Here is a 56,665-nt window from a genome sequence, read left to right as displayed (position 1 = left end):
AGTTTCGCGGGGCGTAACGCCCGAACATCACCGGGCTATCGCGGATCAGGGTTTCCGGATGGGCCAGCCCCTGATCGAATGCCAGCCCGTAAACCAGAGGTTTCAGCGTCGATCCGGGCGACCGCACGGCTTGGGTCATATCCACGAACCCTTGTCGTGCATCCTGATACCCGGCTGACCCGACCGAGGCCAAAATCTTACCGTCGCGATGATCTGCCACGATCAGCGCACCGGACACGCGCGGCCCGATGCGCGCGGCGGCCCGAGCGACCACAGTTTCCAACCGGGCTTGCACCCCTGCATCCAGGGTCAGATCAAATACTCCGGTTGCACGGGTTTGGCCTTTCACGCGGTCGGTCAGATGGGGTGCAAGGCGCGGAAACGGGATCATTCGATCAGGAATGGTTTCCGTCAGGGCAGCGTGCATTTCAGCCTTGGTCAATACGCCGTAGCGCTCCAACCTGCGCAAAATCCGATCTCGGGCAATTTGGGCTGCCTTGGGTCTGCGATCCGGGCGCCGCGCCTCCGGGGATTGCGGCAAAGCGACCAGCAGGGCCGCCTGTGCGGCGGTCAAACGGGTTGCTTCTTTGCCGAACCAGGCGCGGGCACCGGCACGGATACCTTCCAGATTGCCGCCATAGGGGGCATGGGTCAGGTAGAGGTTCAGGATCTGTGTCTTGCTCAGCTGCCGTTCCAGCGCCAATGCGACCCTAATCTGGCGAAATTTGCCATTCCAACGCCCGGTCGACCCATCTTCGATCAGCCGCGCGACCTGCATGGTCAGGGTTGACCCACCCGAAACCGCGCGCCCATTCCAAAGGCTTTGCCCGGCTGCGCGCAGCAACGCGACACGGTCCACGCCCGCGTGGGTCCAGAAACGTTTGTCTTCGTACCGGACCAGCATAGCGGTGAAGTTGGGATCGACCGAACCGGGCTGTAGCCTCCAGATGCCATCTGCAACCGGAAACACGCGCAGGAGGTCACCGTTACGATCCCGCATCTCGACCGAAGTTTCAGTCAGAACGGGCGGCAGCACCGTGGCGTCGACCCAGCGGTCGACACCATCCCGCGCCAACGCCGCCAGATAGAGAGCACCGGCCAACGCAAATAACAGGCGCGGCACCCTAGGCATGAGAGCCGCCCAAACAGGGGTATGAACGATGTCCGGTCACTGCACCTCGACCCGTCCCGTCGCCGTTCGCGCACGGTTCTGGGGGCGGTACATATCTTCGACCGAGGCCGCCGGATGGTGGAACACGCCCGGTGTGACGGCACGGGCGACATAAGCCAGTGTCACGGTCTGGCGCCCTGACAGGTCAACCGCAGCCAGGAACCTGTCCGAGCGGAACTCGGTATGCGTGGCATCAGACAGATCCAACCAGTCCAGCGACCGTACATCCCCCGATCGCAGCAGGTTCGGGTTGTCAATCTCGATCCCGGCGGCAAGAGGATCGTCCACCATCAGGCGCGCCCCACCGCTTTCAAACGGCGTGACCGTCAGAACCGTAACAAACCGGTCCCCCACGGCAAATCGGCCTGCGTCAATCAGATCGCCGTCCATCGAATAATACTGCCGTTCGATTGCATAGCCGGTGCCACCAGCCCCTGGCGGATCCTCGGGGATTCCGGTCACCGTCAGGGTGATATCGGTTGCCTGACCGTCGGTCGCAGTGATATTGACCTCTTCCGCCTGCCCGGATTGCAGAACCTGAACAAAGGGGCCGGATACTGACACGCCATTGACCGTCAAACCGGAGCCGGACGGATCAGACACCAGCGCGTGCGCCGCCAGCAGGGACCATGTGGCCTCTTGCGTGGACAGGGGAGTGCGGCCCGTGCTTACCCGTTGGATCAATGCGTTGCGGTCAATCGCCTCGCTGCCCGCATCTACCGCCAGGGTCAGCAGGCCCGCCGCATCCCGCAGGCGGGTGCCGTAATCCGCGCGCCAGTGGTTTTCCTGATCGTTCGGCACCTGTTGCAGCATCCGCGCCGCACGGGCGAACATCGCGTCTGCGCGGGTCTGGTCCCCGTACGAGGCCAGCGCAGCGCCCAGTTGCGCTGCAGCCAACGGCGTGTCGAAAGCATCCCCTTTGACATCCGCATAATAACGCAGATCGCCCATCGCCGCCGCGCCTTCCCGCGCCAGAACCATCAGGGCATAAGCGATATCCTGACCACCTTCGTCAAAATCCGGCGCATAATTGACCCGATTGCGCAGGTTATCCATGGCCTGCGCAAAAGCCTGATCCGGTACCGGGTGCCCCTGCGCACGGGCGCGCGACAGGAAATCGGTCACATAGGCGTCCAGCCAGAAATCACCGCTGCCTGCGCGCCACAGGCCAAAGGCACCGTTTGCAGCCTGACGAGTCAGGATGCTTCGGATTGATTCCGTGATGCGTTGATTCACCTCCGGGCCATTGCCCAGCCCCGAGGCCTGCGCAACAGATGACAGGTAAAGCAGCGGCAGCGCCTTGCTTGTGATCTGCTCGGTGCAGCCATAAGGGTAACGGTTCAACTGATCCAGCAGGCCGGGCATATCGAACTTTGCCAGTGCTCCGGCGGACAGAATGGCCTTGGCCGAGCCGGGTTGAAACCCATCAAAAACATCCTGCGAAAACAGAAAGCTGTCCCCCGCACCCAGCGCCAAGCGCCGCGTCCGGGCAATTACGGGATCGTTGGCCCGCACCGGCATCCGCAGGGTTTGCGACAGATCGCGCCCGTCTGATGTGGTGATGGAAACGCTGATCTCTGGATCGCCAATAACATGGGCCGTTACAGGGATGTCGAACACCGCTTTGCCACCGTCCTCCAGCTGAAAGCGTGCCGGTACCGGGCCCAGTTCCAGCCCACCGGTGGTGGTCAGGCCAAGCGCCATGTCTCCGGATGCGCCATCCGCATGGACAATCTCAAGCCGCATCCGACTGTGATCGCCGGGGGCCAGAAACCGCGGCAGGCTGGCCGTAACCACCACCGGGTCGCGGACGATCATGTCAGCCTCGGCCTGACCGACGGCTTTTTGTGACCACGCGATGGCCATCAGGCGGACTGTACCATTGAAGGCGGGCAGGGGGATGTCGACCTCAACCTTTCCATCCGCACCGACCTGAACCGGGCCGCTGAACACCGCCATCAGATCTTGCGTCGGTGGCGGGGATTGGCGGCGCATCCCGTTGTCATTGTCGCCGCCAGAGCGAACCGTACCCATCGTTCCGTTCATGCCGTTGATCAGCCGCCCGTAAACATCACGCAGGTCCACACCCAGCCGACGTTGCCCGAAATAGTACTCTTGCGGGTTTGGGCTTTCGAACCCCGTCAGGTTGAGGATGCCCACATCCACAGCGGCAAGGGTCAGCCACACTGGATCATCGCTTATGAAGTTTTCGACCCTAACAAGGGCCTTCTGTGTTTGACGGGGCGAGGTTACCTCGGGCACATCAATGGCAACCGACAGCGTGCGATCCGCAGGATCAATGGCAGCATAGGCGACGCCCATGGCGCGTGCCGGGTTCTGACCGGCCGCAACATCCACCGGTCGGATCACCGTGGCTGTGACATAGGCACCTGCACCCCAATCTTCTGTCACCTCTATCGGGATAACTGTCTCGCCCTCCTCTACGGCAACCATCTGGCGATGGATCAGGCGGTTCGACAGCACTTCGACTTGGGCGATACCTGCCATGCGCGGAACAATGCGCAGCTGTGCGGTTTCCCCGGCGCGATAGCTGTCGCGATCCAGCGACATCTCAAGCCGGTCAGGCGTGGTCGAAGCATCTGCGGCCTGATACCAGCCTGCGTGGAAATCGACAGCGGTTTCCGTAAAGGTGCCATCAATACGTTGGACCACCAGTTCATAACGGCCCCAGTCCACGGGCTGGGACAACGTCAAAGGAATAGTGGCGACGTCAATCTCTCCGGTGGCAACGCGAGTGCGTCTGGTTGTCGGTTCCCAATTCCAGTTTCCGTAAAGCTGATACCATTGATACCGCGTTTCGATCTTGTTCAGCGTCCAGCGCAGGCGCATCGGGCTGGGGCTCAGGTCGGGTGCAAGGCCGATGATCTGAAACGCGGCCTCGGTACCTTCAGGGAGTACGTCCTCGAACAGGGGTTTGACACCGATCACAGGTTGCGGCGGCAGGACAGGAACGCTCAGGTGACGTTCAACAGGGCGGCCTGAGCCGTCAGCCAGTCGCGCAATAACCTCGGCTTCAATTGGCTTCCCTTCCGTCTCTAACACAGGGATTTCAACGGCAATAGATGCTTTGCCGTTTGCATCTGTACGCGTGTCACCAAAATAGGTGCTTTTGATCGATGTCTCGGCGTCATAGCGGCCAAAGCGATACCCGTCGTAGCCCGGCACTGTGTCCGCCGGGCGTCCGATAACCTGACCGTCGATGCTCAGGTCGGACCCCGGCGCACCAAACAGATAGCGCGCGTCGATCGAAAGCGGTGGGCTGTCGCCGGGACGCAGGGGCGCGTCCGGCAGGTTCAGCTCAAAATCTATACGTTCCGGCAGGAAGTCTTCTACCAGCACTGTTTGTCGCGCCAGCGCATCGCCTTTGGGATCTGATCTGATCTCGATCCGCCAAGCGCCGCGTGGTGCATCTGCCGCAACAGGCAGACGAAAGATATGCCCCCCGGCGACGCCGCCATCCGAGACGGTTCGGCGGTATTCCACGCCGTCAGGGCGATACAGAATTGCGGTTAGGGGCAGACCCTCGATAGCCTGCGCCTCACCATCGCGCGACAGGGCGGTGAGGTGGATCACCTCTCCGGCCCGGTAAGCGCCGCGATCCGTGGCTAGAAAAACATCGACCGGCCCCGCGGGCGCACGCCCTTCAACACCGCGATCTGACAGGTCAAAAGCAGGATCGGTCAGGGATAGAAAGCTGAAATCGCTGTCCCCGGTCGAAGCCATCACCAGTGCGGGCGCGCTGGCCCCCTTGCCGCGCGTCAGACCGGGGTCGAACCGGACATAACCTGATTCATCCGTCCGCGCTTGGGCGATGACCGCATTTGCGCTTGTGACCAGTGAAACCTCGACACCTTCACGGGGAGCCGCGTCGCTCAGCCCGCGCACCGTGACGTGCAGCCCGTCAGTGCCAAGCACGCTGCTGATCCCAAGATCGGACAGAACAAACCATTGCGTCGCGCCCGGGTCGTCATAGGGATCGGCCCCCGGAACACGGGCGGTCAGCGCATAGATGCCAGCGGGCTGATCCGCGATCGCTTCTGCCATGGGCAGGCGCGCAGTCATGGTCTGATTCAGTTCGTTGGCCACTTCGGCGGTGCCGGTCCAGATATCCTGGGCAATTTCATCGGAAAATTCTGCTTCCTGCCATTCACTGAGCGGGCGGCCGAAGAAATCCTGCTGAACCGCGCGCAACAGGTTGCGGTCGCTGACCCTCCGCAGGATCAAATCCAGCTCGGTGACGTTGACTGTTTCAACAGGCAAAGCGGCGTCAGCGGATTTCGGCAAAACGTAGCTGCGCCCGGGAAACCGGACCGAAGGCGCCCGGTCGCGCACGTAATGGGCAAGCTCAACATTGCGGTTCAGCGCCTCGCCCGAGGCGGAGGGCAAGCGTTCGCGTAGCGTCAGGCGATAACGCTGACCATGGGCGACACCGTCAACGCAAAGCTGCCTGCCCTCAGCCTGTACCACCAACCCGTCATCATTGCGCTGGACAAACGGGTCATAGTCGACTCCTGCCTTGACCAGCGGTTCCGAAAACTCAACACAAATCCGCGGCGCGGCGGCGTCGCTTTCAACAGAACTGTCGACCACGCGAAACCCGTATTTCCCGATGGCATCATTCAGCGCGGCCAGTACATCCTCGCGCGGTTGGATTTCCTGGGCCAGCCGCAGCACGGGGATCATATCGCGCCCGCGCTCGACCTCTTCCAAGGCGCGGGCCAATGTCATCAGGGCGGCAATCTGTGTGCCGGGAGCGTCCGCGCGCAAATAGCCATTGGTTGCGGCATTCAGCGCACGGTTGCGCAGATCGCGCCCTTCACTCCGGTCCGTAGGGTTTATCGCCAATAACAAGCGCGCGTATTCCACCCATAGATCGGGCGCGTCACTGAGCGATACGGCCACACCAGTCCAATTCATCGCCAGTCGCGGGCTGCCTGCGTTGCGTGCCGCGTCCAGAACAGCCTGCAGGTCGTTACCTTGCGCCATATGAACAAAGCCCAGATCGCGCGCCTGATCAACGGCTTGCTTCAGGTCGGCGGCACCAAGTGCGCTTAACGCGTTTGCACGCGCATCAGCCAATGCTTGGGTCTGATCTGGGGTAGTTACTTTCTGCGCAGATACTGCCCCCTGATAGGCCTCTTGCCGGTTTACACCGCTTTTTGGAAAACAGGCATTGGATCGGGTGTTGTAGGTGAACGCAGTGCAAAGCGTATTGGCGGAACAGGCCTGAATGCAGGACTTCAGATCGGTATCGAAAAGGGCATCCAGATCCGAGCCGTAAAAATCTGCGTCCCGCGTCGTGACATAGCGGAAATCAGGCACTGCATCCTGCGCCTGGGTGGCGCTGGGCAAGACTAAAAGTGAAATGATGTAAGTTATTGAAATAAAAACAAAGCGGCGCATGGTGCCCTCCTCTTTGGGCACAGCGTTGCATGGCGTGCGCCTGTTGTGCAACGGCTTAAACAGTTTTTCATCCTCTGCCGGGATGCTGTGCGCAGAGCGTTCTGGAATCAATCAAATGACTCTTGCACATAAATTGGCACAGGAACGGCGCGCGCGTTTGGCAGCTGAACGGATGCTGGCCCTGAAACAGGCAGAGCTGTCGGCAGCCAATCGCAAACTGGGTCAACATGCCATGGCATTGACCAAACGAATTGGCGAAACGCAGGCTGAGGTTGAAACCGTTCGGGATGAAAACGAAAAGGTCAAATCCGACCTCTGCGTGGCCAACGCCAAGATCGAGGTTGCCGAACGCCGCTTGTGGCACTCGATTCAGACAATACAGGACGGATTTGCCTTTTTTGACGGTGACAACCGGCTGATCGGCGCAAACACCGCGTATCTGAGCGTTTTTGAAGGCCTGGACGAAGTCGCGCCGGGGATATCATACCCCCGTATTCTGCATTTGCTGACGTCAGAAGGTATTGTCGATATCGGGGATGAATCCGCGGAAGACTGGCAGGCCAGAATGCTGGCCCGCTGGAGCCGCGCCAACCCGCCACCAATCGTTATGCAGCTTTGGAACGGTCACTATATCCGTCTGATCGACCAGCGTGGCGGCGGTGGTGATATGGTGAGCCTTGCTCTCAACATCACAACGTCGGTCCGGCATGAAATCGAGCTTAAGGCGGCGCGCGAGAGGGCCGAAGCAGCAAACCGGGCCAAGTCGGCCTTTCTGGCCAACATGAGCCATGAAATCCGTACACCGATGAACGGCATCGTTGGCATGTCCGAGTTACTGGACGAGACACCGTTGGACGAAGAGCAGCGGCTATACGTCAATACGATTCGCAATTCGGGCGAGGCGTTGCTGGTCATCATCAACGACGTGCTGGATTATTCCAAGATTGAGGCGGACAAGCTGGCTCTGCACCCTGAGCAGTTCGATCTTGAACGCTGCATTCTTGAGGTTGCGATGCTGCTACAGCCCAGTGCGCGCGATAAAGGCCTGACATTGCTGGTTGATTACGACTTGTTCTTGCCAACCCTTTTTGTGGGCGATCCTGGTCGGATACGGCAGGTTCTGACCAATCTGGTCGGCAACGCCGTCAAGTTCACCTCCGAAGGCTATGTGCTGGTCCGGGTGACAGGGGTGCCCAATCCGGATGCGCAAATCTGTGATATCCATGTTGCGATCGAAGATACCGGTATTGGCATCGACGCAGAAAAAACCGGCCATATTTTTGGCGAGTTCAATCAAGTCGAAGACGAGCGTAACCGCCAATTTGAAGGCACCGGGCTTGGCCTTGCCATCACCAAGCGGCTGATCACCTTGATGGGTGGCACGGTCTGGGTCGAAAGCGAGCCGGACCAGGGATCCTGTTTCGGTTTTCGCGTGACACTGCCCACGGTAGAAGGCCCGCGACCCGAACCTCCGAACCTGGCGGATTGTTTGAAACATGTCCTGCTGGTCGAAGATCTTGCCGTGAACCGGGCCATTCTTGCCAAACAGCTTGGGCGACTGGGGGCTGAGGTGACGGTTTGCACGTCGGGGACTGAGGCACTGTCACAGATGAATGATCAGATTGATCTGGTTCTTTGTGACCACGATCTGCCGGATATGGATGGGCTGGATCTTGCGGTCGCGCTCAGGGATCGCGGGTGGGGTGACATTCCGGTGGTCGTGATGTCTGCAAGCCCCGGTTTGATTCACGCGCATCCTGCCCGTGACCTGATCGACGGTGTCTTGCAGAAACCCATCCCTCGATCCGAGTTGTATGCCAGGCTGATGGCACTCGACGGCACATCGTTGGAAAGGGGCGCTCTGGATGTGGACAAAACAGTCTCTAAAAAGCAAGATTCTGAATCTGTGCACCCCCGACACATGAGGGTTCTTGCCGCCGAGGACAACCGCACTAACCAATTGATCCTGAAGAAGATGGTCAAGGATCTGAATATCGATCTTCGCTTTGCCTCGAATGGGATTGAAGCGGTTGAGATCTATCAGGAGTTCGAGCCAGATCTGATCTTCATGGATATTTCCATGCCGAAGATGGACGGCAAACAGGCAACAGCGGAAATTCGCAGGCTCGAGGTTTCAACTGGTCGCCACGTTCCAATCGTTGCCCTGACGGCCCATGCCATGGCGGGGGATGATCAGGGAATTCTGTCAGCCGGCTTGGACCACTACCTGACCAAACCGCTACACAAGAACCGCATTCACCAGATGATCCTGCAACACCAACCCGATTGCGTCTGCTCGGTCGCAGACACCATGCCCGGCGCCAAAGCCCGGCGTGAGCGTGGCGCAAACCCAAATCCGACCTCGTCGGGCTGACACTTCAGGCGTTTGCCATCGGGATGCAAGTTCAAGTGATCTGGGTTTCAGGCCGCATAAGGTCTGACGAAAACGGGCTTATCCGCTTCCGACAGATCAGGGCGGTATTCATAGCCGCCACTGTCGAAATCCAGCAGTCCCTTAGGGTCGGTCAAGCGGTGTTGGATGACATACCGCGCCATGGCACCGCGCGCCTTTTTGGCAAAAAAGCTCACAATCTTTGGGGTGCCGCCCTTATCTTCCATGAAGACCGGTGTGATGACGCGCAGGTTCAGGGCATTCAAATCCACCGCACCAAAATACTCCTGACTGGCACAATTCACCAGAATGTTGCTGTTAATCTCGGCACCTTGTGCATTCAGTGCCTTACTCAGCTGATCGCGCCAGTATTCGTAAAGGTTCTTCCCTCTTCGGGTTTTCAGTTTGCTGCCCATCTCAAGCCGGTAGGGCTGTATCGCATCGAGTGGTCGCAACACACCATAAAGGCCGGAAAGGATGCGCAAGTGGTCTTGCGCCCATGACAGCTCGTCTTCGTCCAGCGATGCAGCTTCAAGTCCTTGATATGTGTCGCCAGCAAAAGCAAGCGCAGCCGGGCGTGTGGCCTTGGCGTCGGGTGCATCCGAAAAAGCGCGATACCGGTCGCGGTTCAGGCGTGCCAGATCGTCGCTCAGGTCCATCAGCTTTTTCAGATCACCCAGCGTCAGGTTGCGGGCGGTTTTGGACAGCCGGATTGCATCATCCTGAAAATCGGGCTGCGTAACCCCTACACTCCGCTCGGCCCAGTCCAGCCGTTTGGCCGGGGAAATCACGATCAGCATATCCGCCCTCTTTCTTGCCTGTTTTGGGGTATCTAGCCCGCCTCTCGCAGTACGTCCAGAAAAGCGGCGCCAAACCTTTCGTGACGTCGATCACCCAGCACCTGTGCAATTCCACGGGGATCATCGGGGCGCAGTTGTGCAACCTTTGCCAATTGTGAGGCCGAGCAGGTCAGGGGCTTGTCGATCCCGTCCGGTCCGCGCGACAGCAAGGACTGAACTTCCATCAAGCGGTCGTAAATCTCACCCTGATTGCGGCCAGCCAGTTTTCGGCGCGCCGGATGAACGCTTTTTACCGCCCCTGCGATCACTTCAAGGAACGTGTCGCCATAGCGTTCCAGCTTTTTGGCCCCAACACCGCCGATCCGGGCCATTTCGTCCAGCGTTACAGGGCGCTTTTCCGCCATCTCGATAAGCGTGCGGTCGGGAAAGATGACATAGGCCGGAACACGTGCAGCTTCGGACAGGGCACGGCGTTTGGCCTTGAGCGCAGACAGCAGCGGAGCGTCTTCTTCGGATACCATAGCCTTGACCGCAGGCCGACGTACCGCATTGCGCAGCGTATCCTTGCGCAGGTTTATCTTTGCCTCGCCTTTCAAAATTGGTTTGGCCGCCTCGGTCATGCGCAATGCGCCGTGACGTTCAGGGTCTGGGCGCACCAGATCGTGGCCCATCATCTGGCGGAAAACGGCCTGCCATTGCGGGCGCGTCCAATCTTTGCCGATGCCAAATGTGGACAAATCCTCATGGCGGCGGGCGCGGATTTTGTCGGTCTCGTTTCCCAGAAGGATGTCGATCAAATGGCCTGTCCCGAACCATTCCTCGGTCCGAAGGATCGCAGACAGGGCCATACGCACCGGAGTTGTGCCGTCGAAAACTTCGGGCGGGCTGTCGCACAGATCGCATTTGCCGCAGCGTGCTGTGGCCTCGCCAAAGTAACCCAACAATGTCTGGCGGCGGCATTCCAAGGCCTCGGCCAGACCCAGCAAGGCATTCAGGCGCGCATGATCGGCCATGCGCCGCTCGGGCGGCGCCAATCCCTCGTCAATCTGTGATCGCCGCAGGCGAATGTCATCGGGGCCAAACAGGGTCAGCGTTTCGGCCGGGCCGCCATCGCGTCCGGCGCGTCCGATTTCCTGATAATAGGCTTCGATCGATTTGGGCAGGTCCGCATGGGCGACCCAACGGATATCGGGTTTGTCGATGCCCATGCCAAAAGCCACGGTTGCGACCACGATCAACCCGTCCTCGCGCGCGAAACGGGTTTCGACAATGCGGCGATCTTCGGGGTCCATCCCGCCGTGATAGTGGCAAGCCGAGTGCCCCTCGGCGCGCAGGGCCTGAGCAATCACCTCAGTTTTATTTCTGGTGCCGCAGTAAACGATACCGGACTGGCCTTTGCGCGCATCTGCGAAATCAAGGATCTGCTTGCGCGGTCCGTCCTTTGCGGCGAAAGCCAGATGAATGTTAGGCCGGTCAAATCCGCGCAGAAATTTGCGTGGCTCAATGCCATCGAACAGTTTTTCGACAATCTCATCCTGCGTTTCGGTGTCCGCCGTGGCGGTAAACGCGGCCAGCGGAACCTTCAGGGCGCGCCGCAACTCTCCGATCCGTAGGTAATCAGGGCGAAAGTCATGCCCCCATTGACTGACACAATGGGCTTCGTCCACGGCGATCAGGCTGACGTTGATCCGACGGAGCATCCCAAGCGCCGACCCGGCAGCCAGACGTTCGGGTGCCATGTAAAGCAGCTTTAGCCGCCCGTCCTCCAGCGCGTCCCAGACGGCCTCGGTTTCCTCGGGCGTGTTGCCGGATGTCAGCGCACCGGCCTCGACCCCGGCCTCTTGCAGCCCCCGCACCTGATCACGCATCAGGGCAATGAGCGGAGATATAACGACCGTCACGCCATCGCGGAGCAGTGCAGGGAGTTGAAAGCAAAGAGACTTCCCGCCACCTGTGGGCATGATCGCCAGCACGTTTTCACCTGCCGTCACGGCGTCGACAATCTCTTCCTGCCCGGGGCGGAAGGCGTCGAATCCAAAGACATCTCGCAGCAAGGGTGCGGCGTCGAACATATGCGGGGGTGCCCTGTTTTAAGGTTTATCTGCTCTTAAAACAGGACAATCACATACTAAGATTCAGTGAACAAGAGGTCAGTAGAAATAGGGCGCGTTGTTGATAAGGATGATCCGCAAGGCATAGACGCCGATCAGCACCACCAGCGGGGTCAAATCCAACCCACCCATATTGGGTAGAACGCGGCGGATCGGCCCGTAAATAGGCTCTAATATCCGATTTAATCCGTACCAGATTTGTGCAACCAGTTGTTGGTGCAGGTTGAGCACCTGAAAGTTGATCAGCCAGCTCATGATCACATGGGCCAGAATGATGAACCAGACAATGTCCAGGATCAGCAGCAGGATTTGGATCAGCGACAGCATGGGATCTCCGTTTTCTTGTTGGACGAGACCTAAGCACCCTTTCAGCAAAGAGCAAGTAGGCTGAACTCTGCGCTTGCGAATTGCCCCAAAGCCCCGTCTTATGACCGCAACAAGAAAACAGGGGCAGAAATGGCAGAAATATCCAAGCGCAGGCGTATCTGGGGCTGGTGGTTCTTCGATTGGGCCAGTCAGCCCTATCACACTCTTTTGGTCACGTTCGTGTTCGGCCCTTACTTCGCGGGCGTCGCTGCGGAATATTATCTGGCATCCGGCCTGGACGCGGGGTCTGCAGATGCACAGGCGCAGGTGGTTTGGGCCAACTGCATGACCATAGTTGGTTTGATTATTGCCTTCGGTGCACCGCTGATGGGGGCGATGGCCGATGTGTCGGGTCGGCGAATCCCCTGGATATTCGCCTTTTCCGTGATGTACGCAGTAGGTTCCGGCGCGCTTTGGTACACGATGCCCGATGGCTCGAACATGTGGTTGATGCTGTCTGCCTTTGGTCTGGGTTTCATCGGCGCGGAATACGCCCTGATCTTCATCAATTCCCAACTGCCCGATCTGGGTGATGACAGCGAAGTGGGCGAAATCTCCGGCTCGGGCTTTGCCTTCGGCTATTTCGGCGGCCTGATCTCGCTGGCGATCATGCTTGCACTGTTTGTGGAGCAGGCCAACGGCAAAACGCTGATCGGGATGGACCCCTTGTTTGGGCTGGATGCGTCGCAACAGCAGGGTACGCGGTTTGTTGGGCCGTTTACTGCGGGGTGGTTCATTCTGTTCATGGTGCCCTACTTCCTTTGGGTCCATGACGACGAAACGACAAACAAAAAGGGCAGCGTTGCCGAGGCGCTGCGGCTGTTGGCAAAATCAGTGTCTAACCTGCGCCATCGCACCAGTTTGGCCAGTTACCTGGGCTCATCCATGTTCTATCGGGATGCGCTGAACGGGCTTTACAGTTTTGGCGGCGTCTATGCCCGGCTAGTGTTGGAATGGGACCTGATCAAGATCGGTGTTTTCGGCATCGTCAGCGTTCTGGCTGCAGCGGCATTTTCCTGGGTGGGCGGCAAGCTGGACAAGAAATATGGTCCCAAGCCCGTGATCATCGTTGCGATCTGGGTGTTGATCCTTGTCTGCATCACCATCGTTTCAATGGACCGGTCCCAGATATTCGGTATCGCCATGTCCGAAGGGTCGGGCTTGCCGGATATGGTTTTCTTTGGTTGCGGTATCCTGATCGGAGGCATGGGCGGCATTCTGCAATCCTGTAGCCGGTCGATGATGGTCCGGCATACGGACCCGGCAACCCCCGTCGAAAGCTTTGGCCTTTATGGTCTGTCGGGTCGTGCCACCGCCTTTGCTGCGCCACTTCTGATCGGGATCGCCACCACGGTGACAGGAAGTGCTCGTCTGGGGGTGTCACCCATCGTTCTGTTGTTTATTCTGGGTCTATTCCTGATGCGCTGGGTGAGACCGGAAGGGGATCAGAGCAGATGATTTTAAAACGTTTTTTGGTAATTTTGGCGGCGCTTGCTATTGCTGGCACTGCGACGGCAGAACCGCTGGCAAAGCAGTTGTTCGGGGCGCAGAAACAAGGTTCACAGCAAAAACCGGCCGCTTTCGGCAGTTATTCGCGCGGATGTGCTGCGGGGGCAGTTCAACTGCCTGAAACGGGGCCTACATGGCAAGCTATGCGCCTGTCGCGCAATCGCAACTGGGGGCATCCGCAGACGATCGATTACGTGCAGGACCTCAGCAGATTTGCAGCCAGTCAACCGGGATGGAACGGTCTCTATATAGGGGATATCAGCCAGCCACGCGGCGGGCCGATGACCTCGGGCCATCGCAGCCATCAGCTGGGGCTGGACATCGATATCTGGATGCTGCCGGGCGAAAACATGCGCCTGAGCCGCAAGTCACGCGAAAACATCTCGTCCATCTCTCTTCGTCGTTCCAATGGCGCCTACGTCAACAGCAACTGGACCAAGCAGCATCATGCGCTGTTGCGCGAAGCGGCAAAAGACAAGCGTGTCGCCCGGATTTTCGTGTTTCCCGGGGCCAAGGTTCAGATGTGCGACGATGAAAAGGGGAACCGCGACTATCTGCGCAAGATAAGGCCCTGGTGGGGGCATCACTATCATTTCCACGTGCGCCTGAATTGTCCCAGAGGGGCAAAGGGTTGCGTGAATCAGGACCCACCCCCCAAGGGCGATGGCTGCGCCGAGGCCCGTCAATGGGTGCACAACATCCTGAACCCGCCGCCACCCGATCCGAATGCGCCGCCGCCGAAGAAACGCCGGGAATACGTTCTGGCCGACTTGCCGCAACAATGCTCCGCCGTTTTGCAATCCAACTGAGTGTAGCGCTGTTTCTTGCCCCGGTGGCCGCCGCGCTGGATGTGAAATCTGCGGTCCACCTGGACAGTTTCGTTTGGCGGCATCCAGCAAGTTGGTTTGGCGGATTTTCAGCGCTTCATATCTCGGACGACGGAGGCCAAATGATTGCGCTTAGCGACCGGGCGCGGATCGTGACCGCGCGAATTGAGCGGCGCGAAGGCCAGATCGCGGATATTCACGTTCTTGGTCAATGGCCGGTGCTGTCCAGCAATGGGCATATCATGAAAGGCGGCGTCGGCGATTCCGAAGGCATCGCGGTGACGCCGGATGGCGGGATATTCATCTCGTTCGAAGGGGTGCATCGTGTCGCCTATTACCCTACACCGGGCTCAAGCGCGCGTGTGTTACCTCGCCCGAATGCGTTTCGGGACCTTGCCGACAATGGTTCTTTCGAAGCTCTGGCCATTGATGGGCGCGGCTGGCTTTACACTTTGCCGGAAAAGAACCGCACCGCTAAAGGGGACATTCCGGTTTACCGTTGGAATGGCGGCACATGGTCGACCCCGTTTGTTCTGCCACAGCGCAGCGGCTTTAAACCCGTTGCCGCGGATTTCGGTCCCGATGGACGGTTCTACGTTTTGGAACGCAAGGTATCCTTGGTCGGTTTTCGATCGCGACTGCGGCGATGGGACGTGGTAGACGAGAAACCAGGCACCGAGGAAACCCTGTTCGAAACCGGAACGGGCGCGCATGACAACCTCGAAGGATTGTCGGTCTGGCGCGACGGGCAGGGCCGGTTGCGCGCCACGATGATTTCAGATGACAACTTTCTGGCGTTGCAGCGGACCGAACTTGTGGAGTACCTGCTGCCCGATTGACAGGGCGCAGGCAAAGGTCTAAAGGCACGGCTTGCCTTGGGACGGTCCCTTGGCCAAGTCGCCGCTACCTTGTCAAAACGGGCATCAAAACATGCAACGTAACTTCATTCCCGGCATTATTGCCATGGCCACCATTGTTGTGGCGTCGAACATTCTGGTCCAGTTCCTGATCCTTGACGGGCTGCTGACTTGGGGTGCTTTCACCTATCCGCTGGCCTTTCTGGTCACAGACATCATGAACCGCGTCTATGGCGTGGGTCCGGCCCGCAAGGTCGTGTTTGCCGGCTTTGTCACCGGTGTTATCTGCTCGCTCATCGGCAGCCAGATCATGTTGCAGGGTGACGGGTTCACCTATGCTGCTGTACCGCTGCGCATCGCCGTTGCATCGGGAACCGCCTTCCTGATCGCGCAACTGACGGATGTCACCGTGTTCAATTCCCTGCGCGGTGGTCGCTGGTGGCGTGCGCCGCTGGTGTCGACGCTGGTGGGATCTGCACTGGATACCGCGATCTTCTTCACCCTCGCCTTTTCGGCCTCGGTCGCCTTCTTCGGTGCCAATGCTGACGCCGCAATTAATTGGGCGTGGGAGCCGGTACCCTTCATGTTGTCCGGCCCGGTGGCACCGCTTTGGGTGACGCTGGCTTTTGCGGACTGGTTGGTGAAGCTTTCACTGGCCCTGATCGCCCTGATCCCGTTCAAGGTGATCGTTGCGCGGCTGACTGCGCAGCCTGTGTAAAAAAACGCTTTGAGAATGGCACAACTTGTGGCACGCTTCTTTTCAACCGCAACAGATAGAAAAGGAGGTGATCCAGTGTCAAGAAAGAGATTGGAGAGAGGTGTCGGAACAACCGGGGGGATCGCCCGTTAGGGCAGCCCTTGGCGGAGCGCTCGCTCCGGCTGGTCGATTGATCTAACCGACCCGACCTCCTGAACTTTCGAAGGGCCGTCCCGCTGGGGCGGCCCTTTTTGTTGCCGTCACCCACTGGGGGTGTTCAATACTTACCATGCGCGGAGGCTGGCTGCGTTTGACGCAGCATAAAGCTTGGTCGCGGCAACGGCGTGAATACGTGTCGTCAAAGCTTCGGTGTCTGGCCGCGTGCACTTGATGTCTGGCAAAGCTGCCGCGCGGCCTGACCCGGATATCCTTCTTCCTCACTTTCATCGAACACGACATAGGCGGCATAAGCGAATCTGGGTGCCATTTCGATCAACTTGAGCCAGCCTTTGCGAAGTTCCGGTTCGACAACGCGCCGTGGGAAGTATCCGGCCGAGGGAACCGACCGAAGATATTGCAGGCCGAGGGTGCCAATGCCCAGCTGAAGGCGCGGTGCATCAAGTTCCGGAAAGTTCAACATATGATCGGCGCGAAACTCCGGGCCCCAGTCTATCAGGACATAAGCGTTGCCCAGATCAGCGGGCAGGGCTTCCGGGCCGCTGCTGACAAGAACAAACTCGTCCTCGAAAAGCTGGAGCGCGGACAAGCCCGGTGCGTTTCGCGGCCGGTACATGATGGCAAGACCCAGGCTGCCTTCCTCGATTTCGCGCGTGAGTGTTTCCGACGAGGCCGCTGTCGCCCGGATGGCGACGTCAGGGAGTGCCGCCATCAACTCGGGCAGGGCGTTGATTAGATAGCCGTCCCAAAGGCTTGGTGTTGCGCCGATTTCCAAGGCGGCTGCCATCGAAGCAGGCAGACCGGCATCCAGCTTAGCCTGGGTCCACGTTCGCACCAGAACCTGCGCATGTTTGAGGAAATGCCGCCCGGCAATGGTCAGGGTCGCACCAGACTTGCTGCGTTCAAAAACGGGCTGTCCAAGCTGTTGTTCGAGCGTTCGAATCCGCATGCTGACAGTCGATTGCGTAACATGGACCTTGTCCGCTGCGTCAAGAAAAGTACCGGTTTCAACGACCGCAAGGAAAGTTCGGGCGAGCTCAATGTCCATCGTTCAACTATTTGAATATTCGATATTATGGGTGATATAAATTCGTTATTCAACGCTATGCGGATGTGCGATATATGCTGCGTAGCGCGAAAGTGCCCCCACCGGATCGGACCGCCAATCAACAGTTTTCATCGTATAGTGGACAACCCGATCTGCGGAACAGGTGTAATCTGTCTGCCGTAGATAAGCCTCCGACACCCAAGCGCTGCACCAACCCCTCAATGGGTAAACTGCCCTTTCCCTGATGGAGAACAAAATGAGTCGAGTTTCTGTTGTTGCTCTGCTCGCGTCATTCCTTGCCCTTCCGGCCGCTGCCTTGCCGGTAGGACTGGACACGGACGGTGATGGTCTGGCTTCGCTGACCGAGCTACAGACAAAGTATCCCGATATTACCAGTGAGAGCTTTGCCGAAATTGACACGGATGCCGACGGTTTCGTCAATGACGAAGAAATGGTCGCTGCGGTCGAGGCAAAGTTGCTTCCTGATCCCAAAGGTGACGAATAAGCCAGGGTTGCCAAGAACATGAGAAACCCCTCTCCACCCTACAGGTGGATGCTTGCCGGAATGGGTATCTGGTTAGTGCTGTCCCCATTTGTACTGTTCAGCCAGAAAACCCTAGCTCACGGTTCGTCTGACCGTGAGTCGCTCGCCTTCATGACGATCGGTATTGGTGTGTTGGTCATGTCAGGCGCTAGCGGCCGGGGCCACCTTCTCGCACGGGTGGCTCCGGTATTGGCGGTCGGGGCATTGCTGATCGCCGCGCCCGAGGTGCTGCATTTTACCGGTCATGGTGTGGCAGTGGCAAATGCTTGGCTCACGGGATCTGCGCTGATCGCGCTCGCCGCTTGGGAGGCGCTGGCGAGCAACAGATTGCGTGCGATCCTGTAGGCTGGCGCGGGGCAGGCAACTGCCCCGCGTTTCTTTTGGCTCCGGCGTCTAAATGATCTCGTCCTCATCGAACATCGGATCGCCGTCAAGCTGGCTGGCAATTGTATCGACCCGCATTTCGACATCCGAGCCGGTCGTTTCCGCAATATGAAACAACGCGTCACCTTCATGAACGACAGGCAGATTAGTGCGCCCCACGATGATACCCGTGGTTTCGCAGATGATATCGGTCCTGAGTTCTCCGAACGGGTCGGAAATGCGTCCAAGCAGGTCACCGGCGGCCACGTATTCTCCGGTCGCTTTGAAAGTCCGCAACAGGCCACCGGCGGGCGCGCGCATCCATGAGCTTGACCGGACATGGACAGGCTTTTCGCGCACAGCGGCGATGCCACGCTTGGCAACCATGCCCTTTGCGTTCATCACCCGAAGGATGCCTGCAACCCCCGCCCGCGCAGACAGTTCGTCGAAACGCAGACCCTCACCGCCCTCGAACAGCAGGATATCCACACCACGCTCTTGCGCGGCCTTGCGCAGTGACCCGTCGCGCAGCTTTGAAATCATCACCACGGGCGCACCGAAGGCATCCGCGTATCTAAGGGTGACATCCGAAGCCGGAGAGACGCGGATCTGCGGCAGATTGGTGCGATGAATCGCGGCAGAATGAAGATCGATCCCCAGGTCCGACCGCTCGACGATCTCGGTCATGAAAAGATGCGCCAGCCGACCGGCCAGCGACCCCCCCTCGCTGCCGGGGAAGGAACGGTTCAGGTCGCGCCGGTCGGGAAGGTATCGGGAATGTGTCATGAAACCAAAGGCATTCACGATCGGGATAACCAGCAAGGTACCCGCAAGCTTGTCAAGTTGTGGCGCCCGAAGCAGTCGCCGCGCGATTTCCACGCCGATCACTTCATCGCCGTGAACGGCGGCACTGACGAACAGGACCGGTCCGGGGCGGCGACCGTGAACCACGTGTACTGACATGCTTACCGGCGTGTGATCCGACAGTACGCTAACCGGCAAATCCAGAGTGGTTCGTGTGCCGGGCGGTACGCGAAAACCTCCGATTTCAAAGGGACCGCGCATCACCTTTACCCACGGCCTCGTGTCTTTGTGTTGCCTTTGGCTGCATTCTTTTCGAGAAACTCGATGATTTTGCCCGCGACATCAATGCCGGTGGCCTTTTCAACACCTTCAAGCCCGGGCGAAGAGTTTACTTCCATCACCACGGCGCCGTGATTGGCGCGCAGCATATCGACACCGCACACATTAAGACCCATGGCCTTGGCCGCACGCACGGCTGTCGAGCGTTCCTCGGGTGAGATTTTGATAGGCTTGGCGCTGCCACCCCGATGCAGGTTTGATCTGAACTCGCCCTCTGCCCCTTTTCGTTGCATCGCCGCGATCACCTTTCCACCGACCACAAGCGCACGAATATCCGTGCCGCCTGCTTCCTTGATGAACTCCTGTACCATGATGTTGACCTTGGCGCCGCGAAACGCCTCGACCACGGATTTTGCCGACCGGTTTGAATCCGCAAGCACCACTCCGATGCCCTGCGTGCCCTCCAGCAGCTTGACCACCAGCGGAGCGTCCCCCGCCAGTTTGAGAACTTCGTCGGTCTGTTTCGGGTCATGCGCGAAGGTGGTGACCGGCAATCCGATCCCGTCACGTGCCATCAGCTGCATGGACCGCAACTTGTCACGGGATCTGCCAATTGCAACCGACTCGTTGAGCGGAAATACACCCATGATTTCGAACTGCCGCAACACGGCCAGCCCATAGAATGTGACCGAAGCGCCGATCCGTGGGATCACCGCGTCATAGCGCCCAAGCTTTTTGCCGTCGTAATAAACCTCGGGTCGGCGCGACGCGATATTCATGTAACAGCGTAGCGTGTTCACGATATCCAACTGGTGCCCGCGTTGTTCAGCAGCCTCTTTCAGACGCTGGTGGGAATACAGGTTTGGATTTCGGGCAAGCATGACAAGCTTCATTGATGTCGTCCTTCTGCGTCCTTGGATCTTGTCTTGCTCTTCATCTTTTTCGGGTCTTTTCGTGCATCCAGAAGATATGAGTGGCCGGGATCGACAAGGATCCCGCGCCGTCGAATGGCGGTACGGCCAAGGATCAGGTCAAACTCCATCCTCGCGCGATTGGCCAGCGAAACGTCGATCAGCCAGCGATGCCGTCCAAGCAGAAGTTGCGTTCTGACAATCAACCGGCGTTCCGGAATGCCACCAGTGTTCTTGATTTCCCGCTCGTCTACAACCCGCGTGCGCACCCGACCCGATGAACGGCGGTTATGGACCGGGATCATGAACTCGACCCATCGTTCGCCATCAACCTCGAACACGGTCTGGTCCACGGCATGCAGGGCCGCGGTTCTGGCGCCTGTGTCTATCTTTGCTGGAATATGCTCGATCCCGAACTCGGGCAGGCTGATCCGCTCGCGCCATCCTATGACTTCGGGGTATCCTGTTTGTTTAGCCATGGCGACTAAGCCACGCAGTCATCATTGGCGCGCCGGTAATTCACAAACGAATTCGCGCTCATCACAACGTAAAAACTATCCATATCGATTAACACATACCCAAGTTCAAAAAGTGCGATCGACAGGGCGCGGATATCTGCTTCATACAAACGCCTGCGCCCGGCGATCCGACGCACCAACTTGTCCGGAATGCGATACCGTCCGCTGGCCTTGCCGCCAAACTCCTGATCGTACAAGACGGCCAGACGTTCGGCTGCGGCGGATATCCAGTCATTTTCCTGCATGCACTTTCTTACAAATCAAAAATTTATTTGTCTATAGGCAAATAATTTCTGCTATATCGGCATAAGTTAAGAATCTATACCCCCACAGGTCGGCGGATGAGCGATACGGACTCCTTACCAAAGGAAACAGGGACGCAGCTTCAGCTGGCGTTGGAAAATCGCGACGGGGCGGCGCTGGCAGACCTGCTTGATCCGCTTTCGCTCAGCGATGCCTTGCGGGAATTGCTCAACCTGCCCGTTGACCAGCGAAGCGCCGCGCTCTCGTTGCTGCCACCGGAACGTGCGGCCGAACTGGTCGAAGAAGCGCCAAACGCGCTGGCGGTCGATCTTGTTGAACGCTTGGTATCCGAACAGGCCGCCGAGATCATCCTTGAGCTGGATTCCGACATTCAGGCGGATTTGATCGGTGAACTAGAAGACGCCGATGCAGAAGCGATCCTTGCCCGGATGGACCCGGAAGATGCGGCGGATGTCCGGCGGCTGGTTGAATATGACGACGATGTCGCCGGTGGTCTGATGGTGGCCGAAGCCTTTACCTTTTCCGATGGCGATACAGTCGGAAAGGTTCTGCGGCGTTTCGCTCATGAAGAATACGATCTGGAACGTTACCGTGGCCAGCACCCCTACGTTTTGAATTCCGATGGCGTGCCTGTCGGAGTGCTGTCCTTACGCAGCCTGCTGTCCACACGGCGAAGCATCAAACTCACCGATATCATGGTGCCCCCTATCACGGTTCCGGCCGGCATGCCACTGGAAGAACTGGAGGACCTTTTCGATGAGCACCCTTTTCTTGGGTTGCCGGTTGTTGAAACGGACGGGAACCTTGTGGGTGTCGTTTCCCGTTCTGCCGTGGATGAGGCCCTGCTAGAGCGCGCGGAATCCGCAAGCCTGAAACGTCAGGGTGTCTTTGGGGACGAACTGCGATCGATGCCCTTGCCGCTCAGGGCGCGGCGTCGGCTTCAATGGCTGTCGGCCAACATCGTGCTCAACGTGATCGCGGCCAGCGTGATTGCCGCCTATGAACAGACCCTTGCCGCCGTGATCGCACTGGCTGTGTTCCTGCCGATGGTCTCGGATATGAGCGGTTGTTCCGGCAATCAGGCCGTTGCTGTCAGCATGCGCGAGCTTTCGCTTGGTCTGGTTCGGCCCATTGATGCTATGCGGGTCTGGTTAAAAGAGGTCTCGGTCGGCATCATCAACGGCTGTGTCCTTGGCCTGCTAATCGGACTCGTTGCCTGGATGTGGAAAGGAAACCCGTTTCTGGGTTTGGTGATTGGCGGCGCGCTGGGCCTGAACACGATCATCGCGGTATCGATCGGTGGCGTTCTGCCATTGTTGTTAAAGCGCATCGGTCAGGACCCGGCGGTCGCCAGTGGCCCTTTGCTGACAACGATCACTGACATGGCGGGTTTTTTTCTGGTCCTGAGCCTTGCAACGGCGATGATGCCGCTCCTGAATTAGTGTTTTTCATGCGCCCTGATCAACACAGGGGTCGGGCGCTCAACCACGAGGAAGACATGACGATCTCAAGCATTGTCAAAACGCAGAACCTGAAAAAGCCGCCATTTTGCGACACTGACACAACGGTGTTCGATGCGGCCGTCACCATTGCGTTGCTGGACGTGAATGCGTTGGCGGTTCTCAGCGATGGGAAGCTGGTCGGGATTATCACGGATCATGACGTGCTGCTGTGCCTGGCGGATTCCGGCTCGGCTTTTTACAAGCAGACTGTGGGTGACTGGATGACGGAAAAACCCGTCACCTGCGCGCTGGGCTCGAAGTTGTCGACCGGTCTTAATCTGATGGCCAAACACAAGATCCGAAACCTTGTCGTAACTCAGAATGGAAAAGCAATTGCCGTTGTGAGCAGTAAAGAAATCCTGGCACGGGTGCATGAGGAAGACGAGCTGGAGCTGAAGGTGTTGCGTGATATCGCCCGCGGGGCTCAGGGCCAGTCAATCGCCTGACACCGCGGTTCCATGTCTGCTCGCTCTCCACTCAGGACCGCTAAGGAAGGTCACTGTTGGAAATGGAAATGCTGACTTTCCAGGTGCCATCCGTCTGGCGTTTCAGGACGTTCACAAACTTCCCTTTTTCCGGCGGATCAGAGTCAGCAAATGCAAAGGATCCGACCTGATAGGCGGTATCACTATCGACACCGAAATCGATCAACTCATTTGTATGTGTTCCGCCGATGTTTTCCTTCATTCTTTCCTTATAGGCTTCGATGAACGCTTCGCGCCCGCGCAGCAGGGGCTCGCCGGGCGCCAACAACATGACGTCTTCGGTAAAGAACGCAGCTGACGCGAACAAACGTCCCGGCCACCGCCAGGATTCTGAATTGCGCGACCTGCCAAAGCAGGCTTGATCGCACATATGCACTGCGTTAGGCACCGAGGATGAGGAGACTTGCTGAAATGCTGTGCCGCAATGGCTTACGCCCGCCCGCATGTTGCGGGTATCCGACGGCACGGGTCGGGATCGCGACTCTTCTTTTTCATTCGCCCAAGTCACCAAGCTGACACTGACATGCTGCGCATCACCGAAGATATTGCTCTGCAAGACTGGGAAATGACCGAAAGTTTTGTACGATCGTCCGGTCCCGGAGGGCAGAATGTCAACAAGGTGTCGACCGCAGTCGAGCTGCGCTTCGAAGCGGTACGCTCACCGTCCTTGCCCGATCCGGTCAAGGCCCGGCTAAAGCGACTGGCCGGGCGACGCTGGACCAAAGATGGCGCAATCATCATTCAATGTGAGGAAACACGCTCGCAGGCCCGCAACCGTGAAATCGCGCGCGCGAGGCTGGCAGAACTGATCGCCCGCGCGCTGGTCAAACCCAAACGGCGGATCGCAACGAAACCGACCTATGGTTCGGTCAAGCGTCGACTTGCCGCGAAAAAGGCGCGTGGCGACGTCAAGGCGCTGCGGGGCAAGGTGTCTGAAGATTGATCTGGCATCTTGCCGGGGCGTTGATAGTCTGGCCCGCAAAGGCTGCAAAAGGGCAACGTCATGAGGCTGGAGGGAAAAACCGCAATCGTCACCGGTGGTGCATCGGGTTTTGGCGCGGGGATCGTGCAGAAATTCCTGGCCGAAGGCGCACGCGTCATGATCGCGGACATCAATGGTGACGCAGCCGCTGATATGGCGGGGCAACTTGGGGCCGAGGTATTGGCGCACCAGGTCGACGTCGGCAATAGGGCTTCAGTTCAAAAGATGGCGGACACGGCACTCGCCGCCTTTGGGGCGCTCGATATTCTGGTAAACAACGCAGGTGTCACCCACTTGCCAACCCCTCTGGAAAATGTCACCGAGGATGATTTCGACCGGGTCTTCAAGGTGAACATGAAGTCCGTCTATCTGACCGCCCGGGCATTTGTTCCCCATATGAAGGCGCGCGGCGCGGGTGCAATTCTGAACGTAGCCTCGACGGCGGGCCTGTCTCCGCGCCCGAATCTGAACTGGTACAACGCGTCCAAAGGGTGGATGATCACGGCAACCAAAACCATGGCGGTCGAATTGGCCCCAACCGGCATTCGCGTGAACGCGATCTGCCCAGTGGCGGGCGAAACACCGCTGTTGAAATCTTTCATGGGCGAAGACACGCCCGAGATTCGCGCCAAATTTCTGGCGACCATCCCGCTGGGACGGTTTTCAACACCCGAAGACATGGCCAACGCCGCCTGTTTCCTGTGTTCAGACGAGGCCAGCATGATCACCGGCACCGCGCTCGAGGTCGATGGCGGCCGATGCATCTGATCCGCTCTTCATCTGGCCAAAAATATCCCCGCCGGAGGCAGCGCGCGCCCGCGCGCTTCCCCGCTCCAATCCCGAGTTCAAGATGATCCCTGGACCAAGAAACCTGATTACCGATGTCCCCGGCCTGAAGGTTGGAAACGCCCAGGACGATGCGCTGAAGTCCGGGACCACGGTTCTTACCGCAGATAAACCGTTTGTTGCGTCGGTTCATGTCATGGGCGGGGCACCGGGTACGCGCGAAACCGATCTGCTTGCGCCTGATAAAACCGTCACAGGGGTGGACGCGCTGGTTTTGTCCGGCGGATCGGCCTTTGGACTCGACGCCTGCTCGGGTGTTTCAGATGCGATGCGGGTCGAGGGGCGCGGATTTCCCGTCGGGTCCGCTAAGGTTCCGATCATTCCCGGCGCGATCCTGTTTGATCTGCTCAATGGCGGTGCAAAGGATTGGGTGGAAAACCCCTATCGTGCGCTGGGGCGGGCTGCTTATCTGGGCGCTTCAAAAGAATTTGATTTGGGGTCCGTCGGGGCAGGCACCGGGGCGTTGGCCGCAATGCAGAAGGGCGGGCTTGGCTCTGCCTCGTCCATTCTGCCTGATGGGGTCACGGTCGGGGTCCTCGTTGCGGCGAACCCGCTGGGCAGTGTCACAACACCGGGTGACCGGCACTTTTGGGCGGCCCCCTTTGAACAAGGTGCAGAATTTGGCGGGCTGGGTCCCGATATGTCGCCGGATCAAAGCCGGATCCGCCCCAGCCGCAAAGCGATGGCCATGAGGCCAGCGCAACCCGAACAGACAAACACGACCATCGCCATCGTTGCCACGGATGCCGCATTGACCAAACCCCAATGCCAAAGATTGGCCGTTGCCGCCCACGACGGAATTGCCCGGGCGATCCTTCCCGCACACACACCCGGCGACGGTGATCTGGTTTTTGGCATCAGTACCGGCGCACGCCCCATCGCATCCGAAGCCGATCTCGCTCTGATCGGGCACGCGGCTTCGCTGTGCCTGTCCCGCGCCATCGCGCGGGCGGTTTATCTGGCGACCCCGGCGGAAGGAGACCTGTTGCCCTGCTGGATCGCTGTACATGACTTAAGTTAAGGACACACCATGTGTCGCAGTGGCACTGTAGATGCGCGCGGCAATCCGCGCGTTGACACTTTTATGCGCCGGGGGTCCATTCGGTGCAGCCAATTTGTATCGGAGCACAAGCTATGAATCGTATCCTCACTATCGCAATCGCTGGCCTGCTGGCGCTGCCCGCCCATGCCGAAGGCGATGCCGAAGCCGGTGAGAAAGCTTTCAACAAATGCAAGTCCTGCCACATGATCGCTGACCCGGCCGGAGAAGTCATTGTCAAAGGCGGAAAAACCGGTCCCAACCTCTTTGGTGTCGCCGGCCGCACTGCCGGAACCTACGAAGACTTCAAATATGGCGACAGCATCGTCGCAGCCGGTGAGAAGGGTTTGGTCTGGGATGAGGCCTCCTTTGCGGAATACACGCAGGACCCTAAGGGCTTCCTGAAATCGTATCTGGACGACACCGCTGCCAAGTCGAAAATGACCTTCAAACTGAAAAGCGGCGGTGAAGACGTCTACGCCTATATCGTCAGTGTATCAGGCGAATAATCGCTAGCATTGTGCACCCATGCACAAGGACCAAAGGCCGCAGCCCCTGCGGCCTTTGGTGCGATTGATACCAGTGTAGAACAGCGCCACTTTGGTATCTGACGGCAAACCGCAGAGTGTGCCGCAACGCCAAGCCGACCCGGCAACAGCTAAACCCAACATCAGCGCCCGTCAGGCGGATTGGCAACAGGAGAGGACAGATGGGCATTATGATCCCGGCTTGGGTCAATGGTGAATTGACTCCGGTAGACAAACTTGAAGCTCACGAAAAGGGCCTCAAGCACAAGGCCGTGTCGGTGTTTGTCGTTAGGGGCACCGAGATTTTGTTGCAGCGTCGGGCGCTGGGCAAGTACCACACGCCCGGCCTGTGGGCGAACACTTGCTGTACACACCCCGACTGGGACGAAAGCTCGTCAACCTGCGCCGTGCGCCGTTTGAACGAAGAACTGGGGATCACAGGTCTTTATCCTGAATACCGTCACCGTTTGGAATACCACGCCGATGTTGGGAACGGCATGGTGGAAAACGAAGTGGTCGACGTTTTTCTGGCCCATGTGCGCGGACCGCTGAAAATCGCGCCTGATCCGGACGAAGTCATGGATATCCGCTGGATCGACTACCATGACCTGTTGGCCGAAGTGGCCCGCCACCCGGATCGGTTTACACCGTGGCTCAAGATCTACCTGCACAACCATGCGGACACGATTTTCGGCCCGGACCTGATCATTTCAGCTAAATCCTGAGGCACTCCGAAAATCCCTGCCTTGCAAGGGCGGCTCAAGCCGCCTAAATCAACGCGTCATGGCCAAGCAGAAGACAGACCCGAATTACAAGGTAATCGCCGAAAACCGGCGCGCCCGCTTCGATTACGCAATCGAAGAGGACATTGAATGTGGCATCATCCTGCAGGGGTCCGAGGTCAAATCCCTGCGCGCGGGCGGCTCGAACATCGCCGAAAGCTATGCCACGGTCGATGACGGAGAACTGTGGCTGGTCAACAGCTATATCGCGCCGTATGAGCAGGCCAAGATGTTCAAGCATGAAGAACGTCGCCGCCGGAAACTGCTGGTGTCCCGCAAGCAGATGTCGAACCTGTGGAACGCGACGCAGCGCAAGGGCATGACGCTGGTGCCGCTGGTTCTGTATTTCAACCACAGAGGACTGGCCAAGATCAAAATCGGCATCGCCAAGGGTAAGAAAACCCACGACAAGCGCGAAACCCAGGCCAAGCGCGACTGGTCACGGCAAAAGCAGCGCTTGTTGAAAGATCACAGCTAGAACGCCATCGCCGCCTGAACCGCCCGTTGCCAGCGATCATAGGCCGCGTCGCGTTCGGCTTGCTCTTGCGTTGGTTCGAACCGGCGGTCCAGCGCCCATGTTTCGGCAAAACCGGCCTGATCCGGGTAAATCCCGGCTTTCATACCTGCCAGCCATGCGGCGCCTAGGGCGGTCGTTTCCTGCATAACCGGGCGATCCACCGGGGCACCCAGACAATCTGAAAGACCCTGCATGGTCCAGTCAGATGCACTCATCCCGCCGTCGACGCGCAGGATGACATCCGCCTCTGCCCCCCAGTCGCCCTGCATGGCGTGCCACAGGTCGCGGGTCTGAAAGGCGATGCTTTCCAGCGTGGCGCGGGCAATCTCGGCCCGGCCGGAATTGCGTGTCAGCCCGAACATTGCACCGCGGCAATCCGGCTTCCAGTAAGGCGCCCCAAGGCCCGTGAACGCCGGCACCAGAATCACATGCTGGTTCGGGTCGGCCTGCGCAGCCAGGTCGCCGCTTTGCGGGGCCGAATCGATGATCTGCAACGCGTCGCGCAGCCATTGCACGGCGGCCCCGGCGATAAAGATCGACCCTTCCAGCGCATACGTGCGCTGACCGTCCAATTGGTAAGCGATTGTTGTCAGCAGGCGGTTTTTCGATTCAACTGGCTGCGCACCCGTGTTCAGCAGCGCGAAACAGCCCGTGCCATAGGTGGATTTCATCATACCGGGCTGGAAACAGGCCTGACCGATGGTGGCTGCCTGCTGATCGCCTGCCACACCCAGAATGGGGATATTCCCACCAAGCAAGGTGGTTGCGCCGAAATCCGAGGCGCAATCCTGCACGGTCGGCAACATTTGAACGGGTACATCCAGCAATTCGCAAATCTCAGCGCTCCAGGCGCCTTTGTGAATGTCGAACAGCAGGGTGCGGGCGGCGTTGGTGGCGTCAGTGGCATGGACACGACCTTCGGTCAGACGCCAGATCAGGAAACTGTCGATGGTGCCGAACAGCAACTCTCCGGCCTCTGCCCGCGCGCGTGCGCCTGAAACGGTGTCCAGCAGCCATTTGACCTTGGTGCCCGAGAAATAAGGGTCCAGCAGCAGGCCGGTCTGGGCGGTGACGTCATCTTCACACCCGGCTTGCTTGTATCGGGCGCAGATTTCGGCGGTGCGGCGGTCCTGCCAGACAATCGCGTTATGGATGGCCTTGCCGGTCTGCTTGTCCCAGACCACGGTGGTTTCACGCTGGTTGGTGATACCAATACCCGTGATCTGGTCAGCCGAAACACCGGCGCTTTCCATCACCTCGCGACACACATGCATGACGCTGGACCAGATATCCTCGGGGTCGTGTTCAACCCAACCTTCTTGCGGGAAATGCTGGGGGAACTCCTGCTGAGCGGTGCCAACACGGTTCATCTGCCCGTCGAACAGGATCGCGCGCGAGGACGTGGTGCCCTGATCAATTGCCAGAATAAAGGTCATGTCCGCTCTCCCCGGTGTCATTTTGCGCGACTTTAGCGCAAACAACGGCGCCGGGGCCAGAGCAGAAATCAGACCGGATCGACGGGAATATTGTCGATCAGGCGGACGCCATCGGCCCAGGCCGTAACGAACAAGCGCGCGGGTTTGCTGGCATTGGGCAGGCTTTCCAGCGTCTCGGCGCAGCGCAGATCGATATATTCCACTTCGGTAAAACCAGCGTCCAGCAATGCGGCTTTTGCGTCTTGCGCCAGCGCCGCGAAATCCTTGCCAGCGGCAAGCTTATCTGCCACCCGCCGCATGATCTCGTTCATGCGGGACGCGACCTTTACACCCTCAGGCGACAAAAGCAGATTGCGCGACGACATTGCCAGCCCAGAAGGCTCGCGCACGGTTGGGCAGCCGACAACCTCGATGGGAATGTCCAGATCGCGGGCCATGCGGCGCACCACCAGCAGTTGCTGATAGTCTTTTTCCCCGAAGTAGGCTCGGTCCGCCTGCGTTTGCAGGAACAGTTTGGCCACTACAGTGGCCACGCCTTCGAAATGGCCGGGGCGAAACGGGCCTTCCATCATGTCGGTCAAACCGGTCACGGATACCGTGGTGGAAAAGCCGTCGGGATAGATTTCCTGAGGGTCCGGCACATAGATCGCATCCACGCCATAAGGGGCCAGCTTTTGGGCGTCTTCATGTTCCGTGCGGGGATAGTTCGCCAGGTCTTCGGGGTTGTTGAACTGCTTGGGGTTCACAAAGATCGTCACGATCACCCGGTCACAGTTCTCCTTGGCGGCCTGCGCCAGCGACAAATGCCCTTCGTGCAATGCGCCCATGGTCGGAACAACGCCGATAACGTCACCTGCGCGGTGCCATTCTGTCGTCTTGGTCCGCAGTTCCGCCAGCGAGCGCAGGATCGGCGCGGTCACGTCTTTGGTCCTTTCGCCGGAGCCTGATCAGCAAAGACATGTTCGTCCGCCGGAAATGTTCGCGCACGCACTTCGGCCGCGTAATCTGCGATGGCGGCTTCGGCCAACGGGCCAAGCTCGGCATAGCGTTTGACGAATTTGGGTTTGAAGGCGGTGAAAAAGCCAACCATGTCATCGACGACCAGAATCTGCCCGTCACAACCGGCGGACGCTCCGATTCCGATGGTGGGGATGGCAACCTGTTCGGTGATCCTGTCGGCCAGACCTTGCGGCACTTTCTCAAGCACCACGGAAAACGCGCCGGCCTCGGCCACGGCGCGGGCATCTGCCATGACGGTTTCGGCCTGTTCGTCGCGCCCCTGCACCTTGTAGCCGCCCAGCGTGTTGATCGATTGCGGGGTCAGACCGATATGCGCCATCACCGGGATGCCGCGCTTGACCAGAAAGCGGATGGTTTCGGCCATCTCGGCACCGCCTTCCAGCTTGACTGCCCCCGCACCGGTTTCCGCCATCAGCCGCGCCGCGTTGCGAAACGCTTGTGCCGGGCTTTCCTCATAGCTGCCAAAAGGCATGTCGATGACCATCATCGCCGTGCTCAACCCGCGTGCGACGGCCTGACCGTGCAGGATCATCATCTCCATCGTGACACCAAGGGTGGATTCCAGCCCGTGCAAAACCATCCCGACGCTGTCCCCCACAAGAACAAAGTCACAATGCGTGTCCATCAGGCGCGCCATAGGCGTTGTGTATGCGGTCAGCGAGACCAGAGGCACGCCGCCTTTTCGGGCGCGAATATCTTCGGCGTTCGGGGCCTTTTTGCGGGCGGTGGCGCTCATGGTTGGCTCCTGCAGGGCTTATGTTGCAGTGCGGCATAGCAGATCGGCCGGGGCCAAAGAAACCCCGGTTGCGCGAACATTCCCTTGATTGACCTCAGGTTTAAAGGAACACTGCCGATAAAACGGCCCGGAAAACATGGGCGCAGATTTTCAGTTGGGAGAGTTCACATGACAAAACACGTGCTTCGAACATTCGCGTCGACCGTGGCGATTGGCGCCAGCCTGTTGGCGACGCAGGTTTTGGCCAAATCCGACATCACCATCGCCATGCAGTTGGAACCCCCGCATCTGGATCCGACCAGCGCCGCAGCTCAGGCCATCGATTCGGTTGTCTACACCAACATCTTCGAAGGTCTGACCCGTTTCATGGGCGACGGCTCGGTCGTGCCCGGCCTTGCGGAAAGCTGGGAGATTTCCGAAGACGGCAAAACTTATACCTTCAAACTGCGCGACGGCGTGACCTTCCATGACGGCACGACTATGGATGCCGAGGATGTCAAATTCAGCCTTGACCGGGCCACGGCCGAGGACAGCGCCAACGCGCAGAAAGCTCTGTTTGCAGGGATCGAAAGCGTCGAGGCCGTGGATCCACTGACGGTCAGGATCACCCTGGCCGATCCGAACGGCAACTTCCTGTTCAACCTTGCCTGGGGTGACGCGGTGATCGTCGCGCCCGAAAGCATCGAGAACATCAAGACAAACCCGGTTGGTACAGGTGCATTTACCTTTGGCGACTGGGTTCAGGGCGACAGCATAACACTGAACCGCAACCCCAATTATTGGGGCGATCAACCCGCTTTAGAGACTGCGACGTTCAAATTCATCTCAGACCCGACCGCCGCTTTCGCGGCCATGATGGCCGAAGACGTGGACGTGTTCGACAACTTCCCGGCACCGGAAAACCTGCCCCAGTTCGAGGCTGACCCGCGGTTTCAGGTTCTGGTTGGATCGACCGAGGGGGAAACGATCCTGTCCACCAACAACAAACAGCCGCCATTCGATGATATTCGGGTCCGGCAGGCGTTGGCCCATGCGATTGACCGGCAGGCCATCATCGACGGCGCCATGTTCGGGTACGGCACCCCTATCGGCACGCATTTTGCGCCACACAACCCCGCTTATGTCGATCTGACGGGCCAGTCCGCGTATGATCCCGAAAAGGCCAGGGCTTTGCTGGCAGAGGCGGGATTTGAAAACGGGTTCGAGACAACTCTGCACTTGCCACCGCCATCTTATGCGCGCCGGGGCGGTGAAATCATCGCCGCACAGCTGGCCGAGGTCGGCATCACGGCCGAGATCATCAACGTCGAATGGGCCCAGTGGCTGGAATCGGTGTTCAAGGGCAAGGAATTTGGTCTGACCATCGTCAGCCATACCGAACCGATGGATATCGGCATCTATGCGCGGCCCGACTATTACTTCCAGTATGACAGCATCGACTTTCAGACGCTGATGGAGACGCTGAACACCACCACCGACCCCGAGGAACGGACCCGTCTTCTGGGTGAGGCACAGCGCCTCATCTCGAACGATTATGTCAATGGGTACCTGTTCCAGCTGGCCAAGCTAGGCGTCGCCAAGGCCGGTGTTCAGGGCCTGTGGGAGAACGCACCGACTGCGGCAATCGACCTGACCGCCATTTCCTGGTCTGAATGACATCAGTTTGCTGGGCCTGCTTATCGGGCCCAGTTTCACCATTGCGAAATGCGTTTCTAACGATCATGAAAAGCTTGTTTGCAGGTTTCGTTCTTTTGCTTTTCGCGTCTGTCCTTCCAGGCGCTGTTTTTGCGCAGGGCTTGTTCCAAGGGCAGCAGGATACGCTGGTGGGAACCCCGGACAACCCGCTGAAAGTCGGGGTTGGTATCAAGATCGACCAGATTACCGGTGTCGATCAGCAATCCGAAAACTATGGTGCCGTGGTTGTACTGCGGTTCGAATGGACAGACCCGGAGCTGGCGTTTGATGCGGAAAGCCTTGGTCGTGATTTTCGGGTTTTTGAACCGCCCGCTTTCGTGAAATACGCCGCTGAGCTGGATGTGGTAACCCCGGCTTTTGTTATCCATAACCAACAGTCCAATCGATGGATTCATGAATCCGCAGTTGCCGTGCGTCATGATGGTCATGTGACTTTTGTCGAAAAATCCTCGCTGACCTTGCAGGCTCCGCATTTCAACTTTCGCAAATACCCGTTCGATACGCAGGAATTTCACTTCGAGGTCGTATCGGTGTTTCCTTCGCAATTCGTTCACTATCACTCGCTTGATGAATACTCCGGCCTGGGTGATATGCTGGGCGAAGAGGAATGGATACTTGGCAATGCCAGGGCTCTGACGTCAACGACGACCGGTTTGTCAGGAAACGAAAGCGACCGGGTCGAACTTGTCTTCGAAGGCACCCGGCACCTGACATATTACACCATCCGCATATTCCTGCCGATGCTGGTGCTGATCACGGTAGGATGGGCGCTTTTCTTTCTGGATGAATACCGAAAACGGATCGAGATCGCAGGCGGCAACCTGTTAGTCTTTGTGGCCTTCAACTGGGCCATTTCCGCTGACTTGCCCAAGCTTGGCTATCTGACGTTTCTGGACTTCATTCTGCAATGCATGTTCCTGATGACAGGAACGATTATCGTCTTCAGCGTGATGTTGCGTAAATTGAAAGTTTCCGGTCGGGAAGAGACGGCCAGAAAGCTCGACAATTACGCGATCAAATGGATTTACCCGTTGGGATATGCCGCCATCATCGGCTATGCCGTCGTTGTCTTTCTGATGACGTCTTAGGCGCTGAACCCCACAACTATGTGGTTCTGAAATCGCGTGTATAGCTTTGGCTACCGGCTGTTCTGACCCTTGTCGGCGCAGCAGGACGGCGTGGCGGACACCGCGCGCTGAAAGCAACAGTAACAAAAAATCGCAAGATTAAGCATGCACCGCTGATTGTCGTGGTGTCTGATTCAACACAACAGATGTCGGATTCTAGAGTATCCAAATTCGGTTTTTTCGCGGATTCTGAAAAAAAAGGTCCGATTCATGCGATACTCTGGTTTCAAAGTCATCAAAGAGGCTCTTACCGGGCACAAAGGGTGGACACCGGCCTGGCGCGAGCCGGAGCCCAAGCCACATTACGACATTGTGATCATCGGCGGTGGCGGTCATGGCCTTTCAACGGCGCATTACCTGTCAAAGGTATTTGGCCTCCGCAATGTGGCGGTGATTGAAAAAGGCTGGATCGGTGGCGGCAATGTCGGGCGCAATACAACCATTATCCGCTCGAATTATTTGCTGGACGGCAACGAACCTTTCTACGAGTTCTCGCTGAAACTGTGGGAAGGTCTTGAGCAGGACGTAAACTATAACGCGATGGTCAGCCAGCGCGGGATCATCAACCTGATCCACACAGACGCCCAGCGCGACGCCTTTACGCGACGTGGCAACGCCATGATCCTGAACGGCGCGGATGCCGAGCTGCTGGATGCCGAACAGGTGCGCAAGGAATACCCATTCCTGAACTTCAACGATGCCCGGTTCCCGATCAAGGGCGGGCTGGCCCAGCGGCGCGGCGGCACGGTTCGGCACGACGCGGTGGCCTGGGGATATGCCCGGTCGGCGGACAGCCACGGTGTCGATATCATCCAAAACTGCGAAGTGACCGGTTTCCGGATCGAAAACGGAAGATGTCTGGGCGTTGAAACCTCGAAAGGGTTCATTGGCGCAGGCAAGGTTGGCTGTGCCGTGGCCGGAAATTCAGGGCGTGTCATGGGCATGGCGGGTATGCGGTTGCCAATCGAAAGCCATGTCCTGCAAGCCTTCGTTTCAGAAGGTCTGAAGCCGGTTCTGCCTGGGGTCATCACCTTTGGCGCGGGGCATTTCTATGTCAGTCAATCCGACAAGGGCGGGCTGGTCTTTGGTGGCGATATCGACGGGTACAATTCGTACGCACAACGCGGCAACCTGCCCGTGGTCGAAGATGTCTGCGAGGGCGGCATGGCCCTGATGCCGATGATCGGTCGCGCGCGCCTGCTGCGGATGTGGGGCGGGATCATGGATATGTCCATGGATGGATCGCCCATCATCGACCGGACCAGCATCGATGGCCTCTATTTCAATGGCGGCTGGTGTTACGGCGGGTTCAAGGCAACTCCGGCGTCGGGGTATTGCTTTGCGCATCTGCTGGCAAAGGATGAACCGCACCCGACCGCAACCGCCTACCGGTTCGACCGGTTCCGCACTGGTCGCATGATCGACGAAAAAGGTATGGGCAACCAGCCCAACCTGCACTGAGGGGAGCAGCACCATGATCATCCATCATCCCTTGCTGGGCCCGCGTGACAGTTCCGAATTCGTCTATCTGGGAGACGCTTCGCTGATCAACAGGCCCGACTGGCAGGCCGAAAACGCGGCCGAAGCGTTTTATGACTACGCCTATCTGCGCGACAATCCAGCTGGCGAACACCGCGAGTTGTGGTTCCACGAGGGGGGCGACCGTTCCTGGTTGGTCGTGACCCGCAATACCGCGACACATGAGATTTCCAAAGTGGAACTGGCCCGTGACGTGGCCCGGGCACAGGGGCGCTCCAAATGACTCAAGACAACAGGCTGAGCGGCGGTCAGATCGACCGCACCAAAACCCTGAACTTCAAATTCGACAACCGCAGTTACACTGCGCATCCGGGCGATACGCTGGCCTCGGCCCTTCTGGCCAATGGCGTGCGCCTGATGGGCCGGTCGTTCAAATACCATCGCCCGCGTGGCGTGCTGACTGCCGGTTCGGAAGAACCCAATGCCCTTGTCGAGCTGCGCACCGGCAACCGTCAGGAACCCAACACCCGTGCCACGACCGTTGAGATGTTCGAGGGGCTTGAGGCCCATTCCCAAAACCGCTGGCCCAGCCTGAAATTCGATGCTCTGGCGATCAACGACAGATTCTCGACCTTTCTGACGGCGGGGTTCTACTACAAAACCTTCATGTGGCCTGCTGCGTTCTGGGAAAAGCTGTACGAGCCGATGATCCGCCGCGCTGCGGGACTTGGGTCGTTGTCGATGCAGGAAGACCCCGATGAGTATGACAAAGGGTTCCGGCATTGCGATCTGCTGATAATCGGCGCGGGTCCAGCCGGATTGATGGCGGCACTGACTGCGGGCCGGGCCGGTTCCGAGGTCATTCTTGCGGATGAGGATTTCGCACTTGGTGGGCGGCTCAACAGTGAAACCTTTTCGCTGAACGACGGTGATGCGACCGAATGGGTTAAGCAGAGTGTCGCTGAACTGTCAGCAATGCCCAACGTCCGCCTGATGCCGCGCACGACCGTGATCGGTGCCTTTGATCACGGCATCTATGGTGCAGTTGAGCGGACGGGCGATCATCTTGCTTCTCTGCCTTCCGGTAAACCGCGCCAGATACTCTGGCGCATCTACGCCAAACGCGCCCTGTTATGCGCTGGCGCGACCGAGCGGCCCATCGCGTTTGAAAACAACGACAGGCCTGGCATCATGCTGGCAAGTGCTCTGCGCACCTATGCCAATCGGTTTGCAACCACGGCGGCGCAACGTGTCGCCATCTTTACGAACAACGATGACGGCCACCGCACAGCTGCGGATCTGCACGCAAAAGGTATCAGGATTGCTGCCGTCGTCGACGTTCGTGACGACGCTCCGACCAGCCATGACTATGAGGTTCTGCGGGGCGCGCAGGTCAGGGACACCAAAGGCCGACTGGGGCTGACCTTTGTCGAGGTTGAGCTGGCAGACGGGTCGTCGCGCACGCTGGACTGCGGGGCGCTTGGCGTTTCGGGTGGCTGGAACCCCAACGTGCATCTGACCTGCCATCAACGGGGGCGTCCCGCGTGGAACGAAGATCTGGCGGCCTTTGTCCCCGGAGCGGACTTGCCGCCTGGGCTGTCCGTCGCGGGGGCGGCAAATGGTGTGATGTCCACCCATGGCGCCCTGCAATCCGGGGCAGAAGGCGCGGCGCAGGCGCTGGGCCTGAAAGGCCCGCTGTCCGATCTGCCTAAGGCCGAGGATAACCCGATCTCGCAGAAACCGTTCTGGTATGTTCAGGGTTGCAGCCGCGCGTGGCTGGATCAGCAGAACGACGTGACCGTCAAGGATGTGAAGCTCAGCCATCAGGAAGGGTTCCGCTCGGTCGAGCATTTGAAACGCTATACCACGTTGGGCATGGCTACAGATCAGGGCAAGACATCGAACATGGGCGGGCTTGCGATCATGGCCGAGCTTGCGGGTAAGTCCATTCCGGAAACCGGCACCACGATCTTCCGCCCGCCCTATACGCCCGTTCCGATTGCAACCTTTGCTGGCCGGATGAAAGGCAAGGAGTTTCATCCCACTCGCCTTACCCCGTCACATTACTGGGCCAAGGAACGCGGCGCGGTGTTTGTCGAGGTCGGCAATTGGCTGCGCGCGCAGTGGTTCCCGCTGCCCGGTGAAACCCATTGGCGGGAATCCGTGGACCGTGAGGTGCGCCAGACCCGTGCCTCGGTCGGGGTGTGCGACTGCACCACGCTTGGAAAGATTGATGTTCAGGGTGCGGATGCGGCGGATTTCCTGAACAGGGTCTATTGCAACGGATTTGCTAAACTGGCCGTCGGCAAAACCCGCTATGGGCTGATGTTGCGCGAAGACGGAATTGCGATGGATGACGGCACCGCCGCGCGTCTGGCCGAGGATCATTTCGTGGTCACCACCACAACAGCCAATGCGGTCAAGGTCTACCAGCATATGGAATTTGTCCGGCAATGCCTGTTCCCGGACATGGATGTGCAGCTGATCTCGACCACCGAAGCCTGGGCACAATACGCGGTAGCCGGACCCAATTCGCGCAAACTGCTGCAAAAGATCGTGGATCCCGAGTTCGACATCTCGAACGAAGGCTTCCCGTTCATGGCTTGCGGCAACATCACCGTATGCGGCGGGTTGCGGGCGCGGTTGTTCCGGATTTCCTTCTCGGGCGAATTGGCCTTTGAAATCGCGGTTCCATCGCGATACGGCGACGCGCTGATGCGGCGTTTGATGCAGGAAGGCGAAGAGTTCGATGTCGTACCATACGGCACCGAAGCGCTGGGCGTCATGCGGATCGAAAAGGGTCACGCCGCAGGCAACGAGTTGAACGGAACCACCACCGCCCTGAACCTTGGAATGGGTCGGATGGTATCCAAGAATAAAGACAGCATCGGCTCAATCCTGTCCGAGCGTGAAGGGCTGAACGAACCAGACGCTTTGATGATGGTTGGCATCAAGCCTGTGAACGCTGGCGACAAGGTAACCGCCGGAGGGCATCTGATGGATGCCACGGGTCCCGTGGATGCTGCCCATGATCAGGGCTATGTCACATCGGCGGCATTTTCGCCGTCGCTGGACAGCCATATCGGCCTTGGCTTTTTGAAAAACGGCGGCACACGTCAGGGCGAAAAGATGCGCCTTGTGTCACCAGTGACCGATCTGACGGTCGAGGTTGAAATCGTCTCGGCCCATTTCGTCGACCCCGAGGGAGAACGGCTCCGTGCATGATCTTGTAGCAATAACCGCGCTGGGTGGAACCGAACCCAAGATCGACAGGGTCGGAAGCGTGACCTGTACCGAAACTCCGGGTGTGGCGCTGGCCTCGGTCGCCGCTCGGCTGGGTCGGGAAGACAAAACCCGGAATGCCGTATCCCAAGTGATCGGAGCGGAAACGCCTGCCGTCGGGCAATTTACCGGCGGGCCGATCGTTGCCTTCTGGACCGGGCCTGATCAATGGATGATCGAAACGCCCTTTGAGACACATGAAGATCTGGCGCATCTGGTGAAAGAACGCACTGGGGACAACGCATCGGTTTCCGAACAGACAGACGCATGGGTCAGGTTTGATCTGGACGGAGAAGGCGTGTTGGCAGTGCTGGAATTGCTAAGCAATCTGGATTGCCGAAAGATGGCGGTTGGAGCCGCATCCCGCACGTCTATCCATCACCTGGGGTGTTTCGTCCTGTGCCGTGCTTCTGGTTCGTTCAGTATTTACGGGCCAAGATCGTCTGCCGGGTCACTGCATCATGCGATTGTGGCCGCAATGAAATCGGCGCTTTGAGGGCAAGATCAGCTTGAGGGCAGCGGAGCGTTATCTTCGACCCGAAACCGGTTGATCCGTCGCCGGTCCTCGCTGGGGCTCAAACCAAAGGCAGATCGGTAGTGCGTCACCAACGGCGTGACCGAACTGTATCCGATGGCCGCGGCAATGTCGGCAATTGGGTCCTTGGTGTAGACAACCATCTGACGGGCCGCCTTCATCCGCATGGAGCGGAAATAATGGCTGGGGCTTTGCCCTGTGGCCTGTTTGAAGGCGCGCTCGATCTGGCGGGGGGTGACGCCCGTTTGATCCGCTATGTCCGCGATCGAGATCGGATTGCCGATACGGCTTGCGAACAGGTCGACACATCGTGCCACAAGCGGCGGCAGCTTTTCACCCGTGGCAGGTTTGCTTGCACTGGGCACCTGTTGCTGAACACCTTCCCCTCGCATCATCGGATGCTGGAACCAGCAGGCCACCTCATGCGCGACTTCGCCGCCCAACCGGTCCTGAATCAGATGCAGGGCGAGATCAAACGCGGCCGCCGCCCCGGCCGCAGTATACCGCGTGGCATCCGACACGATCACTTCGCGCCGTGCATCGATCTGTGGAAACTCGGCCAGAAACGCGGCTTCGTAACACCAGTGCACCGATACCGGATGGCCGGTCATGACCCCCGAGCGCACGAGCGGGAAAACGCCGCCGCTGATACCGCCCAGAATTGTCCCGTGTCGTGACAAAGCCCTCAACGCACCATTCCCCTGGGCAGGGTTTCTGAAGCCCGAGGTCGGACTGCTGAGCAGGAACAGAATATCAATCGGCTTACAGTCTGCGAGGTTGCGTTCAGCCTCAAAACGCACATGAGCGCTGGAGCTGACCTTTCCCCCGTTTTCCGCCACAAGAGACCAGCGAAATGCCTCTTGCCCGGCGATCTCATTTGCAGCGCGCAGCGGTTCGATGACCGAGGTCAGGCAAGCCATCGGAAAGCCATCGAACAGCAGAAACCCGATCTCAATTCTATTTTCTGTCAGCATGAGCGCTACACTATCAGTAAATCCTGGTTCGGCCCGGATTGCTCCTTGGCCGCTCTGGCCTGCGGAAACGGTTCGAACAAGTGTAGCAAAACTCGGAACGTGCGAAATCGAAAAAACGCGCAACAAACATGGTGAAAATCGGGGTCAGGTCCTGCATTCGGATTGACAGGCGGAAAGGAACAAAGGTTGCGCAGCGCCATTTGCCGGTCTGCCGGTGCCGTAGATGCTGGACCCGTGACGGCTGAGACCCTAACGTAGCCTCAATGCTTCGCTATACCCTTAGACGACTGATCTCATTGCTTGCCAGCCTTGCCGTCGCCTCGGTGGTCATCTTCGCCGTGATCGAGGTCGCGCCGGGGGACCCGGCATCGTTCATGCTGGGTGTCAACGCACAAGAGGATACGTTGGCCGCGCTGCGGGCTGAACTGGGTCTGGATGGATCCAGGGTACAGCGGTATTTCAACTGGGTCGGGGGGATGGTGGCCGGAGATTTCGGCACCTCGTACACCTATCGCACACCGGTGTCGCAGATGATTGCGGACCGGTTGTGGGTATCGTTGCCCTTGGCTTTGTATGCGCTCACGCTGTCCACGCTGATCGCCTTTCCCGCCGGAATCTATGCCGCCGCGCGCCGGGGCAAGCCCGGGGATCTGGCGGTGATGGGGGCGACACAGCTTGGTATCGCTGTGCCCAATTTCTGGTTCGCGATGATGCTGGTGCTGATCTTCGCCATAAACCTGCGCTGGTTCAATGCCGGTGGGTTTGTTGGCTGGGGCGAGGGCCTTTGGGCGGGGCTGCGTTCGCTGACTTTGCCCGCCATTGCGTTGGCCCTTCCTCAGGCCGCGATCCTGGCCCGCGTCATGCGGTCCGCGCTGCTGGATATTCTGGGCGAGGATTTCATGCGCACCGCGCGGGCTAAGGGATTGTCGCGTCGTCAGGCTCTGTGGCGGCACGGGGTGCGGAACGCGCTGATCCCCGTGCTGACGATCATCGGCTTGCAGTTTTCCTTCCTGCTGGCCGGGTCGATCATCATCGAACAGGTGTTCTACCTGCCCGGCCTCGGGCGGTTGGTGTTTCAGGCCATTTCGGCCCGCGATCTGATCGTGGTTGAATCGGTGGTGATGCTGCTGGTCTTTGCGGTGATCACCGTGAATTTTCTGGTGGACCTGGCCTACGCAGCCGTTGACCCACGGTTGAGGAGCCGGTCATGAGCCGCAACCTGATCCTTGGCGCAGCGCTGTCGTCGCTGGTGGTGCTGGCGGCGCTGATCTCGTTTGTCTGGACACCCTACGACTATGCCGCGCTGGATATCCCCAACAAACTTCAGACGCCCGATGCACAACACTGGTTTGGAACAGATCACTTCGGCCGCGACATGTTCTCGATGATCATGGTCGGTGCACGCACTTCGATTGCGGTGGCTCTGGTGGCCGTGGGGATTGGCATGGCGCTGGGCGTACCCCTTGGCCTGACAGCCGCCGCACGCAAAGGGTCGTGGTTGGATGAGGTGATCATGCGTGGCAACGATCTGGTCTTTGCCTTTCCCTCGCTGGTCATCGCCATCCTGATCACGGCTGTGTTCGGTGCCGGTGCCATCAACGCGATCATTGCGATCGGTATTTTCAACATCCCCGTCTTTGCCCGCATCACCCGAGGGGCCGCATTGTCGCTGTGGGAGCGCGAGTTCATCCTTGCCGCCCGTGTGTCGGGCAAAGGTGCCGCACGGATATCAGCCGAACACATCCTGCCCAATGTCGCCAACTTGCTGATCGTTCAGGGCACCATCCAATTTTCGCTGGGCATACTGGCCGAGGCGGGCCTGTCCTATGTCGGTCTGGGCGCGCAACCTCCGACGCCCAGTTGGGGCCGGATGCTGGCGGACGCCCAGACTATGGTCAGTTTTGCCCCGCATTTGGCTCTGATTCCGGGCTTGGCGATTATTGTCACGGTATTGGGTTTGAACCTGCTGGGTGATGGTCTGCGCGACTGGCTGGACCCAAGGATCAGGGTGGCGCGGGCATGACGTTGCTGCAAGTCGAAAACCTGTCCCTGTCGATCCACGGGGTGCCGATCCTGAAACAGGTCAACTTGTCCATCGACCCGGGCCAGATCGTGGCGGTGACAGGTGAAAGCGGCTCGGGCAAATCCATGACAGCACTGGCTGTGATGCAGCTTCTGCCAAACGGGGCAACGGCAGACGGCGTAATCCGACTGGATGGCACTGACCTGCTTTCCGAATCCGAGGCCGAGATGTGCGCCTTGCGTGGCGCGTCCATCGGGATGGTATTTCAGGAACCGATGACGGCGCTCAACCCGGTGAAAACAATCGGCGATCAGGTGATGGAGACCATCCTGATCCACAAGGCGATGCCTCCTGCTCAGGCCCGGACCCGCGCCGCAGAGGTTTTGACCCGGGTTGGCCTGCCACCCGACAGGTTTCCTCTGTCGCGCTATCCGCATGAGCTGTCGGGCGGGCAGCGTCAGCGTGTGGTCATCGCAATGGCCATCGCATTGCGCCCAAGGCTATTGATCGCGGATGAGCCGACTACGGCGCTGGATGTCACCACGCAGGCGCAGATCCTTGATTTGCTGAAAGGGCTGGTTCGCGAATATGATATGGGCCTGCTGATGATCACCCATGATCTGGCTGTGGTCTCGGACATGGCCGATCAGATTGTCGTCATGCGTCACGGCGAGGTCGTCGAAAGTGGCGCGACGCGAAACCTGTTTCGAGATATGCAGCACCCCTATACCCGTATGTTGTTCGAAGCTTCGGGTCATCAGGTCACCCTGCCTGAACCTACACAGCAACGCCCGCTTCTGGAGGTTTCGCAGGTCGTCCGGGATTACCGCCTTCCCCGCAAAGGTCTGCTGGATGCGCCGCGCCACCACCGCGCGGTGGATGGTGTCAGCTTTACCCTCAACCGAGGGGAGCGTTTAGGGCTGGTGGGCGAGTCCGGTTGCGGAAAATCGACCCTAACACGGGCTATTTTAGGGTTGGAAGAGATCCAATCTGGTCAGATTATGCTGGATGGTCAGCCGGTTTTCACCGGCCACAGGCCCAACCTTGCGGTACGTCGCAAGATGCAGGTCGTGTTTCAGGACCCCTATGGCAGCTTCAATCCCCGCCACCGTGTCGCGCGCCTGATTACAGAACCTTTTCACCTGTTGGAAACGCCACCAAAGGGGTCCGAACGCCAGGACCGGATTGCAGAGATGCTGACGGCAGTGGGCCTCGGCCCTGATGATGCGGGCAAATACATTCACGAGTTTTCGGGCGGGCAACGCCAGCGGATCGCTATTGCCCGCGCTCTGATCATTCGGCCGGAACTGATCCTGTTCGATGAGGCGGTTTCAGCCCTCGACGTATCGGTGCGCGCCCAAATCCTCGATCTGCTTGCCGAACTCTGCGAGGCTTATGATCTGACTTACCTGTTCATCAGCCACGATCTGAGTGTGGTGCGCACCATCACCGATCATGTTCTGGTGATGCAATCCGGACGAATTGTCGAACATGGCAAGACCGAACAGGTATTCTTGGACCCGCAGCATCCCTACACGCAAACCCTGATCGCCGCCGCGCCCCAATTGCCTGAAATCGGGAAGTTATTGGCGTAAAACCATTTGTTAGAGCCTGAACGGAGGCCAAAATGACCCAACCACTCTGGTTTGATCCCACCCTGTGCCTGATTGGCGGAAACTGGATACCTGCGACATCAGGCGACTCATTGCCTTTGACCAACCCGTCAGACGGGACCGAGATATGCAGGATTGCACGCGGCTCGGGTGTGGATATTGACGCGGCGGTCGCCGCCGCCAGAACTGCGTTAAAGGGCGACTGGGGGCGCAAGACGGCCTTGGAGCGTGGGCGCATCCTGACCCGGCTGGGCCAGCTGGTGTTGGAACGGGTGGACGATCTGGCGCGGCTTGAGGCGATGGATGTGGGCAAGCCCCTGACGCAGGCCCGCGCCGATGCCATCGCGCTGGCGCGCTATTGTGAGTTCTACGGGGGTGCAGCGGACAAGGTGATGGGTGAGACCATTCCCTATCTCGATGGCTACACCGTCTATACACTGCGCGAACCCCATGGGGTGACAGGCCACATCGTGCCCTGGAACTATCCGATGCAGATTATCGGGCGCTCGGTCGGGGCCGCGGTGGCCATGGGCAACGCCTGTGTTCTGAAACCGGCAGAGGAGGCCTGCCTGACCGCGCTGGCCTTTGCCCATCTTGCACAGCAAGCGGGTCTGCCAGCAGGTGCACTGAATGTTGTGCCCGGTCTGGGGGCCGAGGCCGGAGCCGCACTGTCCGGGCATCCGGGGGTCAACCATATCTCGTTCACTGGTTCGGTCGCCACGGGGGCCCTGGTGCAGCAGGCCGCGGGGCGCAATGTAGTGCCTGTGACGCTGGAACTGGGCGGAAAATCCCCCCAGCTGGTGTTTGATGATGCCGATCTGGATGCCGCCCTGCCGTTTCTGGTGAATGCGGGCATTCAGAACGCAGGACAGACCTGCTCGGCCTCCTCCCGCATTCTGGTACAGCGCGGCGTCTATGATCAGGTCAAATCCCGCATGGCCGAGGCCTATGAACAGCTCAGCGTTGGACCCGCGATGCAGGATCTTCGCGTTGGACCGCTGATTTCCGAGCGGCAAAAGCAGATCGTAAACAGTTTTCTGGACAAAAGCGCCGATCTGACCATTGCGGCAGAAGGGACGATCATAGTGGAGGCGCCGGAAACCGGGGCTTATGTCCGGCCCACCTTGTTTGCGGACGTGCCACCGGATCACCCGCTCGCCCGTGATGAAATCTTCGGCCCGGTCCAGGTTCTGATCCCGTTCGACACCGAAGAACAGGCTCTAATGATAGCCAATAGCACTGACTACGGTCTTGTCGCCAGCGTCTGGACACGTGACGGTGCGCGGCAGATGCGGTTGGCAAAAGGGCTGCACGCGGGTCAGGTGTTCCTCAACAACTATGGGGCAGGTGGCGGCGTTGAACTACCTTTTGGCGGCGTGGGCAAATCCGGCCATGGCCGCGAGAAAGGCTTTGAGGCGCTTTATGGCTTTTCGCAACTCAAGACAGTGGCTGCCCATCACGGGTAACAGCGCCCCGGTCTGTCAGATCAACGTTTCTTTCGCGCATATGCGCGAAAGAACAATCTCCTTGATCTCTTTAAGGGAATGGGCAACGGACAATCCAAAGGGCGGTTGGTATCAGTGATTTGTCGTCTCAAGTCACTTTTGAAGCAAAGACCGTTCGGGTCAGGACCAGAAAATCGCAATGAAGGACCCGGGTGGCGCTTGGCATTCCCGCTCTGTTCTGGATTGTCGGCCTCCTGCTTGTAAAAGCGTCGAAACCAAAAGCGGGCGTCTCAACGCCGCTATTACGCGCGCTTTTCACCGATCGAGGTTACGCCCAGAACATCCAGCACCCTGGCTTCGATCTGCTCGGCATTCATACCCGCAACGGCATACATGTCCGCGGGGCTGGCCTGATCGATGAAGATGTCAGGCAAGACCATCGAGCGGTATTTCAAGCCCCGATCAAAAACACCCTCATCCGCCAGAAGCTGTGCCACATGGCTGCCAAACCCGCCAACAGCGCCTTCTTCGATGGTGATCAACGCCTCATGATCCGCAGCCAGATTCAGGATCAGATCGCGATCCAGCGGCTTGGCAAAGCGGGCGTCTGCGATTGTTGGGCTAATGCCTTTGGCGGTCAGAGACTCGGCTGCTTTCTGAACTTCAGCCAGCCGCGTGCCAAAAGACAAAAGTGCGACGCGCGCGCCTTTCCGGATCATGCGGCCTTTGCCGATCTCCAGTACCTCACCGCGTTCGGGCAAGTCCACTCCGACACCTTCGCCGCGCGGATAGCGGAAGGCAATCGGCCCTTCATCATGCGCGACAGCGGTTGCCACCATGTGCATTAATTCCGCCTCATCCGCGGCGGCCATGACGACCATGCCCGGCAGATTGGCCAAATAGGCAATATCGAACGACCCGGCATGGGTGGCACCGTCAGCCCCCACCAAACCCGCGCGGTCAATGGCAAACCGAACGGGCAAGCGCTGGATTGCGACGTCATGCACAACCTGGTCGTACCCCCGCTGCAGAAAGGTCGAATACATGGCGCAGAATGGCTTCATCCCCCCTGCCGCCAGCGCAGCCGAGAAGGTCACGCCGTGCTGCTCGGCAATCGCCACATCGAAACAGCGCGACGGGTACCGTTCGGCAAACAGGCCCAACCCGGTGCCATCTGGCATCGCGGCAGTCACCGCAACGATCTTGTCATCGCGCGCGGCGGCATCCACCAGAGCCCTGCCAAAGACAGACGTGTAAGAAGGCGCGTTTGAAGGGGCCTTTTTCTGCTCGCCCGTAACCACATCGAATTTGGCTGTCGCGTGGCCTTTGTCGCGGGCCTGTTCGGCTGGTGCGTACCCTTTGCCCTTCTTGGTCAAGACGTGGATCAGGATCGGCCCGGTTGCCCGCGCCTTGACGGTGCGCAGAACCGGCAACAGCTGATCCAGGTCATGCCCATCAATAGGCCCGAGATAGGAAAACCCGAGCTCTTCGAACAGGGTTCCGCCCACGGCCATGCCTTTCAGCATTTCCTTGGCGCGTTTGGCCCCTTCGCGGAACGGTTCTGGCAAAAGTGAAACAGCGCCCTTTGCGGCGGCTTTCAGATCGTGGAATGGCGCCTCGGCGTAGATTCGGGACAGATAGCTGGACAGGGCACCAACAGGGGGGGCGATGCTCATCTCATTGTCATTCAGAATGACGATCAGGCGTTTCTTCAGGTGACCTGCGTTATTCATCGCCTCAAAGGCCATGCCTGCGGACATCGATCCATCACCGATCACGGCAATGGCGTCGCCCAACCCTTCAGGGGTTACACCGCCCAGATCACGCGCCACGGCAAAACCCAGTGCAGCACTGATCGAGGTGCTGGAATGCGCGGCGCCAAACGGGTCATAGGGGCTTTCACTTCGTTTGGTGAAACCGCTCAGGCCATCTTTCATGCGCAGCGTGCGAATGCGGTCGCGCCGTTCGGTCAGGATTTTGTGCGGATAGCACTGATGGCCCACATCCCAGATGATCTTGTCGCGCGGCGTGTCGAAAACAGCGTGCAGCGCGGTTGTCAGTTCCACAACACCCAGACCCGCGCCCAGATGCCCACCGGTGACAGAAACCGCCGAAATCGTCTCGGCCCGCAATTCCTGCGCAACCTGATGCAGCTGCGCGTCCGAGAACCGCTTGAGATCAGCGGGGCGGTTCACAAGGTCCAGCAGGGGCGTTTTGGGGCGGTCAGACATTTGGCGCGTTCCTGGCTTAGCTGTCCCGGGCAATAACGAAGCGAGCGGCTTCCTTCAAGGTTTCTGCCGTTGGGCCATACCCGTCCAGTGCGGCGCAGGCCTGATCAACAAGTTCACTGGCGCGGGTTCTGGCAGCATCCAAACCCAGAAGCGATACGAAAGTGGCCTTTCCCGCATCCGCATCTTTCTGAAGACGTTTGCCTGCCTTTGCAGCATCACCTTCAACATCAAGGATGTCGTCTGCAATCTGAAAAGCAAGACCAAGGGCTCGGGCATATTGGCGCAAGGGCTCTGGATCCGCTTTCGCCAGACGCGCACCCGCACAGGAGGACCATTCGATCAAAGCGCCCGTTTTGCCGCCCTGAAGCTGTGTTATCGCATTCAGCGTCAGAGGCTCAGAAGCGGTTTCCGCCGCGATATCAAGCGCCTGCCCCAAAACCATACCTTGCGCACCGCTTGCCCTGGCCAGTGTCAGTGCCAGATCAACGCGAATTTCTGCATCTCCAACCTCCGGCCGGGTACACAGCTCAAAGGCCAGTGTTTGCAGCGCGTCCCCGGCAAGTACAGCCGTGCCTTCATCCCATTTCACATGCACCGTGGGGCGTCCGCGCCGCAGATCGTCGTCATCCATGCAGGGCAGATCGTCGTGAACCAGCGAATAGGCGTGCAGGGCCTCTATCGCGGTCGCGGGCCAGATCGCGCGGGACTCGTCGATTTGGTGCAGGCGCGCACTTTCCAGAACCAGAAACCCGCGCAGCCGCTTACCGCCCCGGGTGGCGTAGGCCATTGCCCGTGTCACATCCAGATCGTCCAGCGCGCCCATTATCAGGTCAAAATGATCCTGAAGGCGCGCCGCGTCCTGCGCCAGTCTTTCCTGAAACATTTACTGACCTTCGACAGGTGTGGTCCCGGTCGGTTGGCCATTCGCGTCCAGAGTGATCGCGGCCACTTTTTCCTCGGCCCGCTTCAACTCGTCCTCGCAACGTTTTTTCAAAGCGGCCCCGCGTTCATAAAGCGCAATCGACTGATCCAGCGCCACGTCGCCGCGCTCAAGCTGACCAACCACGGTCTCAAGCTCTTTCATGGCCTGCTCGAATGTCATCTGCTCAACTGGGGTATCGGTCATCGTGCTGCCTTCATCAGTTCTTCCACATGGGCGCGTGTCGCCTCGGCCAGTGCGTTCAGATCATACCCGCCCTCCAGAGTCGAGACGATACGGCCCTGACACACCTCATCGGCTATCCCGCACAGCTCTGCCGTGATCCAGGCGAAATCGCCAGTCGACCAGTTCAGATTGGCCAGAGGGTCGTCCTGATGCGCATCGAACCCGGCAGAGATGATGATCAGCTCCGGCCGGAACGCCCGCAGGCGCGGAAAGGCCTGCGTTTCATAGGCGGAACGCATCTCAACCCCGCCGGTGCCCGGGGCCAGCGGGATATTCAGAACGTTATCGTAAGCGCCTGCCTCGTCCGGGCGGCCCGATCCGGGCCATAACGGCATCTGCTGGCTGGTGATCACAAGGGCCCGATCTTCATCCCACAGCAGATCCTGCGTGCCGTTGCCATGATGAACGTCGAAATCGACCACAGCGACCCGCTTCAGCCCGTGGTAATCCAGCGCGTGTTTCGCAGCCAGCGCCGCGTTGCCAAACAGGCAGAACCCCATGGCTTTCTCGGCTTCGGCATGGTGCCCAGGTGGGCGAATGGCACAAAATGCGTTCGGTGCCTCACCGCCCAAAACCAGATCAACGGCCCGCACCGCCGCACCCGCCGCGCGATAGGCCGCATCCACGGAACCCGGCGACATGAAGGTGTCCCCGTCGATCTGCGCAAACCCGTCAGTGGGGCGCGACGATCTGATGTCGCGGATATGGCTTTCGGGATGAACACGCAGCAAATCATCGTCTGCCGCCAGCGGAGCGGTCACGCGCTTCAGATCCAGCCCCTCCAGCGCGTGCAGGATATGCTCCAGCCGCGCCACCTGTTCCGGATGACCCTGGGGTGTGACATGTCCAAGGCAATCGGCATGTGTCAAAAGGGCGGTTTTCATCGGGATCCCATCTTCATCTGGCTAAAAATATCCTCGCCGAAGGCATTAATCGCCGCGCAGCGGCTCATTCAATCGGGTGCCAGCATATAGCCTGCGCCCCGGACTGTCTGCAGATACCGGGGCTGTTTCGGGTCCTGTTCGATCTTCCGGCGCAGGCGGGTGATCTGCACGTCCACGGCACGTTCTTGCGCCTGTCCTTTATCCCGGCCCAGATCTTCCACCAGTTTTGCACGGCTGATCGGCTCGCCAGGTTGGGCCGAGAAAATTTTCATCAGCTGGCTTTCGGTTGCCGTCAGGCGGACCGGCATTTCGCCCTGCCACATTTCACCACGTTCAATGTCATACCGGATGGGACCAAGATGCAGGATCTTCGCCGCTGTTTCCTCGGCCGGGGTTTCCGGCATTCGGCGCAGGATCGCATTGATCCGCAGCAACAACTCTTTCGGCTCGAAAGGTTTGGCGAGATAATCATCCGCCCCGGCTTCAAGCCCTGCAATCCGATGCTCGGTCTCGCCCTTGGCGGTCAACAACAGGATCGGTGTCGTATGGGTGTCACGCAGTGATCTGGTCAGACTGACGCCATCTTCGCCCGGCATCATCACATCCATGACGATCATGTCGAAATCCAATCCCGACAGAACCCGCCGCGCATGGGCCGCATCCCGTGCCGCTGTCACCAGAAACCCGTTTCGCATCAGGAATTTCTTGAGCAGATCGCGAATGCGTTCGTCATCATCAACAATCAGCAGATGGGCATCCATTTCGCTCATGAACTTGTATCCCGCAATTTCGTATAGGCATGACGCATATCAGCATCCATCATTGCTTCAAGTACTTTGCGAAACCCGGCCACGGCCTCGGGACCGGCATCCTTGAAGGCTGCGCGCATTCTTGTTCGTTGCGCATCGGACAACGTGGCCTCCAACGTTTCGCCCTTCTCCGTCAGAAATAGGTGCCGTTCGCGTTTGTCCACGGTTCCGACCCGGCTTTCCACCAGACCATCCTCGATCAATGTCCGAAGAACCCTGTTCAGAGACTGTTTTGTAACCCCGAGGATCGCCAGCAAATTGTTCACCGTGGTGCCCGGCGCACGGTTGATAAAATGGATCGCGCGGTGATGGGCGCGGCCATAGGCCATCTCGGACAGGATACGATCAGGATCCGCGGTAAAGCCACGATAGGCAAAGAACATGGCCTCGATCCCCTGCCGCAACTGTTCATCCGTCAAAAACAACAGGCTCTCGCCCCCATATCGCGGGGCTGGGCGGATTTCGGACATATCATGCCTCATTCGTTACTCGGGTTTGACTTTATGTCAGCGTTATTGACATTCCAAGGGCGGAGCGGTATCGAATCGCAGTTTTTGCGCAACATTGTGTCCGCATCGGACCTAAGTAGCGCAACAATCGGAAATTTAACCCGGTTCAGGAGGTTTCGCATGGCGGGGTATGATGATCGTGACGGTGTCATCTGGATGGATGGCAAGCTGGTGCCCTGGCGCGATGCCAATGTGCATATTCTGACCCACGCGATGCACTATGCCTCATCCGTGTTCGAGGGGGAACGCGCTTACAACGGCAAGATCTTCAAAAGCCGCGAACATTCCAAACGTCTTATCGCCAGCGCTGAGGCGCTGGACATGCCGATGCCTTACACTGTCGATCAGATTGAAGCGGCCAAGGAAGAGACCCTGAAAGCCAGTGGCCTTCAGGATGCCTATGTCCGCGCATTGGTCTGGCGTGGGTCTGGCGAAGACATGGGTGTGGCATCGGCCGGCAACCCAGTACGTATGGCCATCGCGGTCTGGCCCTGGGGCGCTTATTATGGCGACGCCAAGATGCAGGGCGCAAAACTGGACATCGCCGAATGGAAACGCCCCAGCCCGGAAACCATCCCGGTTCACGCCAAGGCAGCGGGCCTTTACATGATCTGCACCATTTCCAAGCACAAGGCCGAAGCCAAGGGATGCTCGGACGCGCTGTTCATGGACTGGCGTGGTTATGTGGCCGAAGCAACAGGTGCCAACGTGTTCTTCGTCAAGGATGTCGAGGTTCACACCCCGCTGGCGGATTGCTTCCTGAACGGCATCACCCGTCAGACCGTCATTCAGATGCTGAAGGATAAAGGCATCACTGTGCATGAGCGGCGCATCAAGCCCGAAGAAATGGCTGATTTCGAACAGTGCTGGCTGACCGGAACCGCGGCCGAGGTCACTCCGGTCGGGCAAATCGGAGATTACACTTTCGAAGTCGGCGACCTGACCCGCGAAATCGCAGAAGATTACGAAAAACTGGTCCGCTCGTAATAACTTGCAAAACCCCGCTTCGGCGGGGTTTTTGTTGCAGATCGTGCAAATTGTCGTGCAAAGCGTTCCGTGATCTGGACGATCGGATCAGTTCCCGTATCTTCACCCCATGTTGGACCTTCTCAGCGATATTCTCACCCGTCTGTCCCTGCGTGGCACGTTCTACTTCCGCACCTCGTTCACACCACCTTTTGGTATTCAGGTGCCGGAATTCGAAAACGTCGCGCGGTTTCATTTTGTTCAACGGGGTGAGCTCAAGGTCCATGTCTCATCCACCGGGGAAACGTTGCGGCTGCGGCAGGGGGATCTGATCCTGATCCCTCATGGGGCGCCACATGCGTTGTTGTGTGCCGAGGTCAGGCCACCGGATGCGCTCCCTCTGGAGCAGGTTCTTGAGATTGCCGGCTACAAGGGCGATGGCGTCCTTGTCTATGGCGGTGCAGACGAGGACCGGGACACGCAACTGATCTGCGGTCATTTTTCTTTCACCGGCCCGGCAGGGCGAAAAGGCACCGGGCATATGCTGATCGACCGCCTGCCACCCTACATCCTGATCGAGAATTATGGCGAAGAGGCCGGATCGTGGATGGAATCGACCCTGCGCATGATCGGATCCGAAGTGTCCGGGGCCCGTATTGGCGGTGATCTGATTGCGCTTAAGCTGTCCGAAGTTCTGTTTGCGCAGGCGATCCGAACCTATCTGGAACGGCAAAGCCCCCAGGACACCGCCCTTGCGGGCTTTGCGGATACGCGCATCTCACGCGCTTTGGCGGCGTTCCACCAAGCGCCAGCGCAAGACTGGAGCGTTGCAACACTGGCACGCGAATCCGGCATGTCGCGCACAGCCTTTTCTCAGTTATTTGCCCAGAAGATGGGCACGACGCCGATGCAATACCTCACCGACTGGCGCATGCAGATTGCGTGCCATGGCCTAACAGAGGCACGATGGAACGTCGCAGATGCAGCAGCCGAAGTTGGATATGCCTCTGAAGCCGCGTTCTCCCGTGTTTTCAAGAAGCAGGTCGGCTTGTCACCAGCCGCATACAGGTCCATGCACTAATACGCCAAGAATTCCGTACGATCTGCAAGATTTTTGAAACGATCGAGAATTCAGCGTTCGGGTCAGGCTTTCTATCTTTCTTTCATCACTGATTGAAAAGAGGAAAATCCTATGTCCCTGCGTTTCGTTACCCGCTCTGTCCACGCGTATCTGGATTATCCGGTTGCCATTGCCCTGATGACACTGCCATTCCTGCTGGGATTGGGTCAGTCCAACCCGCTGGCGCTGTGGCTTTCGGTTGTCACCGGCGTCGCCGCCTTTGTCCTGACAGTTCTGACCGACCATCATCTGGGAATTTGGCGCGTTCTACCTTACAAGTTTCACCTGGCCGTGGACCTGATTGTCGGCATCACCTTTCTGTTTGCACCCAGTGTACTGGGGTTTTCAGGATTGGATGCGGCGTTCTACTGGCTGAACGGTGCGGCTGTGGTTCTCGTCATCTCGCTCAGCGCGCCCGAGCAGGAAGTCGCTGCCTGAGCGCTGTTCCTCAGCACTGGCAAATTTGTCCAAATACTACCGAAATAGCTGAGCCGCCCGTTTTGCAAATCGGCGGCTCAGAGCAGAGAAGCGTGTTGACCGGTCGGGCGAATTTACTTGAAAAAGCCGACTGAATTCATCAGATTTATCCCTGCGCGGGGTGAGGTCACAGATGACAGACACGCTTGACGAAATCATGGCCCGACATGATGCGCTGGTTGCGTGCGGGTGCAATTGTTGCGAAGGCGACTATTGCGCCTATGCCGACCGCCAGAACCGGGACACAGCAACCGCTGAAGAAGCTCGCACACAAGGCACCGCCCATCAACGCAAGTCGTTGCGATATATTTTTGAAACTGTGCGAAGCGGCAGAGGATAGCAGCGCAGCAGTTTAGGCTGCGCTGTTGCAAGGTTCAGAAATCCACCCCGCGCTGGGCTTTGATTCCCGCCTGGAACGGGTGTTTTTCTTCGGTCATCTCGGTGACCAGATCTGCATAATCACGCAGCGCCTGCGGTGCGTCACGGCCTGTCAGGAACACACTCGTCTTGTCCGAACGCGCGTTCAGCCCGTCTATCACCTGCTCGACCGAGAGATATTCATAGCGAAGCGCGATGTTGATCTCGTCCAGAACCACCAGATCGTATTCGCCACTTGCCATAAGGGCGCAAGCCTTGTCGAAGGCGGCGTTGGCGGCTGCAATGTCGCGCTCGCGGTCTTGTGTGTCCCAGGTAAACCCCTCACCCATCGTGTGCCAGGTGACCAGATCACGTTCTTCGAAGAAACGGCGCTCGCCGGTTTTCCACTTGCCCTTGATGAACTGCACCACGGCGACCTTCTGACCCCAACCAAGCGCGCGGATGACCACGCCAAAGGCCGCAGATGACTTGCCTTTGCCCTTGCCGGTATTGATCAGAACAAGGCCGCGTTCGGGGTCGACGGCCTCGGACACTTTCTTGCGGTGCTGGGCCTGCACCTTTTGCATCTTTTCCTTGTGATCCTGCGCGTCGCTCATTGGGGAACCTCTTTGATTGTCCGGCCCAACCTAGGGAAAGAATGCAAAAGGTAAAGTCACGCTTTGGGGTCCGTGACAGAACGCGCCTTGCCACGCTCAAGCCCCAGCTGGTGTTCGCGCCAGATCACAACAACATTGCCTGCGATCACCAATGCGGCCCCGATCAGGATCGCAACGGTGGGCAATTCATCAAACGCGAAATAACCGATCACAATCGCAAAAAGCATTGTTGCATAGTCATAAGGTGCCAGCATCGATGCCTGTCCAAACCGATACGAGGACGTGACCAAGATCTGTGCAACTCCGCCAATCAGCCCCATGGTGATCAGTATTAGAGCCTGATTCAGTGTAGGCATTGTCCATCCCCAGATCGCCGTCAGCGCCGAAAGCAGCGTCGCTGTCAGCGAGAAATAGAACACGATTGCGGCAGGGTGATCGACCTTGACCAGTTGGCGGATGTGGATCTGCACAAAGGCCCGGGCAAAGGTCGCGCCCAGTACGCATAGCGCTCCGATGGTTGCAGCCGTTTCCATCTGAGTGCTGCCAAGCCGGGGCCAGATCATGATCATCACGCCAAGCAACCCAAGTGCCACGGCACCGATGCGAATCATGCGGATGCGCTCACCCAGCATCACGGCGGCCAAAATCAGGGTGAAGATCGGCGTGGCGTAACCGATTGCAGTGACTTCGGGCAGCGGCAGCAGGCTAAGGCCGGTGAATGTCAGCCCCATGGCGCTGGTCCCCAGAACCCCGCGCCAGAAATGCCCCATGGGTTTCTTGACGACAAAGCCTTGCGCCAGCTCTCGGCGCGCGGTCAGCCACAGAATGATGACCGGAATAGCAAACAGGGACCGGAAGAACACCAATTGGCCCGGCGGGAATTCGTCAGATAAGGCTTTGACCAGGGCCGACATCGACGTGAAAAGGAACAGCGCGCCAAGCTTCAGCGCCACAGCCAGCAAAGGTCGATGCGATGTTAAGGGTTTTGTCATCGGCGCGACCCTGCGCCTTTGCAGAAAAAAGATCAACGGGGTGGATCAGGTGATGGTCCACGACTTCGGTATCGATGCGCCAATTTCCGCTGCAAAATCCTCAAGGAACTGAAACATTCGGCCCGCCCTTGCCTGCGCAATCTGCTTGCCTGCATCCGTCAGCATGTCGTCCGGCAGGGTCAGCAGCTTAACCTTCCAGTGATCAATCGAATACCGCAGATCGTCCAGCGGGCGCGCTTCTGCGAATGGATCGGCCGGATCATAGAGAACACGCCCCAAAGCACCTGATACAGAAAATGTGCGCGCAATCCCGATGGCCCCCAAGGCGTCAAGGCGATCCGCATCCCTCAGAATCCGCGCCTCGAGCGTTTCGGGTGGGATGTTGGCCGAGAAGCTATGGGCCGCTATCGCATGTTGCGCGGCCTGAACCTGATCGTCGGAAAAGCCCAGTTTTGCCAGAATAGGCCCTGATTCAGCAGCTGACTGGCGTGAGGCAAACAGTCGGTTCGGGTCATTCTTGGGTAGGTTGACCAGATCATGAAGATAACAGGCTGCCAACAGGACGGGGATGTCCACCTGAGCGTCTGCAATGGCCTGAGCATTGGTCCAAACACGATCCAGATGGGCCAGGTCATGGGCCGGATCAGTTTCCATGCGTTGCGCGACAATGGCACGCAAACGCGCGCGCAGATCAGCCGATCCGTCCACGGTTTTCTCCGATCTGACCACGGTGCAGCAGTAGGTGGTCCAGGATGACACAAGCCATCATCGCCTCACCGACAGGAACGGCGCGGATGCCAACACAGGGGTCATGACGGCCCTTGGTGATGATCTCGGTCTCTTCACCGGATTTTGTAATGGTTTTGCGGGTGGTCAGGATCGAAGAGGTCGGTTTTACCGCAAAGCGCACGACAATGTCCTGCCCGGTCGAGATGCCGCCCAGAATCCCACCTGCGTGGTTTGAGCTGTATTGCGGACCATTCTGACCCATGAAGATTTCGTCGGCGTTGGCTTCGCCAGTCAGTTCGGCGGCAGCCATGCCTTCGCCGATCTCGACACCTTTGACAGCGTTGATCGACATCATCGCAGCCGCAAGATCAGTGTCTAACTTGGCGTATATCGGCGCCCCAAGCCCTGCGGGGACACCGCGTGCCACAACCTCGACCACGGCCCCGACCGAGTTGCCGGATTTGCGCAGGTCATCCAGATAGGTCGCCCAATCCCCGGCCGCCTGTTCATCAGGCGCCCAGAACGGGTTCTGTTCAATCTGCGCCCAGTCGAATTTGGCGCGGTCGATCTTGTGCGGACCGATCTGGGTCATGTAGCCGGTGATCTGCACATTCGGCGCAATCTGCCGGATGGCCTCGCGCGCCAGTCCACCCGCGGCCACGCGCGACGCGGTTTCCCGGGCTGAACTGCGCCCTCCCCCGC

At 58.8% G+C, this 56,665-nt stretch carries 53 protein-coding genes (1 of these 53 cut by a window edge); 28 read left to right on the top strand and 25 right to left on the bottom strand.

Annotation, left to right across the window (positions count from 1 at the left end; genetic code table 11):
* Positions 1–1,132 carry the 5' portion of a penicillin-binding protein 1C gene (gene pbpC / locus ACR0DY_RS16800; RefSeq protein WP_480898765.1) on the bottom strand. Its footprint begins 926 nt before the window's first position, so only the first 1,132 of its 2,058 coding nucleotides appear in the window; the start codon lies at positions 1,130–1,132; its stop codon lies beyond the left edge, outside the window.
* 36 nt (positions 1,133–1,168) lie between these two features.
* Positions 1,169–6,595, bottom strand: coding sequence for an alpha-2-macroglobulin family protein (locus ACR0DY_RS16795; RefSeq protein WP_480898762.1), 5,427 nt, complete (start codon positions 6,593–6,595; stop codon positions 1,169–1,171).
* A gap of 115 nt (positions 6,596–6,710) precedes the next feature.
* On the opposite strand from ACR0DY_RS16795, the gene ACR0DY_RS16790 reads away from it, so the two are divergent.
* Positions 6,711–8,969, top strand: coding sequence for a response regulator (locus tag ACR0DY_RS16790; RefSeq protein WP_480546898.1), 2,259 nt, complete (start codon positions 6,711–6,713; stop codon positions 8,967–8,969).
* A gap of 47 nt (positions 8,970–9,016) precedes the next feature.
* Here the strand turns inward: ACR0DY_RS16790 and yaaA are convergent, their stop codons facing one another.
* The 3 genes from yaaA to ACR0DY_RS16775 all read right to left on the bottom strand — a co-directional run bounded on the left by yaaA (position 9,017) and on the right by ACR0DY_RS16775 (position 12,225).
* Positions 9,017–9,787, bottom strand: a complete 771-nt coding sequence (gene yaaA, locus ACR0DY_RS16785) for a peroxide stress protein YaaA (RefSeq protein WP_480546900.1) — start codon at positions 9,785–9,787, stop codon at positions 9,017–9,019.
* 32 nt (positions 9,788–9,819) lie between these two features.
* Positions 9,820–11,859: a DNA helicase RecQ gene (gene recQ / locus ACR0DY_RS16780; protein ID WP_480898759.1), complete on the bottom strand. Its 2,040-nt coding sequence runs from the start codon at positions 11,857–11,859 to the stop codon at positions 9,820–9,822.
* 78 nt (positions 11,860–11,937) lie between these two features.
* Complete coding sequence (locus tag ACR0DY_RS16775) at positions 11,938–12,225, bottom strand: YggT family protein (RefSeq protein ID WP_170382138.1); 288 nt, start codon at positions 12,223–12,225, stop codon at positions 11,938–11,940.
* Between the two features lie 129 nt (positions 12,226–12,354).
* Here ACR0DY_RS16775 and ACR0DY_RS16770 point away from each other — a divergent pair, with 129 nt between their 5' ends.
* The 4 genes from ACR0DY_RS16770 to ACR0DY_RS16755 all read left to right on the top strand — a co-directional run bounded on the left by ACR0DY_RS16770 (position 12,355) and on the right by ACR0DY_RS16755 (position 16,175).
* The gene (locus ACR0DY_RS16770) at positions 12,355–13,722 is read left to right on the top strand and encodes an MFS transporter (RefSeq protein WP_209598483.1); all 1,368 of its coding nucleotides are present in this window, start codon (positions 12,355–12,357) and stop codon (positions 13,720–13,722) included.
* Positions 13,719–14,582, top strand: a complete 864-nt coding sequence (gene mepA / locus ACR0DY_RS16765) for a penicillin-insensitive murein endopeptidase (protein WP_480538466.1) — start codon at positions 13,719–13,721, stop codon at positions 14,580–14,582. The genes ACR0DY_RS16770 and mepA overlap by 4 nt, the downstream gene beginning before the upstream one ends.
* Positions 14,555–15,439, top strand: coding sequence for an esterase-like activity of phytase family protein (locus tag ACR0DY_RS16760; protein WP_480538468.1), 885 nt, complete (start codon positions 14,555–14,557; stop codon positions 15,437–15,439). Before mepA ends, ACR0DY_RS16760 begins: the two co-directional genes overlap by 28 nt.
* 91 nt (positions 15,440–15,530) lie before the next feature.
* On the top strand, positions 15,531–16,175 hold the full coding sequence (locus tag ACR0DY_RS16755) for a queuosine precursor transporter (RefSeq protein ID WP_480487882.1): 645 nt from the start codon (positions 15,531–15,533) through the stop codon (positions 16,173–16,175).
* Between the two features lie 337 nt (positions 16,176–16,512).
* Here ACR0DY_RS16755 and ACR0DY_RS16750 read toward each other — a convergent pair whose 3' ends face one another.
* On the bottom strand, positions 16,513–17,379 hold the full coding sequence (locus tag ACR0DY_RS16750; RefSeq protein WP_480546903.1) for a LysR family transcriptional regulator: 867 nt from the start codon (positions 17,377–17,379) through the stop codon (positions 16,513–16,515).
* 256 nt (positions 17,380–17,635) lie between these two features.
* Here ACR0DY_RS16750 and ACR0DY_RS16745 point away from each other — a divergent pair, with 256 nt between their 5' ends.
* A complete protein-coding gene (locus ACR0DY_RS16745) occupies positions 17,636–17,884 on the top strand; it encodes an EF-hand domain-containing protein (RefSeq protein ID WP_480487879.1) in 249 nt (82 codons plus the stop codon).
* A gap of 60 nt (positions 17,885–17,944) precedes the next feature.
* Complete coding sequence (locus ACR0DY_RS16740; RefSeq protein ID WP_480487877.1) at positions 17,945–18,268, top strand: SPW repeat domain-containing protein; 324 nt, start codon at positions 17,945–17,947, stop codon at positions 18,266–18,268.
* 48 nt (positions 18,269–18,316) lie between these two features.
* Here the strand turns inward: ACR0DY_RS16740 and ACR0DY_RS16735 are convergent, their stop codons facing one another.
* Genes ACR0DY_RS16735 through ACR0DY_RS16720 form a run of 4 tightly spaced genes read right to left on the bottom strand, consistent with a single transcriptional unit; the run spans position 18,317 to position 21,043 of the window.
* On the bottom strand, positions 18,317–19,351 hold the full coding sequence (locus tag ACR0DY_RS16735; RefSeq protein ID WP_480487875.1) for a succinylglutamate desuccinylase/aspartoacylase family protein: 1,035 nt from the start codon (positions 19,349–19,351) through the stop codon (positions 18,317–18,319).
* Between the two features lie 5 nt (positions 19,352–19,356).
* Positions 19,357–20,262: a 30S ribosomal protein S6--L-glutamate ligase gene (gene rimK / locus ACR0DY_RS16730; protein WP_480487873.1), complete on the bottom strand. Its 906-nt coding sequence runs from the start codon at positions 20,260–20,262 to the stop codon at positions 19,357–19,359.
* The gene (locus ACR0DY_RS16725) at positions 20,259–20,759 is read right to left on the bottom strand and encodes an ATP-dependent zinc protease family protein (protein ID WP_480487871.1); all 501 of its coding nucleotides are present in this window, start codon (positions 20,757–20,759) and stop codon (positions 20,259–20,261) included. The genes rimK and ACR0DY_RS16725 overlap by 4 nt, the downstream gene beginning before the upstream one ends.
* Positions 20,760–20,764: 5 nt before the next feature.
* On the bottom strand, positions 20,765–21,043 hold the full coding sequence (locus ACR0DY_RS16720; RefSeq protein WP_480482704.1) for a hypothetical protein: 279 nt from the start codon (positions 21,041–21,043) through the stop codon (positions 20,765–20,767).
* 96 nt (positions 21,044–21,139) lie between these two features.
* Here ACR0DY_RS16720 and mgtE point away from each other — a divergent pair, with 96 nt between their 5' ends.
* Positions 21,140–22,504: a magnesium transporter gene (gene mgtE / locus ACR0DY_RS16715; protein WP_480546909.1), complete on the top strand. Its 1,365-nt coding sequence runs from the start codon at positions 21,140–21,142 to the stop codon at positions 22,502–22,504.
* Positions 22,505–22,560: 56 nt separating this feature from the next.
* Positions 22,561–23,010, top strand: coding sequence for a CBS domain-containing protein (locus ACR0DY_RS16710; RefSeq protein WP_480487867.1), 450 nt, complete (start codon positions 22,561–22,563; stop codon positions 23,008–23,010).
* A gap of 40 nt (positions 23,011–23,050) precedes the next feature.
* Here the strand turns inward: ACR0DY_RS16710 and ACR0DY_RS16705 are convergent, their stop codons facing one another.
* Positions 23,051–23,419, bottom strand: a complete 369-nt coding sequence (locus ACR0DY_RS16705; RefSeq protein ID WP_480487865.1) for a YybH family protein — start codon at positions 23,417–23,419, stop codon at positions 23,051–23,053.
* 153 nt (positions 23,420–23,572) lie between these two features.
* Between ACR0DY_RS16705 and arfB the strand changes: the two genes are divergently transcribed.
* The 6 genes from arfB to smpB all read left to right on the top strand — a co-directional run bounded on the left by arfB (position 23,573) and on the right by smpB (position 27,703).
* Entirely contained in the window at positions 23,573–23,992 is a 420-nt protein-coding gene (arfB, locus tag ACR0DY_RS16700; protein ID WP_480474524.1) for an alternative ribosome rescue aminoacyl-tRNA hydrolase ArfB, read from the top strand.
* Positions 23,993–24,052: 60 nt separating this feature from the next.
* The gene (locus ACR0DY_RS16695) at positions 24,053–24,799 is read left to right on the top strand and encodes an SDR family oxidoreductase (RefSeq protein ID WP_480546911.1); all 747 of its coding nucleotides are present in this window, start codon (positions 24,053–24,055) and stop codon (positions 24,797–24,799) included.
* 82 nt (positions 24,800–24,881) lie between these two features.
* Complete coding sequence (locus ACR0DY_RS16690; protein WP_480546913.1) at positions 24,882–25,898, top strand: P1 family peptidase; 1,017 nt, start codon at positions 24,882–24,884, stop codon at positions 25,896–25,898.
* A 113-nt stretch (positions 25,899–26,011) separates the two neighbouring features.
* The gene (locus tag ACR0DY_RS16685) at positions 26,012–26,425 is read left to right on the top strand and encodes a c-type cytochrome (protein ID WP_480482716.1); all 414 of its coding nucleotides are present in this window, start codon (positions 26,012–26,014) and stop codon (positions 26,423–26,425) included.
* A gap of 200 nt (positions 26,426–26,625) precedes the next feature.
* On the top strand, positions 26,626–27,168 hold the full coding sequence (idi, locus tag ACR0DY_RS16680) for an isopentenyl-diphosphate Delta-isomerase (RefSeq protein ID WP_209505166.1): 543 nt from the start codon (positions 26,626–26,628) through the stop codon (positions 27,166–27,168).
* A 58-nt stretch (positions 27,169–27,226) separates the two neighbouring features.
* Entirely contained in the window at positions 27,227–27,703 is a 477-nt protein-coding gene (gene smpB, locus ACR0DY_RS16675; protein ID WP_209505165.1) for an SsrA-binding protein SmpB, read from the top strand.
* Here smpB and glpK read toward each other — a convergent pair.
* From glpK to panB, 3 genes are all read right to left on the bottom strand, one after another.
* Entirely contained in the window at positions 27,700–29,178 is a 1,479-nt protein-coding gene (gene glpK, locus ACR0DY_RS16670) for a glycerol kinase GlpK (protein ID WP_480487857.1), read from the bottom strand. The genes smpB and glpK overlap by 4 nt on opposite strands.
* A gap of 68 nt (positions 29,179–29,246) precedes the next feature.
* A complete protein-coding gene (gene panC / locus ACR0DY_RS16665) occupies positions 29,247–30,098 on the bottom strand; it encodes a pantoate--beta-alanine ligase (protein WP_480482723.1) in 852 nt (283 codons plus the stop codon).
* Complete coding sequence (gene panB / locus ACR0DY_RS16660; protein WP_480487855.1) at positions 30,095–30,934, bottom strand: 3-methyl-2-oxobutanoate hydroxymethyltransferase; 840 nt, start codon at positions 30,932–30,934, stop codon at positions 30,095–30,097. The genes panC and panB overlap by 4 nt, the downstream gene beginning before the upstream one ends.
* A gap of 168 nt (positions 30,935–31,102) precedes the next feature.
* Between panB and ACR0DY_RS16655 the strand changes: the two genes are divergently transcribed.
* The 6 genes from ACR0DY_RS16655 (at position 31,103) to ACR0DY_RS16630 (ending at position 39,013) form a co-directional block, all read left to right on the top strand.
* Positions 31,103–32,590, top strand: coding sequence for an ABC transporter substrate-binding protein (locus tag ACR0DY_RS16655; RefSeq protein WP_209505161.1), 1,488 nt, complete (start codon positions 31,103–31,105; stop codon positions 32,588–32,590).
* Between the two features lie 167 nt (positions 32,591–32,757).
* Positions 32,758–33,717 (top strand): ligand-gated ion channel, encoded by a 960-nt coding sequence (locus ACR0DY_RS16650; protein WP_480482727.1) that lies wholly within the window; start codon positions 32,758–32,760, stop codon positions 33,715–33,717.
* A 249-nt stretch (positions 33,718–33,966) separates the two neighbouring features.
* Positions 33,967–35,217, top strand: coding sequence for a sarcosine oxidase subunit beta family protein (locus ACR0DY_RS16645; protein WP_480506552.1), 1,251 nt, complete (start codon positions 33,967–33,969; stop codon positions 35,215–35,217).
* 13 nt (positions 35,218–35,230) lie between these two features.
* Positions 35,231–35,518 carry a sarcosine oxidase subunit delta gene (locus ACR0DY_RS16640; protein WP_480482731.1) on the top strand — a complete coding sequence of 96 codons (288 nt, stop codon included), beginning with the start codon at positions 35,231–35,233 and terminating at the stop codon, positions 35,516–35,518.
* The gene (locus ACR0DY_RS16635; protein WP_480898753.1) at positions 35,515–38,460 is read left to right on the top strand and encodes a sarcosine oxidase subunit alpha family protein; all 2,946 of its coding nucleotides are present in this window, start codon (positions 35,515–35,517) and stop codon (positions 38,458–38,460) included. Before ACR0DY_RS16640 ends, ACR0DY_RS16635 begins: the two co-directional genes overlap by 4 nt.
* Positions 38,453–39,013 carry a sarcosine oxidase subunit gamma gene (locus tag ACR0DY_RS16630; protein WP_480482735.1) on the top strand — a complete coding sequence of 187 codons (561 nt, stop codon included), beginning with the start codon at positions 38,453–38,455 and terminating at the stop codon, positions 39,011–39,013. The genes ACR0DY_RS16635 and ACR0DY_RS16630 overlap by 8 nt, the downstream gene beginning before the upstream one ends.
* Positions 39,014–39,021: 8 nt before the next feature.
* Here the strand turns inward: ACR0DY_RS16630 and ACR0DY_RS16625 are convergent, their stop codons facing one another.
* On the bottom strand, positions 39,022–40,026 hold the full coding sequence (locus ACR0DY_RS16625; protein ID WP_480482737.1) for a GlxA family transcriptional regulator: 1,005 nt from the start codon (positions 40,024–40,026) through the stop codon (positions 39,022–39,024).
* A 263-nt stretch (positions 40,027–40,289) separates the two neighbouring features.
* Here ACR0DY_RS16625 and ACR0DY_RS16620 point away from each other — a divergent pair, with 263 nt between their 5' ends.
* Genes ACR0DY_RS16620 through ACR0DY_RS16605 form a run of 4 tightly spaced genes read left to right on the top strand, consistent with a single transcriptional unit; the run spans position 40,290 to position 45,128 of the window.
* The gene (locus ACR0DY_RS16620) at positions 40,290–41,237 is read left to right on the top strand and encodes an ABC transporter permease (protein ID WP_480482739.1); all 948 of its coding nucleotides are present in this window, start codon (positions 40,290–40,292) and stop codon (positions 41,235–41,237) included.
* Positions 41,234–42,049 carry an ABC transporter permease gene (locus ACR0DY_RS16615; RefSeq protein WP_480487846.1) on the top strand — a complete coding sequence of 272 codons (816 nt, stop codon included), beginning with the start codon at positions 41,234–41,236 and terminating at the stop codon, positions 42,047–42,049. Before ACR0DY_RS16620 ends, ACR0DY_RS16615 begins: the two co-directional genes overlap by 4 nt.
* The gene (locus ACR0DY_RS16610) at positions 42,046–43,644 is read left to right on the top strand and encodes an ABC transporter ATP-binding protein (protein ID WP_480546919.1); all 1,599 of its coding nucleotides are present in this window, start codon (positions 42,046–42,048) and stop codon (positions 43,642–43,644) included. Before ACR0DY_RS16615 ends, ACR0DY_RS16610 begins: the two co-directional genes overlap by 4 nt.
* 32 nt (positions 43,645–43,676) lie before the next feature.
* Entirely contained in the window at positions 43,677–45,128 is a 1,452-nt protein-coding gene (locus ACR0DY_RS16605) for an aldehyde dehydrogenase family protein (RefSeq protein WP_480546921.1), read from the top strand.
* A 281-nt stretch (positions 45,129–45,409) separates the two neighbouring features.
* On the opposite strand, the gene dxs is transcribed toward ACR0DY_RS16605, so the two are convergent.
* From dxs to ACR0DY_RS16575, 6 genes are all read right to left on the bottom strand, one after another.
* Positions 45,410–47,338, bottom strand: coding sequence for a 1-deoxy-D-xylulose-5-phosphate synthase (gene dxs, locus ACR0DY_RS16600; protein WP_480482747.1), 1,929 nt, complete (start codon positions 47,336–47,338; stop codon positions 45,410–45,412).
* A gap of 16 nt (positions 47,339–47,354) precedes the next feature.
* Positions 47,355–48,221: a polyprenyl synthetase family protein gene (locus ACR0DY_RS16595; RefSeq protein ID WP_480546923.1), complete on the bottom strand. Its 867-nt coding sequence runs from the start codon at positions 48,219–48,221 to the stop codon at positions 47,355–47,357.
* Complete coding sequence (locus ACR0DY_RS16590; protein WP_267363166.1) at positions 48,222–48,464, bottom strand: exodeoxyribonuclease VII small subunit; 243 nt, start codon at positions 48,462–48,464, stop codon at positions 48,222–48,224. It abuts the gene before it with no gap.
* Positions 48,461–49,387, bottom strand: coding sequence for a histone deacetylase family protein (locus ACR0DY_RS16585; RefSeq protein ID WP_480546925.1), 927 nt, complete (start codon positions 49,385–49,387; stop codon positions 48,461–48,463). Before ACR0DY_RS16585 ends, ACR0DY_RS16590 begins: the two co-directional genes overlap by 4 nt.
* Before the next feature lie 68 nt (positions 49,388–49,455).
* Positions 49,456–50,157 (bottom strand): response regulator, encoded by a 702-nt coding sequence (locus ACR0DY_RS16580; RefSeq protein WP_209506983.1) that lies wholly within the window; start codon positions 50,155–50,157, stop codon positions 49,456–49,458.
* Complete coding sequence (locus ACR0DY_RS16575) at positions 50,154–50,666, bottom strand: MarR family winged helix-turn-helix transcriptional regulator (RefSeq protein WP_209598920.1); 513 nt, start codon at positions 50,664–50,666, stop codon at positions 50,154–50,156. The genes ACR0DY_RS16580 and ACR0DY_RS16575 overlap by 4 nt, the downstream gene beginning before the upstream one ends.
* Positions 50,667–50,825: 159 nt before the next feature.
* Here ACR0DY_RS16575 and ACR0DY_RS16570 point away from each other — a divergent pair, with 159 nt between their 5' ends.
* The 3 genes from ACR0DY_RS16570 (at position 50,826) to ACR0DY_RS16560 (ending at position 53,229) form a co-directional block, all read left to right on the top strand.
* Positions 50,826–51,692, top strand: coding sequence for a branched-chain amino acid aminotransferase (locus ACR0DY_RS16570; RefSeq protein ID WP_480546927.1), 867 nt, complete (start codon positions 50,826–50,828; stop codon positions 51,690–51,692).
* Between the two features lie 109 nt (positions 51,693–51,801).
* On the top strand, positions 51,802–52,752 hold the full coding sequence (locus ACR0DY_RS16565) for an AraC family transcriptional regulator (protein WP_480482755.1): 951 nt from the start codon (positions 51,802–51,804) through the stop codon (positions 52,750–52,752).
* A 111-nt stretch (positions 52,753–52,863) separates the two neighbouring features.
* Positions 52,864–53,229: an SPW repeat domain-containing protein gene (locus tag ACR0DY_RS16560; protein WP_050604526.1), complete on the top strand. Its 366-nt coding sequence runs from the start codon at positions 52,864–52,866 to the stop codon at positions 53,227–53,229.
* 413 nt (positions 53,230–53,642) lie between these two features.
* Here the strand turns inward: ACR0DY_RS16560 and cobO are convergent, their stop codons facing one another.
* The 4 genes from cobO to aroC all read right to left on the bottom strand — a co-directional run.
* Positions 53,643–54,242 carry a cob(I)yrinic acid a,c-diamide adenosyltransferase gene (gene cobO, locus ACR0DY_RS16555; RefSeq protein WP_480474573.1) on the bottom strand — a complete coding sequence of 200 codons (600 nt, stop codon included), beginning with the start codon at positions 54,240–54,242 and terminating at the stop codon, positions 53,643–53,645.
* A gap of 56 nt (positions 54,243–54,298) precedes the next feature.
* Positions 54,299–55,234, bottom strand: a complete 936-nt coding sequence (locus ACR0DY_RS16550) for a DMT family transporter (protein ID WP_480482758.1) — start codon at positions 55,232–55,234, stop codon at positions 54,299–54,301.
* 45 nt (positions 55,235–55,279) lie between these two features.
* Positions 55,280–55,942, bottom strand: coding sequence for an HD domain-containing protein (locus ACR0DY_RS16545; RefSeq protein WP_480487829.1), 663 nt, complete (start codon positions 55,940–55,942; stop codon positions 55,280–55,282).
* A partial coding sequence (gene aroC, locus ACR0DY_RS16540) for a chorismate synthase (RefSeq protein WP_480898749.1) occupies positions 55,926–56,665 on the bottom strand: 740 nt, incomplete at its 5' end. The genes aroC and ACR0DY_RS16545, both read right to left, overlap by 17 nt.

This window comes from Ruegeria sp. O6 (assembly GCF_056535045.1).
Note: the sequence above shows the minus strand (reverse complement) of the source record. Positions and strands in the feature narration are given on the sequence as shown.

What these genes read in the sequence shown, in the direction of transcription:
- ACR0DY_RS16795 (WP_480898762.1), bottom strand. Translation starts at nt 6,595, where the DNA reads ATGCGCCGCTTTGTTTTTATTTCAATAACTTACATCATTTCACTTTTA.
- ACR0DY_RS16790 (WP_480546898.1), top strand. Translation starts at nt 6,711, where the DNA reads ATGACTCTTGCACATAAATTGGCACAGGAACGGCGCGCGCGTTTGGCA.
- yaaA (WP_480546900.1), bottom strand. Translation starts at nt 9,787, where the DNA reads ATGCTGATCGTGATTTCCCCGGCCAAACGGCTGGACTGGGCCGAGCGG.
- recQ (WP_480898759.1), bottom strand. Translation starts at nt 11,859, where the DNA reads ATGTTCGACGCCGCACCCTTGCTGCGAGATGTCTTTGGATTCGACGCC.
- ACR0DY_RS16775 (WP_170382138.1), bottom strand. Translation starts at nt 12,225, where the DNA reads ATGCTGTCGCTGATCCAAATCCTGCTGCTGATCCTGGACATTGTCTGG.
- ACR0DY_RS16770 (WP_209598483.1), top strand. Translation starts at nt 12,355, where the DNA reads ATGGCAGAAATATCCAAGCGCAGGCGTATCTGGGGCTGGTGGTTCTTC.
- mepA (WP_480538466.1), top strand. Translation starts at nt 13,719, where the DNA reads ATGATTTTAAAACGTTTTTTGGTAATTTTGGCGGCGCTTGCTATTGCT.
- ACR0DY_RS16760 (WP_480538468.1), top strand. Translation starts at nt 14,555, where the DNA reads ATGCTCCGCCGTTTTGCAATCCAACTGAGTGTAGCGCTGTTTCTTGCC.
- ACR0DY_RS16755 (WP_480487882.1), top strand. Translation starts at nt 15,531, where the DNA reads ATGCAACGTAACTTCATTCCCGGCATTATTGCCATGGCCACCATTGTT.
- ACR0DY_RS16750 (WP_480546903.1), bottom strand. Translation starts at nt 17,379, where the DNA reads ATGGACATTGAGCTCGCCCGAACTTTCCTTGCGGTCGTTGAAACCGGT.
- ACR0DY_RS16745 (WP_480487879.1), top strand. Translation starts at nt 17,636, where the DNA reads ATGAGTCGAGTTTCTGTTGTTGCTCTGCTCGCGTCATTCCTTGCCCTT.
- ACR0DY_RS16740 (WP_480487877.1), top strand. Translation starts at nt 17,945, where the DNA reads ATGGGTATCTGGTTAGTGCTGTCCCCATTTGTACTGTTCAGCCAGAAA.
- ACR0DY_RS16735 (WP_480487875.1), bottom strand. Translation starts at nt 19,351, where the DNA reads ATGCGCGGTCCCTTTGAAATCGGAGGTTTTCGCGTACCGCCCGGCACA.
- rimK (WP_480487873.1), bottom strand. Translation starts at nt 20,262, where the DNA reads ATGAAGCTTGTCATGCTTGCCCGAAATCCAAACCTGTATTCCCACCAG.
- ACR0DY_RS16725 (WP_480487871.1), bottom strand. Translation starts at nt 20,759, where the DNA reads ATGGCTAAACAAACAGGATACCCCGAAGTCATAGGATGGCGCGAGCGG.
- ACR0DY_RS16720 (WP_480482704.1), bottom strand. Translation starts at nt 21,043, where the DNA reads ATGCAGGAAAATGACTGGATATCCGCCGCAGCCGAACGTCTGGCCGTC.
- mgtE (WP_480546909.1), top strand. Translation starts at nt 21,140, where the DNA reads ATGAGCGATACGGACTCCTTACCAAAGGAAACAGGGACGCAGCTTCAG.
- ACR0DY_RS16710 (WP_480487867.1), top strand. Translation starts at nt 22,561, where the DNA reads ATGACGATCTCAAGCATTGTCAAAACGCAGAACCTGAAAAAGCCGCCA.
- ACR0DY_RS16705 (WP_480487865.1), bottom strand. Translation starts at nt 23,419, where the DNA reads ATGTGCGATCAAGCCTGCTTTGGCAGGTCGCGCAATTCAGAATCCTGG.
- arfB (WP_480474524.1), top strand. Translation starts at nt 23,573, where the DNA reads ATGCTGCGCATCACCGAAGATATTGCTCTGCAAGACTGGGAAATGACC.
- ACR0DY_RS16695 (WP_480546911.1), top strand. Translation starts at nt 24,053, where the DNA reads ATGAGGCTGGAGGGAAAAACCGCAATCGTCACCGGTGGTGCATCGGGT.
- ACR0DY_RS16690 (WP_480546913.1), top strand. Translation starts at nt 24,882, where the DNA reads ATGATCCCTGGACCAAGAAACCTGATTACCGATGTCCCCGGCCTGAAG.
- ACR0DY_RS16685 (WP_480482716.1), top strand. Translation starts at nt 26,012, where the DNA reads ATGAATCGTATCCTCACTATCGCAATCGCTGGCCTGCTGGCGCTGCCC.
- idi (WP_209505166.1), top strand. Translation starts at nt 26,626, where the DNA reads ATGGGCATTATGATCCCGGCTTGGGTCAATGGTGAATTGACTCCGGTA.
- smpB (WP_209505165.1), top strand. Translation starts at nt 27,227, where the DNA reads ATGGCCAAGCAGAAGACAGACCCGAATTACAAGGTAATCGCCGAAAAC.
- glpK (WP_480487857.1), bottom strand. Translation starts at nt 29,178, where the DNA reads ATGACCTTTATTCTGGCAATTGATCAGGGCACCACGTCCTCGCGCGCG.
- panB (WP_480487855.1), bottom strand. Translation starts at nt 30,934, where the DNA reads ATGAGCGCCACCGCCCGCAAAAAGGCCCCGAACGCCGAAGATATTCGC.
- ACR0DY_RS16655 (WP_209505161.1), top strand. Translation starts at nt 31,103, where the DNA reads ATGACAAAACACGTGCTTCGAACATTCGCGTCGACCGTGGCGATTGGC.
- ACR0DY_RS16645 (WP_480506552.1), top strand. Translation starts at nt 33,967, where the DNA reads ATGCGATACTCTGGTTTCAAAGTCATCAAAGAGGCTCTTACCGGGCAC.
- ACR0DY_RS16640 (WP_480482731.1), top strand. Translation starts at nt 35,231, where the DNA reads ATGATCATCCATCATCCCTTGCTGGGCCCGCGTGACAGTTCCGAATTC.
- ACR0DY_RS16635 (WP_480898753.1), top strand. Translation starts at nt 35,515, where the DNA reads ATGACTCAAGACAACAGGCTGAGCGGCGGTCAGATCGACCGCACCAAA.
- ACR0DY_RS16625 (WP_480482737.1), bottom strand. Translation starts at nt 40,026, where the DNA reads ATGCTGACAGAAAATAGAATTGAGATCGGGTTTCTGCTGTTCGATGGC.
- ACR0DY_RS16620 (WP_480482739.1), top strand. Translation starts at nt 40,290, where the DNA reads ATGCTTCGCTATACCCTTAGACGACTGATCTCATTGCTTGCCAGCCTT.
- ACR0DY_RS16615 (WP_480487846.1), top strand. Translation starts at nt 41,234, where the DNA reads ATGAGCCGCAACCTGATCCTTGGCGCAGCGCTGTCGTCGCTGGTGGTG.
- ACR0DY_RS16610 (WP_480546919.1), top strand. Translation starts at nt 42,046, where the DNA reads ATGACGTTGCTGCAAGTCGAAAACCTGTCCCTGTCGATCCACGGGGTG.
- ACR0DY_RS16605 (WP_480546921.1), top strand. Translation starts at nt 43,677, where the DNA reads ATGACCCAACCACTCTGGTTTGATCCCACCCTGTGCCTGATTGGCGGA.
- dxs (WP_480482747.1), bottom strand. Translation starts at nt 47,338, where the DNA reads ATGTCTGACCGCCCCAAAACGCCCCTGCTGGACCTTGTGAACCGCCCC.
- ACR0DY_RS16595 (WP_480546923.1), bottom strand. Translation starts at nt 48,221, where the DNA reads ATGTTTCAGGAAAGACTGGCGCAGGACGCGGCGCGCCTTCAGGATCAT.
- ACR0DY_RS16590 (WP_267363166.1), bottom strand. Translation starts at nt 48,464, where the DNA reads ATGACCGATACCCCAGTTGAGCAGATGACATTCGAGCAGGCCATGAAA.
- ACR0DY_RS16585 (WP_480546925.1), bottom strand. Translation starts at nt 49,387, where the DNA reads ATGAAAACCGCCCTTTTGACACATGCCGATTGCCTTGGACATGTCACA.
- ACR0DY_RS16580 (WP_209506983.1), bottom strand. Translation starts at nt 50,157, where the DNA reads ATGAGCGAAATGGATGCCCATCTGCTGATTGTTGATGATGACGAACGC.
- ACR0DY_RS16575 (WP_209598920.1), bottom strand. Translation starts at nt 50,666, where the DNA reads ATGTCCGAAATCCGCCCAGCCCCGCGATATGGGGGCGAGAGCCTGTTG.
- ACR0DY_RS16570 (WP_480546927.1), top strand. Translation starts at nt 50,826, where the DNA reads ATGGCGGGGTATGATGATCGTGACGGTGTCATCTGGATGGATGGCAAG.
- ACR0DY_RS16565 (WP_480482755.1), top strand. Translation starts at nt 51,802, where the DNA reads ATGTTGGACCTTCTCAGCGATATTCTCACCCGTCTGTCCCTGCGTGGC.
- ACR0DY_RS16560 (WP_050604526.1), top strand. Translation starts at nt 52,864, where the DNA reads ATGTCCCTGCGTTTCGTTACCCGCTCTGTCCACGCGTATCTGGATTAT.
- cobO (WP_480474573.1), bottom strand. Translation starts at nt 54,242, where the DNA reads ATGAGCGACGCGCAGGATCACAAGGAAAAGATGCAAAAGGTGCAGGCC.
- ACR0DY_RS16550 (WP_480482758.1), bottom strand. Translation starts at nt 55,234, where the DNA reads ATGACAAAACCCTTAACATCGCATCGACCTTTGCTGGCTGTGGCGCTG.